This window comes from Algoriphagus sp. Y33 (assembly GCF_014838715.1).
Lineage (GTDB): Bacteria > Bacteroidota > Bacteroidia > Cytophagales > Cyclobacteriaceae > Algoriphagus.
This window is the reverse complement of record NZ_CP061947.1, coordinates 2,651,671-2,709,341: the sequence shown is the minus strand read 5'-3', so window position 1 is coordinate 2,709,341 and position 57,671 is coordinate 2,651,671. Positions and strand designations below refer to the sequence as shown.

45 protein-coding genes (2 of these 45 only partly in view) are annotated in these 57,671 nt (G+C 40.8%); 26 read left to right on the top strand and 19 right to left on the bottom strand.

What is annotated here, in order from left to right; all coding sequences use genetic code 11:
• From ID165_RS11025 to ID165_RS11000, 6 genes are all read right to left on the bottom strand, one after another.
• Positions 1-465 carry the beginning of a cysteine desulfurase gene (locus tag ID165_RS11025; RefSeq protein WP_192350523.1) on the bottom strand. The gene continues 759 nt to the left of window position 1, outside the view, so 465 of the gene's 1,224 nt are visible here — the first part of the coding sequence; the start codon lies at positions 463-465; its stop codon lies beyond the left edge, outside the window.
• Between the two features lie 8 nt (positions 466-473).
• Positions 474-1,742, bottom strand: a complete 1,269-nt coding sequence (gene sufD, locus ID165_RS11020; protein ID WP_192350521.1) for a Fe-S cluster assembly protein SufD — start codon at positions 1,740-1,742, stop codon at positions 474-476.
• A gap of 22 nt (positions 1,743-1,764) precedes the next feature.
• A complete protein-coding gene (gene sufC / locus ID165_RS11015; protein WP_192350519.1) occupies positions 1,765-2,529 on the bottom strand; it encodes a Fe-S cluster assembly ATPase SufC in 765 nt (254 codons plus the stop codon).
• Positions 2,530-2,576: 47 nt separating this feature from the next.
• Entirely contained in the window at positions 2,577-2,912 is a 336-nt protein-coding gene (locus ID165_RS11010; protein ID WP_225587084.1) for a four helix bundle protein, read from the bottom strand.
• 79 nt (positions 2,913-2,991) lie between these two features.
• Positions 2,992-4,437, bottom strand: coding sequence for a Fe-S cluster assembly protein SufB (gene sufB / locus ID165_RS11005; protein ID WP_192350517.1), 1,446 nt, complete (start codon positions 4,435-4,437; stop codon positions 2,992-2,994).
• 233 nt (positions 4,438-4,670) lie between these two features.
• A complete protein-coding gene (locus ID165_RS11000) occupies positions 4,671-5,144 on the bottom strand; it encodes an Lrp/AsnC ligand binding domain-containing protein (protein WP_057935770.1) in 474 nt (157 codons plus the stop codon).
• Positions 5,145-5,725: 581 nt separating this feature from the next.
• Here ID165_RS11000 and ID165_RS10995 point away from each other — a divergent pair.
• From ID165_RS10995 to ID165_RS10980, 4 genes are all read left to right on the top strand, one after another.
• On the top strand, positions 5,726-8,554 hold the full coding sequence (locus ID165_RS10995; protein WP_192350515.1) for a prolyl oligopeptidase family serine peptidase: 2,829 nt from the start codon (positions 5,726-5,728) through the stop codon (positions 8,552-8,554).
• Between the two features lie 285 nt (positions 8,555-8,839).
• On the top strand, positions 8,840-9,598 hold the full coding sequence (locus ID165_RS10990; RefSeq protein WP_225587083.1) for a YqjF family protein: 759 nt from the start codon (positions 8,840-8,842) through the stop codon (positions 9,596-9,598).
• Positions 9,599-9,797: 199 nt separating this feature from the next.
• A complete protein-coding gene (locus ID165_RS10985; protein WP_192350513.1) occupies positions 9,798-10,712 on the top strand; it encodes a hypothetical protein in 915 nt (304 codons plus the stop codon).
• 206 nt (positions 10,713-10,918) lie between these two features.
• Complete coding sequence (locus ID165_RS10980) at positions 10,919-11,899, top strand: PD40 domain-containing protein (RefSeq protein ID WP_192350511.1); 981 nt, start codon at positions 10,919-10,921, stop codon at positions 11,897-11,899.
• 30 nt (positions 11,900-11,929) lie between these two features.
• Here ID165_RS10980 and ID165_RS10975 read toward each other — a convergent pair whose 3' ends face one another.
• From ID165_RS10975 to ID165_RS10965, 3 genes are all read right to left on the bottom strand, one after another.
• Positions 11,930-13,162, bottom strand: coding sequence for a glycosyltransferase (locus ID165_RS10975; protein WP_192350509.1), 1,233 nt, complete (start codon positions 13,160-13,162; stop codon positions 11,930-11,932).
• Between the two features lie 137 nt (positions 13,163-13,299).
• Entirely contained in the window at positions 13,300-14,271 is a 972-nt protein-coding gene (locus tag ID165_RS10970) for a polysaccharide deacetylase family protein (protein ID WP_192350507.1), read from the bottom strand.
• 171 nt (positions 14,272-14,442) lie between these two features.
• Positions 14,443-15,672: a hypothetical protein gene (locus tag ID165_RS10965; protein ID WP_192350505.1), complete on the bottom strand. Its 1,230-nt coding sequence runs from the start codon at positions 15,670-15,672 to the stop codon at positions 14,443-14,445.
• A gap of 249 nt (positions 15,673-15,921) precedes the next feature.
• On the opposite strand from ID165_RS10965, the gene ID165_RS10960 reads away from it, so the two are divergent.
• The 16 genes from ID165_RS10960 to ID165_RS10885 all read left to right on the top strand — a co-directional run bounded on the left by ID165_RS10960 (position 15,922) and on the right by ID165_RS10885 (position 39,574).
• A complete protein-coding gene (locus ID165_RS10960) occupies positions 15,922-17,703 on the top strand; it encodes a glycoside hydrolase family 9 protein (RefSeq protein ID WP_225587082.1) in 1,782 nt (593 codons plus the stop codon).
• Complete coding sequence (locus ID165_RS10955) at positions 17,696-18,445, top strand: polysaccharide deacetylase family protein (RefSeq protein WP_192350501.1); 750 nt, start codon at positions 17,696-17,698, stop codon at positions 18,443-18,445. Before ID165_RS10960 ends, ID165_RS10955 begins: the two co-directional genes overlap by 8 nt.
• 321 nt (positions 18,446-18,766) lie before the next feature.
• On the top strand, positions 18,767-20,404 hold the full coding sequence (locus ID165_RS10950; protein WP_192350499.1) for a Na/Pi cotransporter family protein: 1,638 nt from the start codon (positions 18,767-18,769) through the stop codon (positions 20,402-20,404).
• Positions 20,405-20,472: 68 nt separating this feature from the next.
• Positions 20,473-21,018 carry a hypothetical protein gene (locus ID165_RS10945; protein WP_192350497.1) on the top strand — a complete coding sequence of 182 codons (546 nt, stop codon included), beginning with the start codon at positions 20,473-20,475 and terminating at the stop codon, positions 21,016-21,018.
• Positions 21,019-21,131: 113 nt separating this feature from the next.
• Positions 21,132-22,124: a ligase-associated DNA damage response exonuclease gene (locus ID165_RS10940; protein ID WP_192350495.1), complete on the top strand. Its 993-nt coding sequence runs from the start codon at positions 21,132-21,134 to the stop codon at positions 22,122-22,124.
• A 3-nt stretch (positions 22,125-22,127) separates the two neighbouring features.
• Positions 22,128-23,720 (top strand): ATP-dependent DNA ligase, encoded by a 1,593-nt coding sequence (locus ID165_RS10935; RefSeq protein ID WP_192350493.1) that lies wholly within the window; start codon positions 22,128-22,130, stop codon positions 23,718-23,720.
• Positions 23,717-26,149, top strand: coding sequence for a ligase-associated DNA damage response DEXH box helicase (locus ID165_RS10930; RefSeq protein WP_192350491.1), 2,433 nt, complete (start codon positions 23,717-23,719; stop codon positions 26,147-26,149). The genes ID165_RS10935 and ID165_RS10930 overlap by 4 nt, the downstream gene beginning before the upstream one ends.
• Positions 26,150-26,166: 17 nt before the next feature.
• Entirely contained in the window at positions 26,167-26,808 is a 642-nt protein-coding gene (pdeM, locus tag ID165_RS10925) for a ligase-associated DNA damage response endonuclease PdeM (protein WP_192350489.1), read from the top strand.
• Positions 26,809-26,879: 71 nt separating this feature from the next.
• A complete protein-coding gene (locus tag ID165_RS10920) occupies positions 26,880-27,794 on the top strand; it encodes a sensor histidine kinase (protein WP_192350487.1) in 915 nt (304 codons plus the stop codon).
• Entirely contained in the window at positions 27,787-28,371 is a 585-nt protein-coding gene (locus tag ID165_RS10915; RefSeq protein ID WP_192350486.1) for a response regulator transcription factor, read from the top strand. Before ID165_RS10920 ends, ID165_RS10915 begins: the two co-directional genes overlap by 8 nt.
• Before the next feature lie 296 nt (positions 28,372-28,667).
• Complete coding sequence (locus ID165_RS10910; protein WP_225587081.1) at positions 28,668-31,685, top strand: TonB-dependent receptor; 3,018 nt, start codon at positions 28,668-28,670, stop codon at positions 31,683-31,685.
• A 12-nt stretch (positions 31,686-31,697) separates the two neighbouring features.
• Positions 31,698-33,287, top strand: a complete 1,590-nt coding sequence (locus ID165_RS10905) for a RagB/SusD family nutrient uptake outer membrane protein (protein ID WP_192350484.1) — start codon at positions 31,698-31,700, stop codon at positions 33,285-33,287.
• 415 nt (positions 33,288-33,702) lie between these two features.
• Entirely contained in the window at positions 33,703-34,371 is a 669-nt protein-coding gene (locus ID165_RS10900; protein WP_192350482.1) for a potassium channel family protein, read from the top strand.
• A 2-nt stretch (positions 34,372-34,373) separates the two neighbouring features.
• Positions 34,374-35,387 carry a bestrophin family protein gene (locus ID165_RS10895; protein ID WP_192350479.1) on the top strand — a complete coding sequence of 338 codons (1,014 nt, stop codon included), beginning with the start codon at positions 34,374-34,376 and terminating at the stop codon, positions 35,385-35,387.
• 459 nt (positions 35,388-35,846) lie between these two features.
• On the top strand, positions 35,847-37,757 hold the full coding sequence (locus ID165_RS10890; RefSeq protein ID WP_192350477.1) for a nucleoside-diphosphate sugar epimerase/dehydratase: 1,911 nt from the start codon (positions 35,847-35,849) through the stop codon (positions 37,755-37,757).
• Positions 37,758-37,996: 239 nt separating this feature from the next.
• Positions 37,997-39,574, top strand: coding sequence for an NAD(P)/FAD-dependent oxidoreductase (locus tag ID165_RS10885; RefSeq protein ID WP_192350475.1), 1,578 nt, complete (start codon positions 37,997-37,999; stop codon positions 39,572-39,574).
• A gap of 439 nt (positions 39,575-40,013) precedes the next feature.
• On the opposite strand, the gene ID165_RS10880 is transcribed toward ID165_RS10885, so the two are convergent.
• The gene (locus tag ID165_RS10880) at positions 40,014-40,907 is read right to left on the bottom strand and encodes a hypothetical protein (protein WP_225587080.1); all 894 of its coding nucleotides are present in this window, start codon (positions 40,905-40,907) and stop codon (positions 40,014-40,016) included.
• A 4-nt stretch (positions 40,908-40,911) separates the two neighbouring features.
• Positions 40,912-42,366 (bottom strand): MBOAT family protein, encoded by a 1,455-nt coding sequence (locus ID165_RS10875; protein ID WP_192350473.1) that lies wholly within the window; start codon positions 42,364-42,366, stop codon positions 40,912-40,914.
• A gap of 129 nt (positions 42,367-42,495) precedes the next feature.
• Here ID165_RS10875 and ID165_RS10870 point away from each other — a divergent pair, with 129 nt between their 5' ends.
• On the top strand, positions 42,496-42,681 hold the full coding sequence (locus ID165_RS10870; protein WP_192350471.1) for a hypothetical protein: 186 nt from the start codon (positions 42,496-42,498) through the stop codon (positions 42,679-42,681).
• Positions 42,682-43,604: 923 nt separating this feature from the next.
• Complete coding sequence (locus ID165_RS10865) at positions 43,605-43,883, top strand: hypothetical protein (protein ID WP_225587079.1); 279 nt, start codon at positions 43,605-43,607, stop codon at positions 43,881-43,883.
• A gap of 313 nt (positions 43,884-44,196) precedes the next feature.
• Here the strand turns inward: ID165_RS10865 and ID165_RS10860 are convergent, their stop codons facing one another.
• From ID165_RS10860 to ID165_RS10825, 8 genes are read right to left on the bottom strand one after another with little or no spacing between them, the layout of a single operon-like run.
• A complete protein-coding gene (locus ID165_RS10860; RefSeq protein ID WP_192350469.1) occupies positions 44,197-44,490 on the bottom strand; it encodes a hypothetical protein in 294 nt (97 codons plus the stop codon).
• Positions 44,484-44,774 (bottom strand): hypothetical protein, encoded by a 291-nt coding sequence (locus ID165_RS10855; protein ID WP_192350467.1) that lies wholly within the window; start codon positions 44,772-44,774, stop codon positions 44,484-44,486. Before ID165_RS10855 ends, ID165_RS10860 begins: the two co-directional genes overlap by 7 nt.
• A 16-nt stretch (positions 44,775-44,790) precedes the next feature.
• Complete coding sequence (locus tag ID165_RS10850) at positions 44,791-45,087, bottom strand: hypothetical protein (protein WP_192350465.1); 297 nt, start codon at positions 45,085-45,087, stop codon at positions 44,791-44,793.
• Positions 45,084-45,356 carry a hypothetical protein gene (locus tag ID165_RS10845; protein WP_192350463.1) on the bottom strand — a complete coding sequence of 91 codons (273 nt, stop codon included), beginning with the start codon at positions 45,354-45,356 and terminating at the stop codon, positions 45,084-45,086. The genes ID165_RS10850 and ID165_RS10845 overlap by 4 nt, the downstream gene beginning before the upstream one ends.
• 11 nt (positions 45,357-45,367) lie before the next feature.
• The gene (locus ID165_RS27105) at positions 45,368-45,682 is read right to left on the bottom strand and encodes a TNT domain-containing protein (protein ID WP_225587078.1); all 315 of its coding nucleotides are present in this window, start codon (positions 45,680-45,682) and stop codon (positions 45,368-45,370) included.
• 32 nt (positions 45,683-45,714) lie between these two features.
• Entirely contained in the window at positions 45,715-45,972 is a 258-nt protein-coding gene (locus tag ID165_RS10835) for a hypothetical protein (RefSeq protein ID WP_192350459.1), read from the bottom strand.
• 6 nt (positions 45,973-45,978) lie between these two features.
• Positions 45,979-50,046: a DUF6443 domain-containing protein gene (locus ID165_RS10830; protein WP_192350457.1), complete on the bottom strand. Its 4,068-nt coding sequence runs from the start codon at positions 50,044-50,046 to the stop codon at positions 45,979-45,981.
• Positions 50,047-50,048: 2 nt separating this feature from the next.
• Positions 50,049-53,309 (bottom strand): hypothetical protein, encoded by a 3,261-nt coding sequence (locus ID165_RS10825; RefSeq protein ID WP_192350456.1) that lies wholly within the window; start codon positions 53,307-53,309, stop codon positions 50,049-50,051.
• A gap of 1,988 nt (positions 53,310-55,297) precedes the next feature.
• Here ID165_RS10825 and ID165_RS10820 point away from each other — a divergent pair.
• The 4 genes from ID165_RS10820 to ID165_RS10805 form a co-directional block, all read left to right on the top strand.
• Positions 55,298-55,903: a DNA alkylation repair protein gene (locus tag ID165_RS10820; RefSeq protein WP_192350454.1), complete on the top strand. Its 606-nt coding sequence runs from the start codon at positions 55,298-55,300 to the stop codon at positions 55,901-55,903.
• A 22-nt stretch (positions 55,904-55,925) separates the two neighbouring features.
• The gene (locus ID165_RS10815; RefSeq protein ID WP_370539758.1) at positions 55,926-56,216 is read left to right on the top strand and encodes a beta/gamma crystallin-related protein; all 291 of its coding nucleotides are present in this window, start codon (positions 55,926-55,928) and stop codon (positions 56,214-56,216) included.
• Positions 56,206-56,409 carry a hypothetical protein gene (locus tag ID165_RS10810; RefSeq protein ID WP_192350450.1) on the top strand — a complete coding sequence of 68 codons (204 nt, stop codon included), beginning with the start codon at positions 56,206-56,208 and terminating at the stop codon, positions 56,407-56,409. Before ID165_RS10815 ends, ID165_RS10810 begins: the two co-directional genes overlap by 11 nt.
• 580 nt (positions 56,410-56,989) lie before the next feature.
• Positions 56,990-57,671, top strand: the start of a protein-coding gene (locus ID165_RS10805) for a YCF48-related protein (protein WP_192350448.1). Its footprint extends 1,301 nt past the window's final position; the window shows 682 of its 1,983 coding nt (coding positions 1-682); its start codon is at positions 56,990-56,992; its stop codon lies beyond the right edge, outside the window.

Here is a 57,671-nt window from a genome sequence, read left to right as displayed (position 1 = left end):
CCCGAAAAGTATTTCTCCGGCATCATTAATCGGAATTATTTTTAGAATTGCACCTTTTTCCTCACAGAGCATTTGCCAAGGCACAATATTGGAGTGGTGCTCCAGCGTAGATATAATGATCTCATCACCTTTTTCTACAAATTTCCTCCCAAAAGTGGAAGCCACCAGATTGATTCCCTCTGTAGTTCCTTTGGTGAATATCACTTCAGCAGGCTCAGATGCATTGATAAAATGCTGAATGGCTGAACGGGTGTCTTCGAAATAGCGGGTAGCCCGATCTGCCAGTGCATGGGCACCTCTGTGAATATTCGAATTATCTTTTTGATAGTAATTCGTCAGCGCATCAAGCACGACTTGTGGCTTCTGTGTAGTAGCGGCATTGTCAAAATAAATCAATGGCTTACCATGTACTTCCTGATGAAGTACCGGAAATAAGCTTCTGATTTTTTCGATATCAATTCCCATAGTGTTTATTAGAATTTGCTCCCCAAGCGCCCTTGCACCAATTCAGTGCAGTATTCACGGAAGCTTTCATCAGTAATGTGTTCCAGCACTTCACCGGCAAAAGCATAAAGCAGCAGTCCCTTTGCCTGATCTTTTGCAATGCCTCTTGCCTGAAGGTAAAATAATGCTTCCTCATCCAGCTGACCAGTAGTACAGCCGTGAGAGCATTTCACATCATCGGCCCAGATTTCGAGCTGCGGTTTAGTATTCACCACTGCATTTTCTGAGAGAAGGATATTATTGTTTTGCTGGAAGGCGTTGGTTTTCTGTGCGTCTTGTCTTACAAAGATTTTTCCGTTGAAAACTCCCCTTGAACTATCGGCAAGAATCCCTTTATAAAGTTCATTGGACTCAGCGTGAGGCACGGTATGATCCACGTTGGTATGATTATCCACGTGCGACTTGCCGTTGAGCAGGTACAGACCATACATATTTCCTTCAGAATTGCTTCCAAGGATGTTTAGACTCAAGTTGTTTCTTACCATTTCGCCAGACAAAGAAATAGTCACAGAAGTAAATCTTCCGTCTTTCTGAATGTCAGTTTCTACAGTACTGGCTTCGATGGCATTTTTGCCTTCATTCTGCAGCTTGTAATAGCGAATCTGAGTATTCAAGCCACCTTTTACTTCTACTACTTTATTCACGAAATAAGGTGTGTCACTAAGGTTTACGCTGTGATTGATAAAGGTCACTTCTGCAAAGTCTCCCGTCTCAATCCAAATTCTTGGTTGAATCACTTGGCCGGTGTTGGCTTTAAAGAAATTCAACAGAAGAATAGGCTTTTGAATTTGAGCCTTTTTAGGTATGGAAATGAAAATTCCGCTTCCAAAAGAACTTTGGTTCAAAGCACAGAAAGGGTCTTTTTCGGGCTTTGCTATGCTCCCAAGTGGGGTATCAGCCTTTTCTGAAAGGGGAGTTACTTCCACTCCATCTATGACAGATGAAAGTGCGGGCTGAAAATGCCCGTTGGCAAATACCAACACTTCACCTGCATAACCTTCAAATAAATTGGCCTTTACCTGCTCAGCAGTCACTGTAAAATCTCCTGCTGGGGCAAAGTTCTGGATACTTTGCTCGATTTTCTTGGTGATTGCGGTGAACTTGTACTCTTCGGATTTATTGGTAGGGAATCCCTGGGCTTGGAAAGCTTCCTTTCCCGCAGCGCGGACTTGCTCGAAGTCACTGCCTGTATTGCCCAACAATTCCACAAGTATATCTTGCTTTATAAGCGTACTCATGACGGATGTTTTAGGATGAAAATCAAACTGTAGCTCTGGAGTCGACTTCGTCTTTGATCCAGTCGTATCCTTTTTCTTCTAGCTCTAACGCAAGCTCTTTGGTGCCTGACTTCACAATCTGTCCTTTGTATAACACGTGTACAAAATCCGGAACAATGTAATCCAACAATCTCTGGTAGTGGGTGACCACGATAGTCGCATTGTCTTTGGATTTCAGTTGGTTTACGCCGTTTGATACGATACGAAGCGCATCGATGTCCAGACCCGAATCTGTCTCATCCAAGATGGAAAGGGTAGGAGCGAGCATCGCCATTTGGAAGATCTCATTTCTCTTTTTCTCCCCACCTGAGAAGCCTTCATTCAATGATCTGCTCAAAAGTTTCTGATCCATCTCTACCAACTTCATTTTCTCTTTCATCAAGGTCAAGAACTTTACAGCATCAAGAGGGTCTTCGCCACGGTATTCTCTAACTTGATTCACCGCTGTTCTCAGGAAGTTAGTAGAGCTGACACCGGGGATTTCTACAGGATATTGGAAAGCTAAAAACACACCTTCTCTTGCTCTGTCTTCCGGGGAAAGATCTAGCAGATCTTTCCCTTTAAATGAAACCTCGCCTTCAGTTACTTCATATTCTTCTCTTCCTGCCAATACGGAGGCAAGGGTAGATTTACCGGACCCATTTGGCCCCATGATTGCATGAACTTCTCCAGCTTTCACGTCAAGGTTGATACCTCGTAGGATAGGAGTTCCTTCAATAGAGGCGTGCAAATTCTTTATACTAAGCATAATTCGAAATTTGACATTTGATATTTGAAATTGAGGAAACCTGATTTTCAGTTTTTAAACTTATTTCCTCTAATCTCACATTCTTTTAAATATTTTATAAATCCCGAAATCGACCTGCTGATTTCAAGGCTTTTTTCGATTGTTGTATTGAGTGTATCTTCTGAAATGTATGTTCGATCAAAAGCTCTATACAACTGAGATCTTGATTCTCCGGCAGAAGCCTTGGCGATGCTTAAGAATTGTATAAACTCTTTGGTGCCTTCCCGTTCAAAACCTTCTGCTATGTTATCCATGACAGAGCCCGAAGAAGCATTGATTTGATTTCTCAAGCTAAAATCATTTTGAAAACCATTTTTTGAGTTAGTGCAAAAACAATCTTGCAATATTCTCTTGCTTTTTGTCAGATGTCCAAATCTTCAAAGCGAGTGATGGTTGCCATAATTTCAAACCGGAAATTTCAAATTATCCTACCGACCCCTCTAGCGTCAAGGCCAACAACTTCTGTGCTTCCACGGCAAATTCCATAGGAAGTTGATTCAATACTTCTTTGGCATAACCATTTACAATCAGAGCCACAGCATCTTCCGTGGCAATACCACGTTGGTTGCAATAGAACAGCTGATCCTCACCGATCTTGGAAGTGGTCGCTTCATGCTCCACTTTGGCAGTGGGGTTATTTATGTCTATGTATGGGAAAGTATGCGCTCCACAGCGATCTCCCATCAAGAGGGAATCACACTGGGAGAAGTTACGTGCATTGGTAGCACGCTTCATCACCTGTACTTGGCCACGGTAGGAGTTTTGTGATTTTCCGGCGGAAATACCTTTGGATACGATTCTTGACTTGGTGTTTTTGCCAATGTGGATCATTTTCGTCCCTGTATCTGCTTGCTGATAATTATTAGTAACCGCTACAGAATAGAATTCTCCAATGGAATGGTCGCCTTTCAGAATGCAAGAAGGATATTTCCAAGTCACAGCCGAGCCGGTTTCAACTTGCGTCCAGGAAATTTTGGAGAAGTCACCCGCGCAGATTCCACGCTTGGTTACGAAATTATAGATCCCTCCTTTTCCTTCTTTATCTCCTGGGAACCAGTTTTGTACGGTAGAGTATTTCACTTCTGCATGCGCTCCTGCATAGATTTCCACCACTGCTGCGTGCAATTGATTCTCATCACGCTGCGGTGCAGTACATCCTTCCAGATATGAAACGTATGATGAATCCTCTGCCACGATCAATGTTCTTTCGAACTGGCCTGTATTTGCGGCGTTGATCCGGAAATAAGTAGAAAGTTCCATTGGACAGCGAACGCCTTTCGGGATGTAGCAGAATGATCCGTCAGAGAATACAGCTGAATTGAGTGCCGCATAGTAGTTATCGGTCATTGGCACAACCGACCCCAAGTATTTCTTCACCAACTCAGGATGTTCTTTTACCGCTTCACTGAAAGAACAGAATACAATTCCAAGTTTGGAAAGCGTTCCCTTGAAGGTAGTCGCTACAGAAACTGAATCCAGAACAGCATCCACTGCTATTCCCTGAAGCCTCTTTTGCTCGTTCAGATTAATTCCCAGACGCTTATAGATATCCAATAATTCAGGATCTACTTCATCCAGATTCTTGGGTTTGCCGGCTTGCTTAGGAGCTGAATAGTATTTTAAAGACTGAAGGTCGATTTTTGGGTAGTGAACATTTGCCCATTTAGGCTCAGACATGGATTCCCAGGTTTTGAACGCTTTCAGCCTCCACTCAAGGAGCCATTGAGGTTCTTCTTTCTTGGCAGATATCCATCGAATGGTGTCTTCAGTCAACCCTATGGGAGCCTCATCGGCTTCATAGTTCACTGACCACCCGTGTTCATATTCTTTTGACGTTAGTTCTTCTAAAATCTGATTGTCTTTGCTCATTGTTGCTGAGTTATTTAGACTAATTACATTTTAACGGCGAAGGTACAACATATAATCAAAATATTATGTTTTTACCCATTGGATAATTCTATCGGGCATACATGCCACCGATAGAAAACGCCTTTTTTATCCGTTCTATACCGTCTTTACAAAAAAAAAGTATTGAAGGTTCAATACTTTTCAATTTTAAAGTTCTTGATCAAATCATTTATTTAGATTTAATCTTAATTGCCTTATTTCTCTTTGTCAAAAAACTGGATAGGCCTATTTATGGATTCTTCTAAAACGATCAATGTTTCAGTTCTGTCTATTCCTTCTACTTTTTGGATGTTGTCAAGAACAAAGCGAAGGTGGTTTGTGTCTCTACAGATGATCTTTGCGAAAATCGAATAATTACCAGTTGTATAGTATGCACTGACTACTTCTGAAATCGTCTTAAGTTTTTCGATCACCGTGTCGTAAAGTGAGCTTTTCTCAAGATAAATTCCCAGAAAAGCGGATATGTCATAGCCAAGCTTGGAAAAATCAATATTTAAAGTCGCACTTTTCACGATACCCATATCCTCTAGTTTCTTCATGCGCACGTGAACTGTGCCTGAAGACACAAAGACTTTTTTGGCTATTTCAGTGTAAGGTGTCTTGGCATCTTCATTGAGAAGCGAAATGATCTTCAAGTCTATGTTATCGATATCTAAAATTTTGTCCATTTTTATCGAATGATTTTGGATGATTGTTAATGAATCTGCTTGTAAATTACAGATTGTTCAAAATATAGCAAAATTTTTTTTTCAATTTGTAATTAAAAGTAAAATCAGCTTACTTTGGACTCGATATAAATGTTCGATTGAATATTTTGTTCGTGGAGTAAAAAGTCGAATTAAAGTTCGGGTTCATTTGAATTTCCGAATTTTAGTTTAATTTCAATTGAAACTTTTAATCTCTAAAGTTATATTTGGGTTTATATTCTGAAAAGGGTCTTGCTTCTGGCGAGACTTTTTTGTTTTTGGGGGAAGCCCATTCTAAATTAACCACGGCGGGGACGTAGAGTAATCCGTAGTACATGGATTAGAAGTAATTTTCTGGCAAGCCCCAAGTTTGTTAGACGGAGCCCTACCTTGCCTGATAGGCAGAAAATCCTAATTCATGATTTTTTTTTAAGCGGTTACAGGAGGCTGCTCCTGTGTTTTTATTTTTGGAACTTCTTTATAGCCGATTTGCATGATGAAAAATGATTGTTGACAATTTGTTTCGGCGGTATGGAAGGATTTTTACCTAAATGTGACTTGAAATGAAGATTAGAAAATTTGGAGCTTTATTGGGCTTACTGCTCATAGGTTCGCAAATGCTTATTGCCCAGCAGAAAAGGGCGCTGACTCACGAAGATTATGACGGCTGGGAAAGGCTGGCTTCGGAGAAAATATCCAAAGATGGAAAATGGGTGGGATATCAAGTGTCTCCCCAGGACGGAGATGGACGTATTGAGATTTTGTCATTCAATGATCCTTCGAGTCGCCGGATTATTTTGCGTGGATCCTCCTTGGTGTTTTCTGCAGATGATGCTTTTGCGGTAGGCAAGATACTGCCTCAGAAAGACTCTGTACATGTATTGAAATTGAAAAAGACGAAGAAGGAGGATTTGCCTACAGATAGTCTTTTTATCTATAATATGGCTGAAAATCAGCTGGAAAAACTCCCCAGGGTAAAATCTTTTGCGACACCGGAGAAGGCGGGTAGCTGGATTGCTATTCATTTTGAAAAGGAAAAGAAAGAAAAAGCCAAAGAGGAAAAAGATGTGGAAGCAGATTCTACAGTTAAGGCCGAAAAGCTGAAGAAAACAGATGGAACAACCCTTACTGTACGAAAACTGGACGGTTCTGTCACCTATGATTTTGAACGGGTGAAGTCTTATGGGTTTTCGAAGAATGGTGAATTCTTGCACTATGTTTTGGCTGAGGAAGATACTTTGGATAATTCCGCGATTTATCTGCTAAATCTGGCAAATGGTGAAAGCAAAATGATCTCCGAAGGAATGACGTCTTACGTGAATGTGACTTTTTCGCCGAAAGCGAGATATCTGGCTTATCTTGCCACGGATGATTCTACCAAAGCTAAAAAGCCTTTTCATTCGCTCTTTGTCCTTCAAACCGAGAATGGAGATCTAACAGAAATTGCAACCAAGAATTCTGAAGGGATTTTGGAAAATGGAAGAATCAGTGAAAACGGGAATCTTACATTTTCTGAGAATGAGGAACGCCTGTTTTTTGGGATAGCTCCGGACTATGTGGATTACAGCTATGAAAATGATACGACTATTCTGGATGAGGATAGAGTGAGTCTTGATATATGGGGCTGGCAGGATTCTGAGATTCAGCCTATGCAGCTGAAAAATAAGGGGCGTGAAGAGAAGTTTTCTTACTTGGCCGCAATTGATCTGAAAACAGAGAAAATTACCCAGCTTGCGGATCAAGACGTGAAAAATGTCATTCTGGAGTCAAAAGTAGAACGTGATTTCGGATTGGCTTGGACTGATGCGCCTTATAGGATCAACTATAGCTGGAACATTCAGACAGGTCGGGACTTGTATCTGGTTGACTTTAAGGATGGATCAAAAACATTAATTGAAAAAAATGCTTCAGGATATCCGTCGATTTCCCCCGAGGGTAAGTACGTGTATTGGTATGATGGACGTGATAGCAGTTGGGTGGCTTATGACGTAGCCCAAAAGGCCAAAGTCAATCTTACCAAAGAACTTCCGGAAGTGTTTTATGAAGAATTACACGATTCACCATCACTTCCGGGGAGCTACGGCAACGCAGGTTGGTTAACCGGGGACGAGGCATTTCTGGTCTATGATAGATTCGATATCTGGAAAATAGATCCTACTAATCCTTCCGGGGCAGTGAACCTGACCCGGGGAACCGGGAGAAAGTCAAATACAATTTTCAGAAGGCAGGATCTTGATAGAGAGGAAAAAAGTATCGACCCCAAAGGTCAATTGCTGCTGACAGCATTCGATGAAAAGACCAAAGACTCGGGTTTTTTCACAGGATCTTTTGACGGAAAGTCCGAACCAAAGCGGTTGGTAATGTCAGCAAATCGTTATTTCGGACTAACGAAAGCCAAGGAGAGTTCTGCGATTTTGGTTAACAAATCAACTTATCAAGAGAGTCCTGATTTGTACTTAGGAGATCTCTCATTTAAAAGCCTCAAGAAGGTTTCGGACCTGAATCCTCAGCAAGCCGATGTGAATTGGGGCTCGGTAGAATTGGTGGAATACCTGACCAATGACGGGGAACCTTTACAAGGCTTATTATTTAAGCCGGAGAATTTTGATGCATCCAAAAAATACCCGATGATGGTGTATTTCTATGAGCGCAACAGTGATGGATTACATAATTATAGGGCTCCTGCTCCCAGTGCTTCCACGATCAATATTCCATATTTCGTGAGTAACGATTACTTGGTGTTTGTGCCGGATATTAAATACCAACTAGGTCTTCCGGGCCCTAGTGCCTACAATTGTATAATCCCCGGCGTTCAGTCCATTGTAGCAAGAGGTTTTGTGGATGCTGAAAATATGGCTATCCAAGGCCAAAGTTGGGGCGGATATCAGGTAGCTTACCTTATCACACAAACAGATATGTTTAAAGCCGCCGGTGCCGGTGCTCCCGTAGTAAACATGACCTCAGCCTATGGGGGAATACGGTGGGGAACAGGCATGAGCAGAATGTTTCAATATGAGCAAACCCAGTCCAGAATAGGAGGGACACTTTGGGAAAAGCCTATTTATTATATAGAGAACTCTCCTTTGTTCTTTATGGATCGTGTCAAAACACCTGTATTGATTATGCATAACGATGAAGACGGTGCTGTACCTTGGTATCAGGGGATTGAGATGTTTATGGCATTGAAACGGTTGAACCGGCCTGCGTGGCTTCTACAGTACAACGGTGAAGATCATAACTTGGTGCAGCGTAAAAATAGAAAGGATCTGTCTGTGCGCTTGAGCCAGTTCTTTGATCATTACTTGAAAGGTGCTCCTGCTCCTCTTTGGATGTCTGAAGGGTTGCCTGCTGTACAAAAAGGGAAGACGCTCAAGTATGAGTTGACTCAATAGCCGGTCTCGTGGTTTATAGCAAGAAATAAAAATAGCATCGGGTATTCTCCCGGTGCTATTTTTATTTCTGTAGTCTGGCCAAGCTTTTTCAGGGGTAAGCCTACACTAGCATTACTATTGCGGTCAAAACCGGCGTGTAGCATGTGAAATTGAAAGACCGGTAATAAATAAGTTTGAGCTGTTCTAGTTCTATAATATTCTTTTATTCAGGTTTTTATGATTTATGGAAGATTTATATATCAGATGGATGCGATCCCCTTAATCCAAGTGTACAGCAGACATACTTTGAAAAAAATAAACTTAATTTTTGCGTTGAATAGAGAGATGACGATAAAAGAAATATTGAATAGTAGGGAACACAGACCTTGGGAAATGCCGACAGAAAAATGGAAGTATTACCAAGAGTGGAATAACGCTATATTTCTTCATTGGCAAGTTGACTACCGGGAATTACGGGCTTTAGTTCCAACGGACTTGGAAATTGACCTATTTGACGGAAAGGCATGGGTTTCGTTGGTGGCATTTACGATGGAGAAAATTAGACCAAGAATTTTGCCTGCTTTTCCGCCTATATCAAACTTTGACGAGATTAACGTACGGACTTATGTAAAGAATGGTAAGAAGACAGGAGTCTATTTTTTGAGCATTGAAGGAGGGAATCGGGTTTCCTGTAAGGTCGCCAGAACACTTTCAAAATTACCTTACAGGTACTCGAAAATGAAACGGGGAAGGGGTCTATTCCGCTCAGTGAACAAGCTTTATAATGATAAAATGAAAATAGCGTATGAAATTGGTCATGAACTGAAAGAAAAGACTGACCTAGATAGATGGTTGACTGAAAGGTATGCGCTATTTCAAGATACCAAGACATCTATTAACGAATTTGAAATTCACCATGTCGAATGGCCGGTATATGAGCTTGAAAAAATAGAACTTGAAATTGAATACGTTAGATTTGGTGAATTTCTCAAGACCTTTCCGGACAGAATGCACTATTCTACAGGTGTGCAAGTTATCGCTTGGGACAAGAAAAAAAGTGAATAACAGACTACATTTACTTTGCAAAAGGGTCGCTGAAAAGCTAATTATAGCTTTCTTGATTGAAATCAGCGGCAGTTCCATTTTGAAGATGCGATTCCCCGAAATTTCCACTTCAATAATCCGGTAAGCATTAAATGATACTAAAAAATTATTGATAAGATCGACGAAATTCTTAATTTGCTCTCGGTGAAGAGCTCGGGAAGTGGGAGAAGAGAATTCTGTTCAACGTGAGATTCATGTGTTACTAGAGGATATATTTATGAAATATCGATTGCTTTTGTTATTTGTGCTGGTGTTTTGTCATCATTTATTTGGGCAGAAGAAGGTAGAGATTGCGGAGAGTGATGTGGTTAGACACTTTATTGAGGAATTGCCTAAGAGATTGAATAGCTTTGATTTGAAAGATTTGCGTTCATCTACTGATTCCCTGAATATTCGAATTTGGCAACCCCATAGGATATTTACATTAAATTTTGCGGATTCAATTTCTTCGAATTATAAAATTCATGCCGCGGGAGAAAAGCCAATTTCATCGACTTACAATTTTTCAGAAAACATTTCAAAAAATATTTTGGACTCCTTATCTGCATACAGAATAATGGAACTTCAAGATGAAAACTATAGAGGATTAGATGGAGCTTTTGTTTTCTTCGAGATTGCTACAAAAAACGAATACAAAGTTGTTAGTTTTTGGTCTCCATCTGCTGAAAAAAGTAATGACAGCAATTCTGTCTTTCATATTCTTTCGATGCTAAATAGATCAATAGGTGCCTTAGAACTCCAAAATGAATTTCGCAATTCGTTGCCTCCCGGAGAATATGTATGGGGAATGAAAAGTCTTCACATGGATAGATTTTTAGCTGAAGGTGCATTTAGGACAGATTTTTATGATCAGGTTGAGATGAAAATCAAAACGGAATTGAATATTACGGAAGAGACTAATCATTGGGAATATCCAATTGTCTTAATCGATGACAACCCGGCGATGATTGCGGATTTAAATAATTATACTCAAAGCGAAGTTTCGAAGCTTGAAATTTTAGGGCCTGACAATGAGGAGCTAGTACTGTATGGATCTAGAGGAAGTAAGGGGATTGTGAAATTAGAAACTAGATGAAGAGCCCGGTAGGATTAGCGCCATGAGACTGATATACCTTTTGACCATGTCTTTGATACTATATGGGCAGCTGTCCCCGTGTTGGGAGTTAATGTGATGCAGTATACCCGTTCTTTTTAAGGAATATATTAGCGAGGGTTTTTAAACTTTAACTATAGTCCAGATTAGTTCTTGTTTACTTTAATTGAGTTTGTAGCTTTCCGGAAATGAAATATATAAAATTACAGCTGTTGCTTCTGCTTATTTGTCAATTGGGTTGTCACTCAGTTAAAGGAGGTTTTGAGAAGTATAGTATTGACTTAGATGCTACGCCTAAATCGCCTCAGCTCTTTGGTAAAAATGTTATTTCTACCCAATTTTATGAAAGGGATATGGCAATTTCTCCGAAAAGGGATGAGATTGTTTTCACAAGAGGCGATCACAAGCAAAATTATAGGGTTTTGGTAAGTATCAAGAGGAGCAAAGGCCAATGGGGCAAACCCGAAATCTTGAACATATCCGGGGTTTATCAGGATATAGAGCCTTTTTTCGCAAATAATGGTGACAGACTTTATTTTGTGTCGAACAGACCAATTTATGGAGATAGCACAAGAAGTGATTATAATATATGGTACACTGATAGAATAGGTAGTGCATGGGCTGATCCCGTTTCGCTTGACTCGGCAATAAACACCCCGGACGATGAGTTTTATCCATCAATAAGCAGCAAAGGAAATTTGTTTTTTACGGCTACCAGAGTAAATGGGGTAGGCAAAGAAGATATATTCGTGTCAGAGTTGGTGGATGGTAAGTATCATTCTCCTGAACCTCTACCGGTAGAAATAAACACGTCTTTTTATGAATTCAATGCATTTGTCAGCCCTAATGAAGACTATATAATTTTTAGTTCTTACGGCAGAGGCGATGATTTGGGACGTGGGGATTTATATATAAGTGAAAAAGACTCTTCGGGTGAATGGATGGAATCCAGAAATTTAGGATCGGAAATCAACTCTTCCTATTTAGATTTCTGCCCTTTTGTAGATTGGGAAGGGCGTAACCTATACTTTACTAGTGAAAGGGGAATCGCAGTCGATTCTGAAATTAAGAATATGGAGGAACTACAACGAATTTTTAACCGCATAGAAAACGGATTTGGAAATATCTATCAGGTAAGCTTTGAAGAACTGAATTTGGTAGAAAAATAGAATGTTGAACCCAATACCAATTGGAACAATTTATCGTAAAACTTCCAAGTAAACCTGTTCCAATTCATCCACCATTCTTTTCATACTAAATTGCTCAATTACTCTGGCTCTGGCAGCTAGCCTCATTTTGTGAAGTAAATCGGGATTTTGGAGTAAATCAATACAGTAGTTACTTAATTTCTCCCAAGCCTCAATTTCAGTAAGATAGCCCTGTATCCCCTGCTGGATGACTTCTCCAATCCCTCCTGCACTGGTGGCTACCACCGGGACTTCACAGGACATTGCTTCAAGCATGGCGATAGGTAAGCCTTCAAATTCTGAAGTACTTAGATAAATATCCATCAGCGACAGGTAGGGGATCACATTTTTTTGCACACCCACCAAATGGAAATTGCCGGATTTACCTGCTTTGTTGATTTTTGTGACGATTCTCTCTCTCCATTCTCCATCTCCTACCAGGATAAAATGTGTAGTGGGATTTTGTGTCAAAATCTCCAAAGCAACCTCCACCCATAGCCATAAACGCTTTTGAGACCTGAATACAGCAACGATTCCGATAATAGCGGCATTCTCTGGAATGTTAAGATCCATTCTGAGAGTCCTACCGAGGCTGCTCACTTGATGATTGTTACCTGCTGCCTTTTTTTCAACCGTACCTTGTATAGTCTTGCTTTTTGACTCTTGTGTCCCAGTTCTATTGAAAACATCCGTATTGACTCCATTTTGAATTACTTTCAGTTTCATTCTTCCTCCTCGCTGATAGGGATCCCAGATTGAATTTAAGCTCATTGAAAGTGCAACTTCATTAGACACTGCTATGGCTACATCCTGTTTTTTGAAGCTGATGCGATTGCCCCAGTACGAGAGTTTGTTGTATCGCTCCCAAGTATTATGCTCGGTATAGACAATGGGTATGCTTAGGGTATTGCCAACTGATCTTGCCAAAATTCCTGCCCAAGGAAGATGGGCATGGATAATGTCTATTTCATTGGATTGGATAAAGTGACGCACTTTTTTTACCTGAAAGAACAGTCCCAGGTTACTAGAGGGAATAAGGTGAACCTTAATTCCGGCTTTTTCCAGTTCATCCGTGATATTGTTCTCTTGATGGTAAAAGTAGATGCAATGAAATTCAAATTGGGATTGATTATGAACCAGTGCGGTTTCCGGTATTAATTTTTCTGCTCCTCCACGCCCAAGGCTTTTGATTAGATGTAATACCTTGATTTTTTTATCAAAAGCTTGTAACTCTTTATTTGTCATTTTATAGTATTCAACTTAGATGTTCCATCCACTTTTGAGCCTGCGTTTACAGCTCACTACCTGTATTTTTCATCCTGTCGACAGATGGTGCGTTTCAGTTCTATCCTTTTAAATTAGTAATTCTCCTAAATTGATAACTAATCCTTTTCAAGCATTTCTCTAATCTCCTCCATAGTCATACTCTCCATCCCAAATTCATACTTTAATGATTGGAAATGAGATATAATTTCATTCAATTCATGCATAGCTGCTAAAGGATCAGTTGCGAAATTATGAGGATGCCACCAGAGATGATAGATTTCATTTGATTTGGCAGCGGCAAGCATCTCTTCCTTTATCCGGTTTAGCCGTACTGAATTAAAGAGTTTATTGCTTTTGGAAATCGGGCGAAGAATTCGGGATGCCGGAATCATCAGGGGCTCATTCTCCAATCGGCTCATTTGTGTTTTGGGATAGCTCGTTTTTGTACCAACTCTGAAAAAGCAATCCGCAGACCTAAACCACTTTTTACTAAGGTCTTCGTGTTGTGTTTCCTGCCAGTACCAGCTTTGGGGATTACTTCTTACCTGTGTATATCCTTCCTCAAGACAGATAGGTAGGTACAGTTCATTGATATGGTTTCTGGGGAAAACAAGGGATTTCAATGTGACTGCGAATTTATCCTGAGAGATCCGCTGAGTTGCCTGCAAATCTTGTCTAAACTGTTCGGGACTTTGGCCACGCATTAAGGTATAGTAGTGGGCAAATGTATGGGATCCAAGTTCTTGTCCGGGTGTATCGATTATGGCTTTGACCAGTTCAGGTGCAAAATGAACCTCTGATCTAAATCCTGTCTTTTTCACAAACTCATAGGCGGATAGCTTAGGATCGCGATAGCTCGGAACTTGAATAGGAGAGTAGTATTTCCATTCCTCTTCGTTTTCTGCAAAAAGCATCCCTACAGTAGCCCAAGTAGCTTTGATTTCATTTTTCCAAAATACCTCAAGCATATCGGGTATGAGTTGCCTTGTACGACTGAAATAAGCGGGATCATAGCCAGTGCCCACCTTGTCAAAAATCCCCCAAAGGAGTTCGAAGTCAAGACTGATTGTGAAAGTGCCGTGGGACATGTTGGTTATATGGATTATGGAGCTGGATTGTGATAAGGTGGTCTGGAGTAAAGAGCGTTTAGATAATGAGTGCTTAATTTAACTTAAAAGTTTCCGGTTTTTCCATTTTACATCAGTTTGGAAGTGAAGCTAGAAGATTCATATAACATAGGAATCTAAAATTTCTCCGCCTTAGTTGCTATTCTCTAATCCAATTTCAGCCTCTTCAATCCTCCTTCTTTCCTCCTCTACAATTCTATTGTAAATTTCAGCCCGCTTACGCACTCTGTTGGTCTTTTGCCAATCCAAAAATGCGGCTATTACAAACAGCATATAATACATGATCTGGGATTTTTGGCGAATGATAATTCCAAGGTTTGACATCACAAAAGTCATGGAAATAGAGATGGAGATAAATACTACAGCAGACATTTTTACCATGGCAGGAGCTTCCTTGATATACTTTATAAAGTCCTTGTTGAGGATTCTGCTAAACATGTAGATGTACAGAGCATTTTCGAAAGAGATAGCTATCCCCAACAGATTGGGAGAATCTATAAAAAGTGGTCTAAACCAAAAAGTAAACAATTTCATAGGGAGGCTGTAGGAGGTCATGTCTACACCGGATCCCGCCGATCGTAACCGTTGGGCATTCAGTCCGGATTCCTCTTCGAAGCTTGCCAGTACATTGTTGGGATCATAGCCAAGAAAGGTCAGCAAGTCTTCATAGACATAAATGCTAATTGCTATTGCCCCCAGGGCTACCAGGTATTTTTGATAGACAGGTACTTTTTCTTTGCCCAGCACAAAACCCACACCCATTCCTACCAGTACGGCAAAGAGAATATGCGGGCGTATCATATAGCACATAAATCCTCCTAAGAGGATATGAGGAGTTCTTTTGGCAGGCCAAGAGAGTCCGTAAGTCAATATTCCCAATCCGGCGAATATATAAGCACCCTTGCCAAGAGATGCAGTCCAGAAGTGCATGTTTGGAAGAAACATAAAAATGGTAATCGCATCCCAGCCTTCAAATTTGGCATTGAAGCGAAGATTTTCTTTGAAGAAGCAATAGAAATATACGAAGCCCCAGAACCCTACCCACGCGCTGAAAAACATCATCATGTCGTAGTTGAATCCCAGCCACCTGGCAAAGGGGTAGTTCACCCATTCTATGAAGAGAGTTCCCGGTTCAAAAGCAGAAGCCCAATCTTTGTATCTTCTGTAACTGTTAAAATAATTGACAGAATCAGACCTATTGAACTGGGCGTAAGTCCAGTAGATCAGTCCAAAAAACATATGATACCAGTACAACTGGTTAAGCATGCCGGCTTTGATCCACTTATGTTCCTTCTGAAGTTGGCCCAAAATAGGTTGGCTCACAGCAAAGAGTAATAATATAAGGATGACAGCTCCTAGCAAGGGATATTGGTTTTTGCTAAAGATATTGAAGAAAGGCAGTATTGACAATAATTAGAGAAAGCAGATTGGGATAAGTGTCGGATTTGGATGATTAGGCAAGTACCTGTTTCAGATTGTCATTATATTTCAATTGGTTTCTTTTTCAGGCATCATTACATTGGTGTAGTAATGAAAGAGCAAGGGCTGCTTTCCTGAGTGTAATCACCAGGTTTGGAGGGGATTTTTGTTTGCAAAAAAACTGTAATGAACATGATTAAAATCAGATTGATTTTACTTTATATTTTGGGTCTATTTCTTTGTTCTCAGCAATTGTCTGCTGAAATATTGCTGGAACTTCGGGTCAATTTGGCAGGATATCCGGTTCATTCGCCCAAGAAAGCCTTATTGTTGAGTCAAAAGAGGATTGCAAAGAACATCCTGTTGAAAAAGGAGGGAGGTAAACTTGTAGCAAGTTATAAGTTGACAGAACAGGATAATAGCTGGCATCCTTTTTCACATTCTTATTCGGTGGATTTTACAGCCATAGAAGAACCTGGACAATATTTTCTGGAACTTGAGGGAGAAGAAATCAAAAGTGAAAGTTTCTCAATAGGGGCCTACCCTGCATGGCAGGAGGATGTTGTGGGGTTTATAAGGTCTCAGCGCTGTGGTTTTAATCCGTTGACCGGTAAATTCTGTCATCAGCTGGACGGGTTGAGTTTTTTTGGAACCGAAGAAGATTCTACCAGGATAGACGCAACAGGAGGGTGGCACGATGCCGGAGATCAACTGAAGTATCTGATTACCGGTAGTAATACCGCGGCGAGGTTGTTGATGGCCTATCAAATGAATCCTGATGCCTATGTAGATGAAGTGAATGCCGGGGGACATAATGGGAAGAATGATCTTCCGGATGTCTTGGATGAGGCAAAGTGGGGCTTGGAATGGATATTGAAATTACACCCGAATCCAAATGAATTATATCACCAGGTAGCTGATGATAGGGACCACCGCGGATTTAAACTGCCCCACGAAGACAATGCCGATTATGGCTGGGGTGTAAATAGCTTTAGACCCGTATATTTCGCCGGCGGAAAGCCTCAGGGACTATCACAATACAAGAGCGAAGCGACCGGGATAGCCAATCTGGCCGGGCGATCTGCCGCCACTTTGGCGTTGGGTTATCAGGTATTCAGTCGGTTTGAAGAATACAAGACCTTTGCTGAAACCTGTCTTCAGGCGGCCATGGAGCTTTATGAAATGGGACAAACTCAGGAAGGATATCAGCAGGGGAATAGTTTTGGTGCTCCTTATCGCTATGAAGAAAACACATGGGCGGATGATATGGAGTGGGCGGCAGCGGAACTTTACAAGATCACAAATCAGACGAATTTCCTCGAGGAGGCGCGGAGATACTCTGAGATAATCAATACCTGGTCTTGGATGGAACGGGATTCTGCCAGTCATTATGAGATGTATCCTTTTGTAAACATGGGGCATTATGCTTTGTGGCAAGTGGGAACGGATGAGGATAAGGTCAAAATGGCTGGGTTCTATGAGCATAATCTGGAAAAGGTCAGAAAAAGGGCGGAGAAGAATCCCTATGGAGCGGGACATTTGTTTATTTGGTGCTCCAATAATTTGGCAGCGGCAGTTTCTACCCAGGCCATGCTTTACGAAGAGATGACAGGTTCTAAGAAATTCAGACCGTTAATGCAGGATCATATTAATTGGCTTTTGGGTTTGAACCCTTGGGGAAGTAGTATGATTACGGGTTTGCCGGAGGGATCAGATTTTCCCGAGGATGTACACATGCCTTTTTGGAGAATCTTGGGCAAATCAGTAAAAGGAAGTTTGGTGGATGGTCCTCTTTGGTCTTCCATCCATGATCAAATGCTTGGAATAGAACTGGAGGAACCGGACGAGTACAGTCATCTTCAGCCTCAGCATGTAAAATACATGGACGATTGGATGGATTACAGTACGAATGAACCTACACTGGACGGTTCGGCAGAATTACTGATGATACTCACTTATCTCAACAATGACTAAAGGATTTATAGTGTGTTCATTCTTCTTAATGTTTCGGTTACAGGCACAGGAAGTTATAGATGCTTTTGGAGCTAGGATCCGGTCTGATTCTGCGGAAAAGATAATTTATCTGTGTTTTACCGGTCATGATTATTATGAGGGATTTGATCATGTACAGAAGGTTCTGGAGGAAGCTCATATCAAAGGATCTTTTTTCTTAACAGGGGATTTTGTACGTAAGCATAAAGAATTGGTCTCTCAGCTGGCTGCTTCCGGACATTACGTGGGTGCACATTCTGATAAACACCTCCTCTATTGTGATTGGGTGAAGAGGGATAGTCTATTGGTCAGCGTAGAGGAAATCAAAAAAGATATTTTGGACAATGTAAAAGAGCTTAATGCGTTGGAAATATTTCCACGGATCTTTTTGCCTCCTTATGAATGGTATAATCGCCAAGTGGTGCAGATTGCATCTGAAGTTGGACAATACACTGTTAATTTTTCTCCAGGTACCCGTTCAAATGCTGATTATACGACACCGCAAATGAAAAACTATGTTGCATCTGAAGAAATTTTAGCCAGTATTTACGAATATGAGTCCAGCCATGGAATGAATGGGTTTCATTTGCTTATTCATCCTGGGACAGATCCTGTAAGGAAGGATAAGTTTTATTTCCATATGGCGGGTCTAATCAAGGAATTGCGGCAGAGAGGCTACGGTTTTGATACTTTTTTAAATGAGTTTTCTGATTATCGAAAATGATATAGAGCTTTTGGCAAAGCAGGTACTATTTTAGGAATGCCCGTGGAGGTGAAAAAAGTGGGGTTACTTAGAACAATTCATGGAGTATTCATTTTACAGCATATACATAATTTTTAAATTTAGAGGTTTAGTGCACTTTTTGAAACTATATTATATGATTATCTGCAATGATAGCAGTAGCATTGTTTTCTTTGGTTTGCTTGCCGGAAGGCCCGCCACGTCGAAGCAAGCCGAAGTAGCCTCAATGCTAGAGTTTACCAAGTCTTAAATTGTTGTTGTTTCGTTAGTGGCAGAAAAGCGGATATACAGACTATATATAAAATGACAGAACAATCTTTCGATTTTTGGATGTTTTTAGCAGGACTTGGTATATTCCTCTTCGGAATGCGTCATTTAGAGGAGGGGATTAAAGGCCTTGCCGGAAAATCATTTCAACACTTCATTAAACGTTTTACCAACCGAAGTTGGAAAGGTATCCTCACCGGTACATTTGTAACCGCAATCCTACAAAGCAGTTCCATGGTGACGTTGCTTGTTCTCGCTTTTCTGGGAGCGGGAATGCTAACCTTAAAAAGTGCTTTGGGGGTTGTTCTTGGAGCAAACCTGGGAACAACTATCACAGCATGGATAGTGGCTGCTCTCGGTTTTAAGATGAACATTGCTGATTTTTCGTTTCCGTTTCTGGCAGTTGGAATTCTGTCCTATTTATTTTTGGAGAGCAGACCGGTTTTAAAAAATATCGGAGGTTTTTTAATAGGTTTTGGGCTGTTGTTTCTGGGGCTTGATTTTATGAAAGATGCGCTTGATGCGGTCGCTGACCAGATTGATATCACCACTTTTGCAGAGTATGGACTATGGGCCTTTTTACTTCTAGGGTTGATCGTGACGGCTTTGGTACAATCGAGTTCTGCGATGATCGTAATTATTTTGAGTGCACTAAATGCAGGGTTGATCGATGTCTATCAATCCTTTGCTATGATAATAGGTGCAAATATGGGGACAACTTCTACTTTGCTTCTGGGATCAATTGGAGGAACGGCAGACAAAAAACGACTTGCCATTGCCAATGTTATATTTAATTCGGCTGCAGGAATCATCATCTTTATGTTTTTAGAACAGGTAGTCGATGGTGCATATGTTCTTTTCAATATGACCGATCCCTTGATGGAACTGGTGTTGTTGAACACACTTTTAAATCTGGCGGGGATTTTACTTTTTTTGCCATTTTTGGGTGCTTTCCAAGATTTTTTAAAGAAACGTTTCAAAAGCGCCGAACCTTCAGGTGAAACGCTGTACGTGAAAAATATTTCTGCTGAATTTCCTGATGTAGCTCTCCAGGCAATAAAGGATGAATTGGATCAGATATACCATTATGTTCAGGATTTTGTATATCACAGCTTTGCTCTTGGAGCTGTATCGCCAAAGCCCTCCGGATGGAAGTCTATTTTCCAAACGGCAGTTAATATCAATGAGAAATATGAGAAAATAAAATGTATAGAAGACGAATTGTCAGCCTTTTATGCGCTACTACAAGAGCAAAATCTAAACACGACTGAATCAGAAGAATTGACTTCAAGTATGATGTCCCTTCGGTCCCTGGTGTATGGAGCCAAGGATATCAAGGATGTCGCCCATAATATCAAATATATGGCAGAAAGTGAAGATCCACTGGCTATTGAAGTTTTGGGCAGGCTGCAAGCTTTTGTGAAAACTCAGACTGAAGCAGTATATGAAAACGGCAAGAGAAAAGATGAAAAGGCTTTGGCTTTGAAAGAAATGATAGATAAAAATGAGGGTTTTTATGAAGAAATGATTGCGTTTTTATACGAGAACATTAAAAATCATTCCAAAAAGGGAGTTCCTGTTTCCACCATAACCAATGTGATAAAGCAAACCGTTTCCTCTATGAATAATTTGTGCAACGCTTTTCAGGTAAAGCGAAGGGAAATTGAAATTTAAAAAAGAACATTCCATCTGCTTTATTCATGGTGGTTTTCTTGTGAATAAGCTCAGGAAAAACTAAAAAAATGGAACAAATCAAACTAGTATTCTTCCTGTTTGGATCTTTTTTCGGGATAGATGACAGCTATACCATGGCTGAGCGGACAGATGTAAAAATCGACACTCAAAACCATGTCATCGACATCTATCAGAAAAATGTATATACCACCACTGTCAGTGAACAGGATAGTATAGCTGTGTCTGAAGAACTTTTCAGGATAGGAAATCCTGCAGCAAAAGACAAGCGTTTCTTATGGGCGGAAGAACTGGACTCCTATGCTTGGAAGACATTTGATATCACAAGTGATTCTGAAAATAAAGAACTGAACATAGATCTTAACTTGAAATACAATACCCGGGAACAGCTAAGAGATTTTGCTATAGACTACGTGGAAGAGGAGGGTACGTATGCTATAGTTAATATAGAATCTTGGAATATTCAGACGACTACCGGAGAACTGAGAGGTAATTATTGGTATTTCAAAGATGAGATTTCTTTCAGTATTTTTCCCGATACACCTAATTATCCTAAAACAAGTCTCTACGAATACTGGGAAAAGGTCAAGCTGTAAACGCATGGGGAATAGGTAAGCTGGGATCAGGAGGATTTTCCATGTAAAACTATCAGCCCGGTATAATGGTTGTATTTCACAGTAGTGACCCTCACTAGTGTAAGAAAAGTATCATGCTGGAATTTACCGACAAAGGCATTTTTTGCCCAAGAGCAGATGTTTACATTGATCCATGGAAACCCGTTAAGTCGGCTATAATCACTCATGGGCACAGTGACCATGCGAGGATGGGTAATGGCCATTACATCTGCCATATGGAGACCATACCTATTTTGCGATTAAGATTGGGTTTGGATATATCTATTCAGGGATTGGACTATAACCGGACAATTACCAAAAACGGCGTACGCATAAGCCTACATCCCGCGGGACATATTATTGGCTCGGCTCAGGTACGTTTGGAGTACAAGGGGGAAATATGGGTGGTGTCAGGAGATTACAAGTTGATGGCTGATGGACTCAGTGTTCCTTTTGAACCGGTAAGATGTCACCATTTTATTACAGAATCCACGTTTGGACTACCCATTTATAATTTCCCTCACACAGAACAAGTATACTCGGGTATCAACCAATGGTGGAAGCAAAATGCTTGGGAAGGCGTAAATTCAGTTGTCATAGCGTATGCTTTGGGTAAATCCCAGTCCATTCTTCATCATTTGGATTTGGATATAGGGGATGTTTTTTTACATGGGGCAGTAGCCAATGTAAATGATGTATTCAACGCTGAAGGGTATAATTTCCCGGGAGTAAGAGTAACTCCTGAAATAGATAGAAAGTCTATAAAGGGAGCTATAATCCTAGCACCACCTTCTGCCTTGTCCACTCCTTGGATCAGCAAATTTTCTCCATCCCGAAAAGCAATGTGCAGTGGATGGATGCAATTGAGAGGTGCCAGAAGGCGTTCCGGAGTAGATCGGGGATTTGTCTTATCAGATCATTGCGACTGGACACAACTCAACGAAGCCGTATTGGCTACCGGTGCGGAAAACATTTACGTCACCCATGGATACCAAAATACATTTGCCAAGTGGCTTACGGACCGTTACCAACTCAATGCAATTGAAATAAAAACGCAATTTGAACCCGCCACCGCAGATCTGGAATAAGTTATGAAGGAGTTCACTGAAATGTTTACGGCAATTGATCAGACCACTAAGACCAATCAGAAAATCCAGGCAATGGCCGATTATTTTACCCATGCCGAGGAGGAAGATAAGATTTTTGCTGTTTCCATTTTGATCGGAAACAAACCCAAAAGGCCGGTAAAAACCTCGGAGTTAAAAGAATGGGCAACTGAAATTGCAGAGTTGCCCATGTGGCTTTTTGAAGAATCATATTATATCGTGGGAGATCTGGCAGAAGCCATTGCCTTGATGCTTCCTGCTCAGCGGAAGGAACAGCAGTATAGCCTGAGAGAGACATTGGCGCTGCTTTCCCGCCTGACGGATCTACCTTCCGAAGAAAAAAAAGCACTTATTGTAGACTATTGGATGAGTGTTTCTGTGCAGGAACGCTTTATTTTCAACAAGCTGATCACGGGAAATTTCAGAATGGGAGTATCCCGTCAATTAGTCATAAAAGCCCTTGCAAAATACCTTGATCAGGAACAGACCTCCATCTCCCATCAGCTCATGGGGAAATGGGATCCATATCAGGAAACCATGAGTTCCATGTTTGCAGGGGATAGCCATTTGGACAAGGCATATCTTCCCTATCCGTTTTTTCTAGCTTATCAATTAGACTCAGAAGCAGAGGCTTTGGGAGACATTCAAGATTGGTTTATAGAAAAAAAGCTTGATGGAATTCGTGGGCAGATTATCGTGCGAAATGAGGAAATTTTTGTGTGGAGTAGGGGGGAAGAATTATTGACAGACAAGTTCCCCGAATTTTTGTCCCTTAAAAATTCCCTTCCTAATGGGACAGTGCTTGACGGAGAAATTATACCTTGGAAAGATGGTCGACCGTTGCCATTTCATGTGATGCAAACAAGGATAGGCAGAAAAAATATTTCTCCAAAGTATCTGAAGGACGCTCCTTTGGTCATGGTCTGCTTTGATCTACTGGAATGGGAAGGGAAGGACTTACGACAAAAACCGCTGACTGAGAGGAGAGGACTTCTGAAGAAGCTTATTGCCCTCCATCGGGAAGAATACCTATTGCTCTCTGAAGTATTAGAGTTTAATAAATGGAGTGAAGTGGCAAAGTTTCGTCAAAACGCCAGAGATTATTATTGTGAAGGACTTATGCTGAAAAGAAAAGCAAGTTTCTATGAAGCCGGAAGACGCCGCGGCAACTGGTGGAAATGGAAGACTGATCCGATGACAGTGGATGGCGTGCTTCTGTATGCACAAAGTGGTCATGGGCGAAGGGCAAATCTATTTACTGACTATACATTCGCTGTATGGGATGGAGATGCGCTGGTACCTTTTGCCAAAGCTTATAGTGGTTTGACAGATAAAGAAATCAATGTTTTGGATAATTGGATCAAAAGAAATACGCTTGAGAAGTTTGGGCCAGTGAGGAGTGTAAAACCTGAATACGTGTTCGAGATCGCTTTTGAAGGAATCAATGCGAGTCCACGCCATAAGTCAGGAGTGGCACTGAGATTCCCCAGAATCCTGAGGTGGAGAAAGGATAAATCTCCCAAATCAGCAAACACCAAAAACGATTTGCTGCAATTAATTGAAGCCGTGAACCCATGAATATTTTTGCGGATGCGTGGTTTTCAGATCAGGGATGGACAGCCCATGCTTTTCAGAAAAAAGCATGGGCCGCTATCGCAAAAGGGCGCTCAGGTTTATTAAATGCTCCCACCGGATACGGTAAAACCATGGCCATCTGGTTTGGCGTGCTTCATCATTATTACATCCGGAGAAAAATTAAAAAAGGCAGGGATATACCTAAGCTCCATTGTCTTTGGATTACTCCTTTAAGGGCATTGTCAAGCGAAATTTATCAAGCAACCACGCTGGTCAGCGATGATTTGGCTTTGGATTATAAGATAGGTTTACGTACCGGTGACACCTCTTCCAAACTACGTCAAGAACAGAAGAAAAAGCCTCCTCAAGCTTTGGTGACCACTCCTGAAAGCGTACACATTCTGCTTGCAAGCAAAGGATACAGCGATTATTTCTCGGGTCTGGAATTTGTCGTAGTGGACGAATGGCATGAGCTGATGGGGAGTAAGAGAGGAGTGCTGGTGGAGCTTGCCTTAAGTCGTCTAAAAGCACTGAATCCAAAGTTGAAGATCTGGGGAATATCTGCGACTATAGGTAATCTGGAAGAAGCAAAAGTCATTCTACTCGGCCCCGATAATAAGGGGGAAATGATCAAGGCCAATATAAAAAAGAGAATACAGATCGAAACGCTCTTGCCGGATGTGCTGGAGCGTTTTCCATGGGCAGGCCATTTGGGGGTCCATATGGCGGAAAAAGTTATCCCAATTATAGAACAAAGTCAATCTACCCTATTGTTCACCAATACCCGTTCGCAGGCGGAAATGTGGTATCGGCAGTTGTTGGAACTGAAACCGGATTGGGCTGGTGCTATTGCTCTTCATCACGGCTCCCTGAGCAATGAGATCCGAATTTGGGTAGAAAATGCTTTGCATGAAGGCAATTTGAAAGCAGTCATCTGCACCAGTAGCTTGGATTTGGGAGTGGACTTTCGGCCAGTGGATACCGTGGTCCAAATAGGATCACCCAAGGGTATTGCCCGTTTTCTACAACGTGCGGGGAGAAGTGGACATCAACCGGGGGCATTGAGCAAGGTTTATTTTTTGCCTACGCATTCCCTGGAGATTATGGAGGGGGCATCGTTGAAATACGCCGTTAAAGAAGAGATGATGGAACAGCGTATCCCCTATATCCGCTCTTTTGATGTGCTGGTCCAATACTTGGTCACCTTGGCTATTTCTGAGGGATTTAAAGCTGATGAAACTTACTTGGAGATCAAGAGTACACATTGTTTTGCTTCTATCAGCAAAGAAGAATTCAACGAATGTCTCCTTATGATCACCAAAGGCGGACGTTCACTCGGCGCCTATGATGAATTTCACAAGGTAGTTGCCGAGGAGGGGCTGTTTAAGGTGACCAGTAGAAGAATTGCCCATCGGCATTTGCTCAACATCGGAACAATAGTGAGTGATGCGATGATGCAGGTGAAGTACATGAGTGGGAAATACCTGGGAACTATAGAAGAATGGTTTATTTCCAGAATGAAGCCCGGAGATACTTTTTGGTTTTCGGGGAGAAACCTGGAGCTCATCATGGTGCGGGAAATGCAGGCGATAGTAAGAAATAATACGGGAAAAAAAGGGGCTGTACCGTCCTGGATGGGAGGGAGGTTACCGCTTTCCGCAGATCTGGGTGTGGCGTTGAGGCATTCTATGGATCTGGCCCATCTTCCCGTCGGCAGGAACAATCCCGAGTTGAAATTTTTGACACCGTTGTTCCAACGACAAAAGGAGGTCTCAGCTCTACCTGCAGAAGGCACGCTCTTGATGGAAAGTATTCAGACCAAATACGGGCATCACCTGTTTGTTTACCCTTTTGAAGGGAAATTTGTGCATGAAGGAATGGCGGCGGTGATTGCTTTTCGCCTAAGTAAGATCAGAAAAGCCACTTTTAGTATTGCTACCAATGAATATGGCTTTGAGTTGTTAAGCGACTCACCTATTCCTGTGGAGGAGGCTCTGGGAAGTGGTTTGTTTGATACCGGAAATTTGCTTTCCGACATTAAACTCGGAATCAATACAAACGAGATGGCGCGGAGAAGATTTAGGGATATCGCCAGCATTGCGGGGTTGGTCTTTCAGGGATATCCGGGTAAACCTATTAAAACGAGGCACCTGCAAGCCAATTCCTCTTTGTTCTTTTCAGTTTTTGAAGACTATGATCCGGGAAATCTCCTTTTGAGGCAAGCATACGATGAGGTGATGGATTTTCAATTGGAATCTGCACGTATGTATTCTGCCTTTGTAAGGATCAGCAGCCATGCGATTAATATTACTTTTCCCGAAAGGCTCACCCCCTTTTCTTTTCCTATTTTTGCGGAATCTTTCCGGGAAAGGTATAGCAATGAAGATTGGCAAACCAGATTGGGGAAACTTAAAACCACGCTGGAGAAATGATAGCTCCTTGATTAGACATGGATTTTTATTACAAAGATGAATTAATTCAATTACTACCCCAAAAAGCAGCTTTTTTGCCAAAACATAAAATGCTGGTGATTGCAGATCTCCATCTTGGAAAAGCCTCTCATTTTAGAAAAGAAGGGATTATGATTCCTATTCCTAAACTATCACCGGATTTACAGGCCATGGAAAAGCTAGTGAATTCCCTTCAGCCCATCACCCTCATTTTTTTGGGAGATTTATTTCACAGCAATTTGAACAAGGAATGGGAGGGGTTGAATGAATTTATTATCCGCTATCCAACTACTCGCTTCGTGTTGACCAAAGGAAATCATGATATTCTTCCTTCGGCCGTTATGGAAGACACTGCTATTGAGGTGGTGGAGGAGTATGAAATAGGATCACATCTGCTTTTTACCCACGTACCTTTAAATTTGGTACCGGAAGAAAAATTGAATATATCCGGCCATATCCATCCAGGTGTGATGATCAAAGCCAAAGGCAGGCAAAGCTATCGTTTGCCATGTTTTTACTACCATAACCGGTGCTTGGTGCTGCCTGCTTACGGAAAATTGACAGGACTTCAAATTATGAGGAAAGCTTCGGGAGCCAAAATTTATCCGGTATTCCCAGATGAGGTCGTTGCTTTGCCATGATCAGAAAAAGCTAAGTTAGATTGGTGATTTTAGTCTTTGGCGACTAGATAGCCAATTAGTTTTAAAGACTCTTGTATGTAAATAAAACAGAGCAGTTAAGACAAAGAATCCGAAAATCCTGTGACTATAGAAGGTTTAAGGCAGTGTTAGCTTGTGGTTTTGGCTATACGAGATGGATTTTTCAGCCTATATTTTATTGCCTGATTTATCTTCTTTTCGGCGGAATTGTTTTTGTGGGTGTCATTACCTTTTTCATATGGAAACTGGCCAAAAAAAATCTTAAGTTGCTTGCCCAACAAGAGAAAATTCATCAGGAAGAAATAAAATCTATTGCGCAGGAGCAACGTCTGGCAAATTACGACGCGATCATGCAGGGACAGGAACAGGAGCGAAACCGGATTGCAAGAGATCTACACGATGGGCTGGGAGGCCTACTGGCAGGCAGTAAATTAAAGCTCTCCTCAATTTTGGATAAGCAACATCTCGATGGTAAAACTGAACAAAAAGCCATTGAAGAGGTGGTTGATCAGCTTGATTATTCAGTTGATGAACTGAGGCGGATATCCCGCAATATGATGCCCGAGTCTCTGTTGCTGATGGGGTTGAAACCGACATTGGCAGACTTATGTAACTACATGAGTAATGAAGCCACCGGGATTAAGTTTCAGTCGTTTGATCTCGGCCCTACCTATTCCAGATCGATCTTGATCAACTGTTACAGGATCATACAAGAGCTGCTCACGAATGCCTTAAAACATTCCGGCGCCTCAGAGATCATCTTACAATGCAGTCAGCTTGAAGGTTGGCTGTTTATCATCGTAGAAGATAATGGGGTAGGCCTCAGTCACACCGATGCCCAGCCACAGGGCATTGGATTGCAAAATGTGAAAAACCGGGTTGCCTTATTGCGTGGTACTTTCGAAATTCTATCCAATAAAGAGGAGGGAACGACTGTAAACCTTCAAATACCAATTAGCCATGCCTGAAAGAATAATCAAGATTATACTGGTAGATGATCATCCGATCGTTTTGCAAGGTTTTATCTATATGTTCAAAGGAAATGAAGAAATTCAGCTTCAAGCTACTTTTCCAGATGCGGAAAGAGCAATGGAGTATCTTCAGGCTAATACGGTGGATGTAATTCTCATGGACATTAATCTTACAGGTCAAAACGGGATAGAAGCTTGTCAAAAAATAAAAAGGAATTATCCTCACATTAAAGTAGTGGGAATAAGCAATATCAATGAGTATAGCATTATCCGGAGAATGCTCTCTAGCGGTGCCTCAGGGTATTTGCTGAAGAATGCTTCCAAAGAAGAAGTTATTTGTTGTATAACCACTGCAGTGGCAGGTAGTGTAGGCTTGAGCAAAAGTGTCATCGAGATTATGCGCTCTCATGATAAAGGAGATATTCCTGTAGTTACCAGAAGAGAAAAAGAGATTCTGGCACTACTGGCTAAAGGGCTAATTTCGAGTGAAATTAGAAGTCTCAATTGGCAGAATCCTTCGAGTGTTATCTTTTTGAAAGTAAGCATGCTGATTTTGTCGTTTTTTGACCTATAATTTGCAAACCCTTGAAGGGTTTTGAGATAAAAGCGATTTCCCCGTCAACCCTATTAATTTTTTTAGCTGGATTTTCTTGTATAAACCATTGAATTAACCGCAAGGTGATTTGAATTTCCGTGTTTATTCTGTGTGGGGGCATAATGAGCTAATATAGTATTGGTATAGGTTACTTTTGATGAATTTTTCCATAAGTGGTGTTGGTAAATTTATACCATTGTCTCATAAGTCATACTGATAGGTATTGATCTAATAGTTAGAGACATATTATCTTAAATATCAACCCAATAAATAGTATGAAAAACTTTACTAAGTTACGAGGTATCGTAGCCATGGGAGTGATGCTTATTCTTCATTATGGAGGAGTCAGCACCTATGGTTCGATCATGTTGGAGAGGTCTCTGTTTGCTGATGGAGGATTTGAATCCGGGGCTTTGAGTCTCAGAGAAAAGACGGTCAGGGGAACAGCCTATTCTGCGGAAGATGGGCTACCTCTTCCCGGTGTCAGTGTAGTACTCAAGGGCACGACTAAAGGTACGGCAGCAGATATTGACGGGAATTTTGTGTTGGATGTACCTGATGAAGGTGGTGTCTTGGTGTTTAGCTTTATAGGCTATGAGACCCAAGAAATAGTAATTACTAACCAGTCTACAATCGAAGTCCAACTGAAGCCTGACGTCACCTCAATGAACGAAGTAGTGGTAGTGGGCTACGGAACGATGCGAAAGGGAGACGTGACCAGTTCTATCGGCGGAGTCAAGGAAGAAGACTTTGTTAAAGGGGCAGTTAGGGATGCGGCACAGCTTATTCAGGGAAAAGTTGCCGGATTGAGGGTAACAACACCAAGTGGGGATCCTGCCGCCGGTACGCAGATCAACCTTCGTGGTGTAAACTCCATCAATGGTACCTCCCAGCCGCTTATTCTGATCGATGGAGTTCCTGGTGACATGAATACCGTTGCACCGGAGGATATAGAGTCCATAGATGTCCTGAAAGATGGTTCTGCTGCGGCAATCTATGGTACCAGAGCCACGGGAGGGGTGATTTTGATCACTACGAGGAAAAACTCAGCAGGAAGAAATACGGTCAACTACAACAGTTACGTGAGTGTACAGACAATACGAAGTAGGCCAAATCTTTTGACGGGAGACGATTACCGAAGATTGATTGCCGAAGAGGGGATTGGCTATACGGATTATGGCGGGAATACAGATTGGATAGGTGAAATGCTGCAGACTCCCATTAGTCACAACCATAACTTGTCTTTTTTCGGTGGCAACAGCACTACCAATTTCACAGGATCAATCAACTACAGAAACTGGGACGGAATTTTCCTGAGAACCGGTCAGGAAAGGCTGACAGTCAGGGCAGATCTCAATCACAGCATGTTTGATGATAAACTTAGAGCTAATATTCAGGTAATCAATAGAGTAGTTAAAGCTGAGAGAGGCGGTGCCGATGGGTATGCGTTTCGGCAGGCTATGATCAGAAATCCTACTGATAGAGTTAGGGATGAGCAGGGCAACTGGCAGGAAAGAGACGGGTATTTCTATGAAAACCCCATTTCCAGGATCTATGAGTATTCTTCCGAATCCAGATTCAATGAAATGAGGATGAGTGGTTCTTTGAATTACAATCCCATCGACAATCTGGATTTGAAGCTCTTGGTATCCAATGTTCAGAACAACAAAACATTCGGTGGTGCGACAACTTTCAACCATACCGAAACATGGCTCAACAACAGAAATGGTACTGCTTCTAGATCAGACAGTACCTATAATGAAAACCTACTGGAACTCACGGCAAATTATCATAAATCTATTGGCAAGCACTTTTTTACAGTTCTTGGAGGTTATAGCTGGCAAGATGCTGTTTTCGAGGCTTTTGGTGCAAGTAACTGGGATTTTCCGACTGATCTATATACATGGAATAATCTGGGGGCAGGTGCAGCCTTAGCAAATGGACAGGCGGGTATGAGCAGTAACAAAAATAAGTGGCAACTGGCAGGCTTCTTTGGAAGATTTACCTATAGTTTCGATGATAAATACCTAGTGATGGCCAGCGTTAGGAGAGAAGGCTCGTCCAGGTTTGGAGCCAATTACCAGTGGGGAACCTTTCCTGCCGGATCTGTTGGTTGGAGGATTAGCAAAGAACCTTTTCTCAAGGATGTCAAGAATATAGAAGAGATCAAACTTAGAGCAGGTGTTGGAGTGACAGGGACTATTGTAGGAAATCCTTACCTTTCCCAGATTAGCTACAACTTCGACAGGGGTCAGGGTGCATTTATTGGCGGGCAATGGGTGCAGGGATTTATTCCTACAAGAAACTTCAACCCGGACTTGAGATGGGAGAGAAAGGTGGAATACAACCTTGGTGTGGATTTTAGTATTTTCAAAGACAGGCTTAGCGGATCGATAGATTTTTATAGAAGAAATATCAATGATCTTCTTTACGCTTTCCCTGTACCAACACCTCCTTACATTTATGGATCAATGACATTGAATGCAGGGACAATGCAGAATGAGGGTGCGGAATTTTTGTTGAATTTTACACCTATCTCCAAAGGCAAGTTTGTTTGGAATTCCAACTTTACGTATTCCACGAATAGAAACAAACTCGTAGATCTTTCCAATGACCAATTTGATGTTTCACGGGAGTTTTTCAATGCAGGAGGTACCGGTGAGCCTATTCAGGATTACACCCACCGGGTAGAAGTAGGAGGGGCTATTGGAAGATTCTTTGTTTGGAAATCTGTAGGGGTGAATGAAGATGGACTGTGGTTGGTAGAAAACAAAGAGGGAGAAGTGATTCCAATTACTGAAGCAGTACAGGAAGACAGACAATTCTATGGGAATGGGATTCCAAAGCATATTTTAGGATTCAATAATTCCCTTAGCTATGGGAAGTTTGATTTGGAAGTGAATATCAGGGGAGCTTTTGGATATGATATTTTGAATTTCCAGCGAATGTTCTACGAAAACCCCAAAAATATAGCCTACAATATGCTGAATACCGCATATGATCCGGTATATGGGCAACGCTTAGACTCAGACCTTGTCTATGTAAGCCATTACATCGAAAAAGGTGACTATTTGAAATTGGACAACCTAACTGTTGGGTACAATTTAGACGGTAGGGGAATTATGAAAAATGCACGGGTCTATGCATCCGGACTCAACTTATTTGTCTTGACAAAATACAAGGGGATTGATCCGGAAGGTGTCAATGTTTTGGGCTTAGCTCCTGGTAATGATGAAAGAGATAAATATCCGACCACAAGAACATTCACTTTGGGACTAAATGTGTCATTTTAAAAGGATCTAATCATGCAAAAAATAAATAAACTACTAGTAGCTTCCGCCTTGATGGTAGGAGTAAGCTTCACTTTCCAGTCTTGTCTGGATCTTGACGAAGAGGTGTTTTCGGAGGTGTTATCTGAAAATTTCCAACCGGGAGAGCGGGACATTCCGTCCATTATTGCACCGGTATATGGATCCCTGCGAGGATTGATGATGGGATGGCAGGGACATTTTGATGTGCAGGAAGAATCAGCTGATGCAATCGTGACCCCGGCAAGACCAAATGGCTGGTATGACGGAGGAACCTATGTGAGGATGCATGAACATACCTGGACACCTTTGCAGTGGCAGCCGACCAACTTATGGCAGAGCTCTTATAGGAGTATCACTACAGCAAACAGGGTGATCTCACAGATAGAAGATGAGGAAATAGCAATTGTGGAAGGAAGGGATGCCGTGATTGCCGAGTTGAAAGCCGTCCGTGCATTTGCCTATTATCTTTTGCTCGATAATCATGGAAATGTGCCCATTGTGACTGATTTTAGGGATGTGAGTTTGCCTGAGCAAAGTGACCGGGCAAGCCTTTACAATTTTATAATCGAGGAGATCGAGGGGACTCTGCCAAATTTGAGTCAAGATGCCTCCGCAACTTATGGTCAAATGAATTATTGGGTGGCAAAAACGCTATTGGCAAAGATCTATCTAAATGCGGAAGTCTATACAGGAACTCCACAGTGGCAGAAGGTGATAGAGGTTTGTAATGAAATTATAGCCGGTGGAGCCTATTCTTTGGATCCCGTTTATTCGGATATTTTCCATTGGGAAAATCAAAATAATGAGGAGATCATCTTTGCGATCCCTTACGATGAGATTTTTGGTACGGGAAATACCGTTCATATGAAGACATTGGATCCCTTGAGTAGGTTTGTGTATGGCATGCAGGCTGGCCCTTGGGGAGGGAACTGTGCCGTGCCACAGTTTATCGACAGCTATGACCAAGAAGATGGCAGACTGTATGATACTTGGATTATGGGACCCCAGCTCCATGCCAATACCGGAGAGGTGGTGATCAGTTATACCAAGACAGTGCCGGGCATCGCCGCCACAGCATCCAATGAAGGTTACAGAATAGGCAAATACCAAATCAAACCCGGGGCCACAGGCAGCTTGGATAATGATTTTCCGTTTTTCAGATATGCGGATGTATTGATGATGAAAGCAGAAGCCCTACTCAGAACAGGCAATGGTTCAGAAGCTGCAAGTTTGGTCTCTGAAGTACGTGCAAGGGCGTTTGCAGGGACAAACCCGGCGAAAGCAACTGTAACAGCAGCAACGTTGGAAGGAAATAGCAGGTATCAGTATGGTTACCAGAATCCTGACGGAAGCATAGACCTGGATTCAGGAGTTATCCCTTATGGAGGGTTCTTGGACGAACTCGGATGGGAGTTTGCCGCAGAAGCGCATAGAAGGCAGGATCTCATCCGGTTTGGGGTATTCCAGACCAAGAGTTGGTTTAATCACCGGCCACATCCTCAGGCTGAAAGCAAGATAATCTTCCCAATTCCTGAAGGAGAGTTGAACAACAACCCCAACCTCTCACAAAATCCGGGTTACTGACAAAACTTTGGTTTGAATTAAAAAAACTGCCGTGCTATACACTAGCATGGCAGTTTTTTTATGCTTGAGGACTCCCTTTTGTACATTTTTTTAGATTTAGGACAGATATACCCTTTTAGTTAGAGTGAATTGCGGACGTATTGTAAAGATTTTTAGGGAAAATCCGGAGCAGCACTACAGGCAACTAGGGTAGTGTTAACCAAAACCTGTCAGGTTTACACCATCGATTTTTGATAAAATAGAAAATGGGGGCAAATACCTTTCAGGAGATTTTTATGCGGGGCAGTGGGGGACGTTCAAAGTGTTTTTCAAATTTACAGTCAATGGACAGGGGAAAATCGCACGATTGGATATAGGACAGACAAATTATTGATAGATTTGAATGGACAAAATCATGGAAATCAGCTAAGGAATATTGAAAGACTTCATTCAAAAATACAAATACGAGCTACTCCTTTTTGCATTGCTTCAGCATCTGTTCATTGGTGTTTTTCTGACTGATTTGCCTTTGTACACTAGCGTAATATGGCCTATCAACATGCTTGTTCTGGGCGTAGCGAGCATCGGGGTCTTTGTAGAAAAAGGGAAATGGAAGAATGTACTTCGAAATTTACTTTTTGTAATGGTTTTTGCGTTGCCCATTGGACTGTCTTTTTTCAGCAATAGTCAAGGATATTACATCTTTCTGAACATTGCCTATGTTGCCTATTTCATTTTTATATTCTATGAAATCATCCGCTTTTTGGTCAAGCCGAGTTATATCAATCAGGATATTATTCTGGCTTCTACTTGTGGCTATCTCTTGTTGATCGAAATCTCAACCTTTTTTTTGCAATATTGCTTTACGCAAAACCCAGGAAGCTTTAGCGGAATAGACTCCAAAAACAACGCGACCACATACATGGATTTCGTTTATTTCAGCAGCATTACAATGACCAGTATTGGATATGGTGATATTTTGCCAGCCAGCTATTTCACCAAACTAGCGGTATCGATTTTTGGTATTGTGGGGCAGTTTTACACGGTCGTTTTAGTGGGTATTCTGATTAGTAAATTCACCGCCCGGCAAAGCAAACAGCAATAGATATGAATACAGGTAGTTATTATAAACTCAAACATTTTATCCCGTGGACGCGGAGGAATATTTATCGGTTATTGGTTTTAGCCACTGTCCCGACGGTATTATATGCTGTTTTTGGAATACAATGGATTGTCATTCCTTGGCCCATTATAGCCTTAGTAGGAGTTGGAGCCTCCTTTATTGCCGGGTTTAGAAATACACAAACTTATAATCGTCTATGGGAAGCCAGAAAAATTTGGGGCGCTATCATTAATGACAGCCGTACTTGGGGAATAATGGTCAGGGATTTTATTACCGAAAAAGAGGCAGACAGTGACAGCCCCTCTCTGAAGGAAGTTCATAAGAGAGTCATTTACAGACATTTAGCTTGGCTTACGGCCTTACGCCATCAATTACGGAAACCCCAGAGCTGGGAAAACCAGTCAAAATCTTATTTTAAGGAATATTTGAGCCATTATAAAGTACCCGAATGGGAAGTTGATTTAGAGGATGATTTACCTCCTTTTTTATCACTGGCGGATTTGAATCATGTCTTGTCCAAGAAAAACCGTGCAACGCAAATTCTTGCTTTACAATCTGAAGATCTGAAAAAGTTGAAAAAGAAAGGTTTAATCGGAGAGTTTCCTTATGTGAATCTGGAAAATCAATTGAAAGACTTATATGCCCATCAAGGTAGGTGTGAACGGATAAAAAATTTCCCTTATCCTCGACAGTTCACCAGCATCAGTCTGTATTTTATTTGGTTGCTCACCATTCTTGTTCCGTTTGGATTGTTGGAGCCATTGAGCAAACTTGGAGAATATGGTGTTTGGCTCACTATACCATTCAGCGCAATGATAGGTTGGGTATTCACTTCTTTAGAGCAGGTAGGAGAGAGCACGGAAAACCCATTTGAAGGCGGAGCCAATGATATTCCGATGGCACAAATAAGCAGGGCAATCGAAATTGATTTAAGAGAAATGCTTGGGGAAACAGCGTTGCCAAACCCTATTGTACCAACAAATCAGATACTAATGTAGAAGCGGTAAAACCGAATATTGAATTTAGATAAACCAAAGACTGGATTTGAACCTGACCAGGATTAGGAAATGCAGCTTTGATCAAAAAAATTGAAAATACAGCTTTTTTACTAGGTGTGTATTTAGTTGATAGAGAGAAAATGTATTCAGGGCTTTCAAGCCTAATCAGACTTCTGGTGTAGACTGGTTATAAGTAGGACATTCCTTTTTTGCCCATAGGCTTACGTCCCTAACTAATCCCCGGGATAAAATCTTATGAGTTTAAAATTATTTAGGACTGCTTATTTTTAAGACTGAATATGTTGAATACGTATATTGTTGTTTTATATACTTTTATTTGTAGTATATGTATTGTTTTGCTTATGCCCTTATGCTATATTTAAAGATGGACTTCCGGGATTCTACTTATTTCTTAATTAAAAAGTTTTATAACGCTCGCAAATTGAATATATTACTACTATGCGTTTCTTTACAAAGCTTACAATACTTCCAAGATGGGTAATTGCGTTCATAGATGCGTTGATTTTATTTTCTTCTGCATCTTTCGCCTTTATGGTCAGGTTTAATTTTGAATGGCAGGAAATAAAAGCCAACGATTTTACTTCTGCCGGCGCTGTTTTTATGATCGTGGGCCTATTAGTCCTGCAAAGTACCAATAGTCAGGAAGGGATCATCCGCCACACCGGATTTAGGGACGGAGTGAATATATTAAAATCCATTACTATCAACTTTGCGCTGTTTTTTGTTTTGCTTGTGTTTCGGGGGAATATTTTACACGAACGGTTTATTCTGCCTACTTCTGTATTGATTATAGCAAGTGTGTTTTCCCTGATTTTATTGATTTTTTATAGGTTATTGGTTAAGGAGCTGTTTGCCTATTTCAAAAATGGAGATTCGGTAAAATCCTATAAAAACGGTGTCATCTTTGGCGCAGGTGAAGCAGGTATTATTGCCAGAGAGGCAATCAAGCAAGACAGTAAAAGTCTTTTTAATACGATAGCTTTCCTGGATGATGACCCATATAAAGAGGGGAAACATATTCTTGGCCACCGGATCTACAGAGGATTGGGGGATCTGGAGAAGTTGGCCAAACAGTTTGGGATTACAGAATTGATTATCGCAGTGAGAGATCTTTCGGTAACCCGAAAAAATGAAATCATTGACGAATGTCTTCGCTTGAAAATTTCTGTTTCCATAATTCCTCCCGTAGATCAATGGATTAATGGGGGATTGACAGCCGGAGCAATAAGAGAAGTTAAGATTGAGGATTTGCTTAGCCGCGAGCAGATTATCCTGGATAATCCTAGAATTCAACAGGATCTACAGGGAAAAGTAATCCTGGTAACGGGAGCAGCAGGTTCTATCGGTTCTGAGCTTTGCAGGCAAATTAGTCATTATGAGCCTAAGCTGCTTATTCTGTTTGATATTGCTGAATCGGCATTGTATAATATGGAGCAGGAGTTTAAGGAAAACTATCCCTTCTGCGCTATAAAAGCAGTGTTGGGGGATGTAAGAAGTAAAAAGAAGGTAAAGGAAGTCTTTAGGACTTTGAAACCTCAGGTAGTGTTCCATGCAGCAGCCTATAAGCATGTTCCTATGATGGAAAATTATCCCGAAGAAGCCATTCATTCGAATGTACTTGGTACTAAAATACTGGCGGATATTTCTGTATTGGCCAAGGTAGATAAATTTGTTTTTGTCTCCACCGATAAAGCTGTCAACCCCACAAATGTGATGGGAGCGAGCAAAAGAGCTGCGGAAATGTACGTTCAGGCTCTTAATGAATATTTGTGCGAAAATCACAAAAACCACTATACCAAATTCATTACCACCCGATTTGGGAATGTGTTGGGATCGAGTGGATCGGTTATACCTATATTCCAAAAGCAGATAGCCAATGGAGGGCCACTAACGGTGACTCACCCCGAAATTACCCGCTATTTTATGACAATTCCTGAGGCATGCCAGTTGGTACTGGAAGCAGGAATCATGGGTGAGGGGGGAGAGATCTATGTATTCGATATGGGAGAACCGTTAAAAATTCTCGATCTGGCACATAAAATGATTCAGCTTTCCGGAAAAAAAGTAGATAAAGATATAAAAGTAATTTTTGTAGGTTTGAGAGAAGGAGAGAAGCTTTATGAAGAACTGTTGAATGACTTTGAAACGGTTAAAATCACCCATCATCCCAAAATCAAAATCACTCAGGTTCTGCCATCTTGTTATCGCAAAATCAATGGACAGATTGAGGTTTTTATGGAATTGGTAAGCAAAGATTGCGAAAAGGCGTTGGTGTCGCACCTGAAAGTAATCGTGCCTGAATTTATCTCCAACTCATCTAGATTTGGTGTTCTGGACAGACTTAATTGATCGGTGAATATGATTATCAGCAAAGATGAAGGTAGCCATTTTCTTGTTTACTGACTGTCGGAAAAATACATCTGAACTTTTTGACTCCTAGGTAAACCTTGCTTGATAAGCTTGCCTAACTGCCGTATACGCCATAGTCAAGCTAGACTTTTATCAAAAACCTTCAATCTTTTGGAAGCTGTTGCATAATTAAAAACAGTATCTTTGCAGTCCCATTTTAAGGATAAAAACCTTACACCATGAAGAAAGAATTCAACTTACAATTGAGCCCAAAAGAGGCTTATGATTTTGCCGTTTTCCAGGAAGTAGTACTAAGAAAGGCAGGGCTTCCCGCAGATTCTACTGATGCTGTTGCCCGACAGGTAAAACGTTCCATCGATGCCAGAGGTAGAAATGTAAAAGTGAATGTACAGGCAGAGCTATTTTTCAAGGAAACTCCTCCGCCTCTTTTGGATCACCGGCCGGAATATAAAAATGTAAGTAAGAAAGATCCTCTCATTATTGTAGGAGCAGGGCCCGCAGGACTATTTGCAGCACTTCGTGCGATAGAGCTGGGAGTGAGACCCGTAGTAATAGAGCGAGGGAAAGATGTCAAATCCCGTAGGCGTGATCTGGCAGCTATCAATAAAGAACATAGTGTAAATCCCGATTCAAATTATTGTTTTGGTGAGGGCGGGGCAGGGACTTATTCAGATGGGAAACTATACACCAGATCCAAAAAGCGTGGAGATATCCGGAGGATAATGGAAATTTTAGTAGCGCATGGTGCTACCGAGGAAATTCTGGTGGATGCGCATCCACATATTGGCACAAACAAACTCCCAAAACTTGTGGAGGATCTGAGGGAAAGTATACGTCAATTTGGAGGTGAAGTCTTGTTTGAAACCCGTGTGGAAGATTTTATTCTGGAGGGAGATGAAATAAAAGGCGTTGTAACCCAAAATGGAGACAAAATCACAGGAATAGGAGTGATACTGGCTACAGGGCATTCGGCAAGGGATATTTTTCAGCTATTACACAAGAAGGGGATTACTATTGAAGCGAAACCTTTTGCTCTTGGAGTAAGGATAGAACACAGTCAGAATCTTATAGACAGTATTCAATACCATTGCGGATTGGATCGGGGTCCATACCTTCCGGCTTCAGCTTATTCTCTCGTTCACCAGACTGAATTCAAAAATAAACAAAGAGGAGTTTTTAGCTTCTGTATGTGCCCCGGTGGGTTTATTGTGCCGGCAGCCACAGCCCCCGGTGAATTGGTGGTGAATGGGATGAGCCCAAGCCGTCGGGATGGAAAATTTGCCAATTCAGGAATAGTGGCTTCGGTGGAATTAGAGGATATACCCGAATACCAAAAGTTTGGGCCATTGGCAGCAATGCACTTTCAGGCAGATATAGAGAAAAAAGCATGGGTGGCTGGAGGTAAAACCCAAGCGGCTCCTGCACAGCGTATGGTGGATTTTGTAGAGAAGAAAGTGAGTTCGACATTGCTTGATACCTCGTACCAACCCGGATTGAATTCAGCAGAAATGAGGGAGGTGTTACCGGATTTTATTTCCGAGCGTTTGGCAGTGGCATTCAAGGCTTTTGGCCAAAAAATGAAGGGCTATTACACCAATGATTCTCAGTTGATCGGGCTAGAGAGCAGAACTTCCTCGCCTGTACGCATTCCCCGGGATAGGGAATCGTTTGAGCATATCCAGATCAAGAGGTTATATCCCTGCGGTGAAGGAGCAGGCTATGCAGGAGGAATAGTGTCTGCCGCTATGGATGGGGAGAGATGTGCTGAGCGGCTGATTGAGGCCTATGTGAAGTGAAGAGAGTAAAAGGTTAAGGATTAATAGAGGGGGGATTTACACAGGGATATCGCATTTAAAATTTGTTTCACCTCCCGATTCTCGGGACAGGTTCTTTGGGGTTTGCCTGAAACCAAAATCCAACATTTTCTATCGCTATCTCAGAATTTCAGGCTTTTAAATCCCGAAGAGCTTGCCCACTGTGGCGGGGATAATAAGATTATAGCTTAACACGTCTTTATCACGTATACTAACCCCGAAGGGATGGCATTATTTCTTCTGAGTAGACCTTCATTGCCCGTGCGAAATTTACTGCGGGGATTTCAAACCAGTTAATTACGTTAGTTATTTTTACCTGTTTCAGGATTAAGTTGATACAATCGTATTTGCTGACAAGTGACAACCTTATGTTCAGTGCCAACAGAAAATAACGGCATCACAGCAGCAGACAAAAAAAAACTTATATGACTTCTTTGTTTGTCAGACTGTCAAACAAAACCTCTACAAATTTTTCGCCACCGTCTTTATCTAAATGATCCATATCTCTAAACATATGGTCTTGGTTCAGATACAAACTATCAAAATCGATAATACGTAATCCATGATTCATCATTATACTATCTGCACGGTAGCTTTCATCGTCCAACATATCAACATATGTTTTGCTCAGTGGAAACCTCAGACCTATCAACTCTATATTCTCTTCCTTGCAAATACCTATAATCCTTTGTAAAGAACCTGACATTTTTGCTGAAGGGAATGAAAATTCAAAATAATTGTTTATTCGGTCTTGACTTATTCTTGTCTGCTCCAAGGCGGACAAGTCTTCCCAGGAACTCTTTGACCTGACTCCGCCCCACTTCGAAAAATCAAATAATTCATCCTGTAAGAAATTTTTTATCACTAAACTGTACCTGCCATTCAAAAAAACACAATAATATTTTAGGTATTTGTCATAAATAAATTCTTGGTAACTTCCAAAATCCTTTGGATCTGCATAATATGCTGATCTGTCCAAATTATTTTGTTTTTCTCTTGTCGGTGAGAGCGTGTGGTCATCTACGCTGATATAGACTTTTTTTACAGGGGTATTCCGTATAAGAAATTTCAACTTACGCTCCATGTCAAGGTATGAGTCGCTTTGCCCCGAGAAATTATGAACAGCATGGATTTCAGTAAAATCACCCAGAGGGGTGCCATGTGAATCCGCCAGCAAGTATGCTGAATACTCCAAATCAACTTCATCGTAATCTTTAATATAAAACCCCTTAATCAAAAAGAACAGTAAAAAATTGAGGGACAATAGAAAAAACAAAAAAACAGCAACCTGCTTGAGGAACAGTTTTATCATCATAATATCAAAATTGAAAATAAATAAATTCGATTTCTTCGGAAGTATTCCCGAATATATCGATGATCAAGATAATCAACAAATAAGTAGACCATCTGTATGCTTTACTGGGTATTGCTTGCATTCCCGAAATCCCATAGTGACCAGCCCTGCCTCTCCATTCTACCAAAAGAAATCCAACTATCAATATCAATAAGGTGATCGCTCCGGGAAATAGGGAGAAGTCAGGAAGTTCAAATAACTTTTTCGAGAAAATTCCACCAATGTAGCTCAGTGCATGGCTCATGTTCTCAGCCCTGAAAAATATCCAAGAAAATACGGTTAATGTAAAAGTGCCCAGCATAGCAAATAATTCTCTGAGGCAGGGATATTTATTTTGTGGAGCTACGGTATCGAGATGTTGTCTGTTCTTCCCAAACAAAAACAAAGGGATAAAATAAACGGCATTCAGTGCTCCCCAAACTATAAAAGTCCAATTGGCACCATGCCAAAATCCACTGATCAAGAATATGATGAAAATATTTCTTATCTGTTGCCCTTTACTTCCTTTACTGCCACCCAATGGAATATATACATAATCTCTAAACCAGGTAGAAAGTGAAATATGCCACCGGCGCCAAAATTCTGCCATATCTCTGGAGAAATAAGGGAACGCAAAATTCTGCATTAAACTGAATCCGAATAAGCGTGATGTTCCTATGGCAATATCAGAATAACCCGAAAAATCCCCATAAATCTGAAATGCAAAAAGTACAGCTCCAAGCAGCAAGGTACTGCCTTCATAGTCTGAAGAGTTATTGAATATTGTATTTGCAAACCCTGCACAATTATCCGCGATGACAACTTTCTTGAACAATCCCCATAGAATCTGTCGCAATCCGTCCTTCGCCTGTAAATAATCAAACTTTCTCCCTTCGAAAAACTGGGGAAGCAAATTGGTTGCCCGCTCTATTGGCCCGGCTACAAGCTGGGGGAAAAAACTGACGAAAGCTGAGAAGGCCACCAAATCCCTAGTCGCCCGCAGTTTTTTTCTATACACATCTATAGAATAACTCATAGTTTGAAAAGTGTAAAAACTAATTCCAACAGGCAAAATAATAGAGAGGGAATTGGCTTTTATAGGCATGCCCATAACTGTAAAAGCAGTATTAAAATTATCAAGGAAGAAATTGTAGTACTTGAAAAAACCCAGAAAACCAATATTCACCAGCAGGCTCATAACCAACAGGCTTTTTCGTTGGAAGGGCGCTTCAACTTTGTCTAACAGTATCCCTATTATATAATCAACCAAAGTACTGAAAGCTATCAATGCTAAAAACCTCCAATCCCACCAGCCATAAAAAAAGTAGCTTGCTGCTACAATCAGGAGATTTTGCGACTTCAGGCTATTTTTAAAAATAAACCAATATAGGATAAAGACTATCGGTAAAAAAACAGCAAAGTCAAGTGAATTGAAAAGCATGGGTGATAGGATTTATTCCTTAATTGAATGAATGATTAATTAGTTTCACTAACCTAAAAACGCGTAAGAGAATCATTGTTTTAACTTGTTTGGCAAAGACAATCGCTTTTCAAATTGAAATTGTATTTTATGATTATCAGCAATGATGCCAGTAGCATTATTTTCTTTGGGTTGCTTGCCGGAAGATCCGCCACGGAGAGGCAGGCCGAAGTAGCCTCAATGTCCCGATGGCTATCGGGATTGCCAAATCCTATATTGCTTTTGTTTGGCTATTGGCAGAAAAGCGGATATACAGCGTATGTTTTTTATATATGAGCATTTTAAAAAAAAATCTAATTTCCTTAGTAACATTTGCCAGAGTATATCCGTGGTGATTATCTCTTGGTATCCCGTATTCAGGTTGTACTTTCTTCATCTTAAATAGATTCTTCATATATTTTAATACTTCTTATTTTCGAATAGCTCTTTGGCCTGTCTTTTTCATCCTGCTTGCAGGGCACGCACCCAAAATCAAATGGGCTCCTTTAAGGCCTTCAAATTCCTATATTGACTACTAAAGTGTCTCAGTCTATAAATTAGTGGGTAGCTAATTATTCATGAGGATCACAAATATATTTAATTGCCCGAATCAACCTCAGGGAAAGTCATTTCTTTTCTGAAAATATGAAGCTATTGATAAGGAGGGCAGAACGCATCTATCCCCAGTCTGCTTACACCTCAATGATCACATAGTTTTTCCACTCGGAAATGAAGTCTATCCAAATAATTCTGCCATTACCCTATATCTTTGAATTGGCCTTAGTCGTGAGTGATGACACGGAGGGCGGCGAAGTGCCTACCTGACATTCCGTCTATCTACTGCTGAGAAGCTTAGCTATTGGGGAAGCCGGGGGGACGGGAAGGTAATTGAATGCCTATGCAGGTAGGCAATGTCTCCTCATTTCAGGTATTTTTTTTCTGATAAAATTACGAAGTCGGACGGTCAAGTAGCAAGCCAAAGCACAGCAGCGAATTAACCGTATCCTGGTCGAATATAAGTCTTAACGGCCAAGCATAGCTATGTTGGACGGATTTTATGAATATGGAAGGCCTTTGACAAATACAACACTGATTTCCATCCTCCATAATGGCAAGGCCGGATCAGATTTTGTGCTTACTACAATCTTATAATTCACCCTCTTATCCGGGTTGAATATTCAAAGTAATTTTCTCCGGTAGTAATAAAAAATGAACGATCCATGATGATGAACAAAATCATAAGATATATTTTCTCCACTTCAGGTTGTCTTATTGTATTTCTCCTGATTCCGGGTATATCATATTCCCAAAACCAAAGAAATATACCAAAACCATCAGGCCCGATTGACTTTTCCGATACCGTCAACTGGATCATTTTCGTCGTTATACCGGCGGTGATCATTATCGCATTTTTAATTTTCAGGAGCAGAATCAAGAAAGTGAAGCAAGAAAAGAAAGAAAGAATGAGAGATAAGAATGAAAAGCAGAAGCTGAATTAACTAAAACCCACAAAAAAATACTCTTGTATCAATAATCGAAACCCTGAAACTATCAAATTTCCCAACCGTCACTTTGACTTCTGGAAATCGCCCGGCTATCCCCCTAAAATGTGGATAATTTTCTGCCTTTCATGAAAAAAAGACTGAGCACGTTGTATGTTTCAGTAACTTTTTCTCACCCGGCTTTTATGGCATTGGAAATTGGTTCAACCTTAGGTACTTTTAGTACAAAGCGATTTATAAACCTGTTCTTACAGAGTCTTTATGAATATAGTGCATCCGACTGTCTATCATTTCCTGTTATATGTTTACTTTAATTGCCTTCTTCAAAAACTCCATTTAATTGATTCATCAATATAGTTTCAGTATCTTTACTTATTAAATTAAACGTGATAATTATTATTACGTAGGAGATTAGTATCATTGCTAAAGGCATAACCTTTAACCAAAACTCAATAGCATGAATAATTGTTATTATTCCATAAAAGCTATTAGAAAATAAAATATCCCTTTCATATTGATTAATAATTTTTTTTAAAGAATCGATTATTTCTTCAGGAGTAGGTCCAACGACCAAATATTTCGTGTAATTAGGGATTTTTACCATGACCAAACTCTATGAGATTTAATGTTTTGATATGCACCACTCCACCTAACAGACAACGCTCCTATAACTAAGCCCGCAGAATACCAATGGTTTGTTTGTGAATTTTCAGTACCAATATTTAAAAATTCATCACCCCCAGAAATTTGGCTAGCATTACCTAAGAAATCACTAGGACTAAGATTATGACTTCGTTCCCAAGGCATACCCTGAGTAAGCTTAATTAAATTTTGACCTGCCCTTGTCATTTCCAAAGTTGTCATTCCATTAGCTTTGGCATAATTCATTGCGGCATTCATTGCATCATCTCCCCCAGACCAAAATACACATCCTCCCCTTAGCGGCAACACTAGCCACTCCCGCTAAAACTTCATACTCTGACCCCGTTTCACTTTTTGAAAATACTCGCCTTTTCCTAACTTCTACCCAACTTGAATTTTCGATTTCATCATAGGTGTAAATTTCCAAAACAGGGCTATGAGGGTTAAACCCTAAATTCGCACTACTTGCATAAACAGGTATGATGCTGATTTGAAAAAATGCTATCAGAACGAGAAACATTCTTAAACACCAAATTTCTATTTTATCAAAGGCAATCATTTTGAATACTTATCTTCTATTTCCTTATTTTCCTTCAATTGCTTATAGATATATTGACAAGCTTCATTTTCTGCTGTAAACACCCTTTCCGAATGCTTTTCCCCTCTCTCTTTGTAATAGACTTCATATTCGGTGGTGTACTTTCCTTTTTTTACTGTTAATGCAAGTTTGTTATCATCATTGGGTGAGCCATAAAGACCATGTATGTAATAGCGGTCTTCAGAGATTCCCAATTCTTTAAGCTTTATATGCAATTCATTTAAAGTCATAACAATTCGTTTTAAAATGGAGCAATTATTCCTCTTTTAATCAAGATATTAGCTCCAACGGGTGATTGGAACTGAATGCCAAATCCAGTTTGACCACTAAACATACCTGGAGATGCCAGTGATCGATTTACTTCAAAAGGCTTGAGCACTCTAAATTGCATGTAAGGAGCTTGGCCAGGTGGTATTGATCTTGCACCATAAGAGACACCAGGTTGTGAAAACCATTTACCGCCCAAAGAACCGTATCGGTCGATTACTTGACCTGGTCTTAAAAAGACTCTTTCGGCTGTTCCTGAGATTGCCGCATTGGCTGGATACTTGGTCACCAACGAGGTACTCGTCTTAGCGGCATTCTAATCTATTCGTACATTTTCGCGGCTATCAAAATATTTGCAAATACTTTCCAATTTATATTTTCAGGGATAGGCATATCATTATTTTGATAATACCCCTCCATATCTTCCGTCCAACTTGATATACTTTCTAAGTATTCGGGTAAAGATTTATTAGTCCATTCTTCTGGATTACTTTTTAAGTTAGAAACTAATAATTCAACAAAATTGACGAAGTCTTCCTTGCTATTAATCTCGTTTATTTTTTTATTAAAGTCTGTCATATTTTCTTATTTTATAATCATACTATTACCACCACCAAGTTTGAGTTTAATTGATGTACCACCATTTGTTGTTGTCATTTTCCACATTTGACTACTTGGATTTGCCCATTGAATTGGTGCTTGCTCTAACCCTGATAATTTAAAAGCTCCAAGTCGCCTATGGTCAAGTGTCCAAACTTTACCACTTGCATCTTTCCAAACATTCATTCTAAGTACATTTGGGTTCAAACTACCATTTGCCAACGCTTCTGCATTTCCAAGAACAGTGAAATTTCCTGTTGTATTTTTAATACTACTCTGCATAAAATGAATTTCACTTGTATTGAGTACCCCCTTAGCGGCTGAATATGTGCCATAGGCATCATCTAAATAGCCCAGGGTTCCAAGTGATGCGAATAGCATATTGTTTATCATGCCATATCCAACACCCACAAACACTTTGAAATCCTGTGACCACTGCGTTTGGTAGCCTAAACCCTCACTGGCTCTTTTTCCATAGGTAGAATACCCGAGATTATTATCCCTCCACTTGTCCGCAGCTCTTCCCAATACCCCATCAAATGCTCTGGGGGCATTTACGCTATGCTCAGGTAAAGTACCGCCTTCATATGTTTTATCGTTGCCCTCATTTCTTTGTTGACTACCCATAAAATCACTTATCTCCCTTGGGTCATCTGTAAAAAAACCTCCATTAGGTCCATCAACCCACATCCCATTAGGATCAGTGAATTTTATGGGGTTGTTCAATGTGTAGTTGTATGGACTATATGCCTGATATGAATCCGCCATCGGATCCACCACACTCCACCTCCCAATAGCCGGATCATACATCCTGGCCCCATAATCATACAAATTAAGGCCCAAGTCACTCTGCCGCTCCTTCCCGTTGTAGAGATACCTATTGCTATTGTTTTCATAACTATAATCCAACCCTGCGATAGTCATCCCAAAAGGATAATACTGGTTTTCCTGGACTATAATAGGAGAGGTGCTTTGAACCATCAGGTTGTCAAAATAGATATTCTGGTCGGTTTCATTGACAACAAACGTTTCAAGATATCCATTTTTGCTGACATATAGAGATTTGCGCAGTTGTTCATGCTCATTTGCTGCGGAATTGCTGACCATCACCTTACCCTGCTCATACAGCACGCTGTCCTGGTCATACAGCGCATACATTAGGTAGCTTTCCGGCGTTTTTCTATTATCAATGTCTCTCAGGATGAGACCGGCTATATTTAAAGCCAAAAGAGGGCTGATTTGCTGTGCGTGAGATAGTGATTCTACGGACTCAAGTAGCTGATTGGAAAACTGGGGCGCTGTGCCATCCTTCAGAGCGACGAATGGAAACAGCCCACCTTTGTTTTTCCTGTCAAATATTACATCCACTGCCAGATTCAGACTGTCCCCTTCCTGCGTCTCCTGAACCCTTGCCGGTCCCAGCAGCCGGCCTCTGTCTGCATTTAACCAGGCAACCTGATTGCCCCCAGGTGTCTTGTTATGCCTATGGTCCAGGATCCTTGTTTCTGGCAGTTGGGAGTATTCCCGTTCTTCCTGTTCTGACACTGATTCTTCCATGGTTGCAATAAAGCCGTCGGTAACCGGTGCCCGGATTACCTGCCGAATATTCCCCAAGTGGTCTTTGTGAAAGTACTCGTCCATAAAATTTCCAGAAGTGGAATTCCAAGCTGTTCTGCCTTCTTCATGGGAGAATGACTGGATCGTGTTGCCTTCATAAATGAAATCTCCGATGTAGTGGGTTGTCTTTGATACTCCGTTGGTCACGACTGTAGTATATAATTTTTTTCCCTCTGCATCATAAACGTTTGTGATTTGGTTCGACGCACTTCCAAATTGGATCACCCGGGGGAGATTGTTGAAATTGTAAGTGATGCTTGTTATTCCCTTGTTTAAGTCTTTGGTAAGAGACCCTGCATTGTTGTATTCATACTCAGTTGTGGTGTTTGAACCGTTCTTAAAGTCATTGAAGCCTAATGTACTGCTTATAATGTCCTCAATCTTCGTCAATCTGTTGCCGGAATAGGTGTAGGCCAACTGGTCAATCACACCAAAAGTATTGGGGTTAGCTGTTTTCCCCCGCCTGTTCAAGGCAAGAATATTTCCGTTCCTATCATAGGATATGGAGGAAAGGGAATACCTGTCTGACTCCAGGTTCCATGCTGTTCCGTATGCCACATAATGAGCTCTTGTCAGCCTGTTAACCCTATCATAATTAAACCCATAATTTCTTTTAACGTTATCCCTGCTACTCTTCCATTGGATTCCGGATACGTTCCCGTTCAGGTTGGAGCTGGAATACCCGAAATCATAAAAAATCTGCATCCCAAAAGTGTCCCCTGACTGGGAAAGGTTGGCATCATTGATATGTGTCAGCCATCCTCTCGGGTTGTATCTGTAGTTCACTGTCTGCAGCCCATTCCAGTTTTTTGTTATCAATTGCCCCAGTTCGTCATAGGTATAAGTCGCTATTGTTTGTACAGGTTGGGAATTCACTTTCTGGGTGATGGATACAAGGCGGTTTGCATGGTCATAGGAATAGGTTTTCAGAAGGTTGATGACCGAATGGGTGCCGGCAGAAGGATTGTTCTGCACATGGTAACTCTTGATTAAGTTTCCTGCAAAATCATATTCCATTGTGGTCCAGTCTGTACCACCTTGATGGTTAATTGCTTTCTTTTGAATCAGATTTCCCCTGTCATCATAAAAATAAGCTTCCGTCAAATAAGATCCCGTTCCGTCGATTTTCGATCTTTTCCCCGTCAGCTTTCCATGGATAGCTTTAGATGGCTTGGGAACCGTACCAAAATTGGAGTTAAAGGAAGTATTGAAGGTCTGTAATGTGCCCCCAAAGGAGTATGATCCATAAATATTGCTTTGATCAGTAGAGTTCAGGGTTAGATTTTTGATATAATCCATATTTGAATCGACAGAGGCTTGATAAGAAGACCTTGCCGTACTGCTATAAACCCTTCCTACAGTCCCTATCTGATCAAAATCATTATATTTATACACCATCCATTCGCCGGCAGTCTTATGCTGGCCGTTTCTCAACATCACAGTTCTGCCCAAGTGGTCATAAACATATTCTTCAATCCCTGCCCCCGGTATTTTCTTTTGATAGATCCTGTCTCTCGAATCATAGAAGTACTTGAAGTAATGACCTGCTACAGTGCTGGACTCTATATTCCAATTTCCTGCATTGTTACACAATCTAGCCCCTTCCGGTAATAAACTGTACGCAAGGCGGCCTTTATGGTCGTATATAAAGTATGTCCAAAGCCAATCCGAAAATCCTGTTCCCGGATTGCTTACCGTGGCCACCCTAGATAGAATCTTTTGCCCGAGAAAATTCGTGAAAATCTCAGATATTTTCCCATCTTCATCCACAGTACGCTCCACCACTAATTCGTTGCTTGGATAAAGGCCTAAATAGGTGGATTCAGTCTGACCAGCCACCAATTCAAATCTGCGTATGTTTTCATTGGAAGCATTCAGCCTTTCCGAAACACTGACGCCTTTATTTGATCCTGACCAACTATTCCCTGGAGCTGAGGTTTTAATTACTTTATTGTTGGGGGAATTTTCATACTGAATACGCGTAAAATAGTTGCCTTCAGAAGTATAAATTGTGGATAGCCGGGATGTGTAGGCAGTCCCCGGAGTTAGGTTGATCTTCCCTGTGGCAGTGGTGGAAGGATAAATCCCCAAGCCATACTTTTCTCTTTTGAAAGTGTCAAAGACATAGGGTTTTACCAGGTCTTTACCAGTCGGTGATAATTGATAATACACATCCTGTATTGGTCTCCCCAATCCGTCAAAATAGCTGGTTTTTATTTGTGCCTGTTCTTTTGTTGGACTACCCAGCAGCAAAAGAACAGGCACGTTAAAAAAATATTCCCTAACCACATTTAAATTGGCAGAAGATGGGATAGAAGGAATGGTAAGTGTCTGGGGACTGCTTGCTGTTGAAGAAGAAGTTGTATTTGGAAGATTCTGACTCCAAGCTCCTAAAGAGATCCAGATCAACAATGAAGTTATGTATGCCTTTCTCATAATTAAAAAGATAAGGGGGCTTTGTATTGATAAAAGTATTGCTTGATCCTTTCAAAGTAGCCATTTCTTATAATGCTCAGTCTTCGTTGGGGATTGAATGAGTAATTGGTCGCAATAAGATCAAGTGAGGCAGAGTAGTTCAATCCGACAAAAGGTATGTGCCCAAATGTTTCCATTATAGAGCCTGCGGGCTGTAACCTCAGTTCGTCGATTAATATACCACTCCCTTCAATCTGGATAGACGTGCTTCCAGTGAAACTGTACTGGTATATCAACCAGTTTGAATTTATATCAGCGTTGGAAATTCCAGAATCAGTTATAGTAACGCCCCCTTTCTTGACTATTAGATTTGGGGTTTCGGTTCCGTTTCTCTTAACTACAAAAGATAAAACATATGTTTTACCGGAGCTAAGCCCTGACTTTGAGACTGGATGTCCCGATACGGCATGTAAAACGCCACCTGTATATGCTGATGACCTTACTAGAGTTGACGGTATAGTATAGATCCATCCTCCTTTGTTGCCGGTTTCAAAACTGGTGTATGCTATATCTGCATCTACACCGGTAAAATTCCTTATAAAGGATACAGGCTTGGTATCATAGTAATCATATAGGATTTTGGTTTTTACATTTTCATCACTTATCAGTGTAGGGTAGTTTTTAGAATTATAGGTTAAAACTTCATTCGTGAGCCGAAACCCAACACTGGCGGGTGGATTTGATAGATTGAGACTATAACTCGCTGTGGGGTGCTGGAGATCTAAAGTATATGCTTTTTGATGAACAGAGTATCCATTTACATTACTCAGCGGAAAGTATCCTCCTCCTACTGTGTATTCTGAAGTACCCCGGATCTTTTTATCAAGGTAAAGGATGGGGTCTTTGTATTTTAAGAATGATGTTTGTCCTCCTATTTGGCTTGTGTAATAAAAATATCTGCTTTTGCCTTCTCCTGATGAACTGCTGCCTTTATAGACTGCCTTTGTGATCCGGTTGTTTGTTGAATCAATAGAATAATAAACATTTGTTTCAAAATTTACCCCATTTTTATAGCTCCTGGTGATTTCACGTTTTTTAGACACCAAAGCAGAGATATAGCCATACTTGTGCAATTTGTACACAGCGGGTTTAAAAGTCCAGTTAATGCCGGGTTCTACTTCCGCACGCATCCTTCTTAATTTCATCCCAAAACTATAATATGAACTGGGGCCTGCATATGACTGGTATACAGTGGTGTTCGTGAGAAAAGTTTTGTATTCAATGATGGTTTCTTCTATTTTTTCCAAGGATGTGCCGGTTCCTTTGAATACTTCTTTTTTGGTTGGAATCCCATATGTCCAGTCATAATCCATTGCTGCAATCCCAACCGGAGTAGTTGTAAGAATATCGCCTACTGTCGAAAAATGGTGGACTGTTTTTCCCTGGGATCCATCGTGTACAATTTCCTCTACCCGGCTATAAGTTGGGTTATATGTCTTGCTTAAAAAGGATGATTGTTGGTCGTCACTACTTATTGAGAAGAAGTAACATTGAAGTTTATAAGGGCCTGTATCATTGTCATGCTGCCATTGGGATTGCTGGTCAAGAAAATTGTAGGTGCTTTGTAGGCTGTTTATTTTCCCTGAAGAATTTGTGCTTCCATCTAAGATATACTTATAATCCGTATAGCTTGACAATACATTGGTATCTGTGTAGGCATTTATTCTTTTTATCCTAACACCCGGTCCAGCTTGGTTTTGGTTGGATGCAAATACAATGTTTTGTTCATATTCAAATGTGGAATAACCTCCCGTAGGATAAGTTAATTTATTTAACAATCCCGCCGTGACCCGGTTTGCATTGGGAGCTCTATTGGCTCCGTTGGGATTGTGGGTTGCATCATAGGGGGTCGCTGTGTAGACATAATTAAATATATGGTACCCATAATAGTCCTGATCGTATGAAAGCCTTGGAGACAGATTGCCGTTATAGGTAAAGGAGTATATTTGGTCCTGGTCGATTTTCACCTGATCTAGCCTCAACCGCTTGTTCCATACTGCTTGATGGTTGGGACCGGTTGATCCACTGGAAGTGAAATATGAAGTAGTGAATTCTACGGTTTTTAACGGACTCAATTGACCTTTATCATAAACTTCTATGTACTGAAGCCCTTTTGCGCCGGGAAGATCTTCTCTGGTTCCATTTGAAGTGGTTTCATTTTTATATTTAAAAATGATCTGTTCGTTTTCTGAGGTCTCGATTTTAATGAGTCTTTTACCCGTTACCCAGCTTTCTTGGATACAATTGTTGTCGATTAGATTTTGGTCTGGTTGACAGCCGTTGCCTACTATCCAGGAATATTTTTGCTCCACGCGGTTTATTGCATAGGTGTAGTTTTCGTTCTCGTAAAAAAATGTGATGGTACCTCCTTCTTTGGATTCAATTTTGGACAAATAAAAAGAGTCGTTGTAAATCCCCGCATTAATACACCCTCCCGAGCTATGGTACAAAGATCCAGGGCATCCAGGAGGCAGATAGGTGGTTTCTTTTACATCAAAAGTGAATTTTGTACCGTAGTTATCATAGATTATGTATGAGTTGGTGCCTTGTTGTACCTGAAGTCCTGTATAAGGAATTTCTCTATAAGTACCCTGTTGGATAGGTACCATTACACCTGCATATTGACCAAAGTTGAAATTTATTATGTCGGGCTCAGTATCATAGCAATTATTTAATCCATTATGCGCCCACATATAGTCAGCGTTACTTCTACTTGCTTCATATAGATTGGTTGAAGTATGTGGATTAAAGCCAATATAATTGGATGGAAGCTGAACTTGGTCTCCGCCAATTTTATTGGAATTCCGGGCCAATGCCCCGGTAGCGTTCAAGGCCCATCCCAGGCCTACATTCGAGGCGGCTTGATTGACTTTTATTCCGCTCCCATGATATGCTAAGGAAATCTCATGTTCGTACCCATTTACAGTAATAGTATGGATGGGCACAGCGACTTTAGCTAGACCTGTGGAATGATTTACGGGTATTTCTCCAAATTGTCCCAATGCGGCCATCTGGGGAGAGGGGGGAACCTGCATTTTTCTGAATGGTTCTACCGGGCTAAAGGGTTGGGAATTTAAGTTTTGGATAACCTGATCCTTTTGGTCATTTTTCAATGAGTCGGTATCAGAATGGATAATGTTCTGATGTTCTTGACTATGGGTTTGGCCTTGGGCAAAACATTTGATCGAGAAGAGAACAGCGCAAACAATCAATAGGTGCCTCATGTTTTTTTTCCAAATGAAATCAAATCTTTAGCACGATGTCAATACCCTGTATAAGGTATTGATTTTCAGTGAAAAAAGACTTGTTTATTCATAATGCATATTTTTTGTTTTAAGGTGCAATATTTTAATTGTATTAGAATTTTTATGGGAAAACTGATTTTTCATAATCTTCTGATTATCAGTTGATAAATTTTTTATGAATTTTTAACAAAATATTTTTTTGAGTTATTTTCTCTTGTAGCATACCACGTTGTCATAGACTGAGGGGAGGTGTATAGTTACCGATTTTCCTTTTTCCTACTGCAATAATCTAAGTTCCGGAAAGATTAGCTGTATAGTCTATTCCAGTTTGTGTCTGTTGCAAAATCTTCACCATGATTAGTTCAGGATAAAAAGAGCTCTAAGGCGCAACGTCTTCCACAATTGCATCACATTTATTATGATTTGGACAATGGGTAAAGGGTATTATCTGCCCTGATGTTTTAAGTAGTAAGAGTGCCTTGACATGCTGTATTTACCTGGTATTCCATAGCTTAATCTGTTCTGAGCATCGGGATTGCCCCTTTTGATTGACTAGGGTTGATTTTTTAGATACCAATCCCATAGCTGGATTACCCTAAACCTCTATGTCCGATAAAGCAATCGATACTACTTAAGAAAAAGGTGGGTCAAACCAATTGACCACACTGCAGATTCGGAGCAGGATCATGAACCTCACTTTCTGTTTTTGTCTGAAAAAAGGATGCAATGGGATGCGGAAAATTCTCTTGTCCAACCGGAAAACATCGCAATTCTTTCACTTTTCCTCCCATTTCCCCAAAACATACCCTAGGACCGAGCGTTAGAAAACAGTCCGGTGGACTGTTTTAGTGAGGGGCAAGCCTGCGGGCTGGTTTCTTATCTTTTTATTCCTGTTCTTACCTCTGCTCTTTACCATCAGAAAGCGCAACCAACTTTTATAGCACCCGCCCGGGCATAAACCCGGAACCCATCAAATACCTCTGGATACTGAAGTCAAAATGAGTATACAAAATGAACGTATGCAAGGATAAAGTTATGGAAAAACGGCTGAGATGAACACAGATAGGATAGCATCAACTACCTTCAAACTGAGATTTCCGATAGTAAGCGTTTACTGTCAAGTAATTACTGGTAATGGACAGTAAAGTATGATTTAGTTAAATATCATGTATCAGATATATGTGAAATATACGCAACGGGTTGCTTATATTTTTATGTGTGTGCAAGCGCTTAAATGAGATGATTAGAAGAGTATTATATTCATTACTACTAGGATTAGTATTTTGTGCAGGACAGAGTTTCGGAGAATCAATCATTGGATTTTTCATAACTAGCGGCAGACGGGCAAGTGACGTGACTTTTGAAGGCGCCATTATGTTCATGTGGATAAGGATTGCAATAATTTTAATTCCATATCTGATAACTTTTGTGATCGTGGACTTATTAACAAAGGAAAGGATGAGACCTTCACTTATTTCACTGGGACTGAATATTATTATCTTGATCTGTTTCTATAACGTGGGACTAATACAGTTGGCCCAATTTCATTTGTTATTGGCTCATTGTTGACAAGTTTGATTTTGATTCTTGTTGACCGAAAACTAGGGGCAAATGAATATTTCAAAAAAAGAGCAGCGGAGTAAGCGCGAGCACACAACAACTAGGTTTTCGTTGCGTGCGTAACACGAAATATGAACCCTCTGCTGTAAGAAGCAGGTGAGGCGTCTGTAGTGATTCGCCTTACCAGACTTCTTTGATCATTGGAAATTGGTTCAACCTTAAGTACTTTTAGTACAAAGCGATTTATAAACCTGTTCGAGGACAGACGGGCATGTACAGCCCGCTGCGGCGGATAAGTGTCTCTCGCACAGCCTGTCCCGTTTTTCGGGAGTTCTGTGGGAATGTGGGATTAAAATTATCTGGACTGACCCGATTGGCTGCAAGTGTAAGACACCGTACAACACGATATGAAAGAGGTTATTGAGAGATTAGTAAAAATAGAAAATGGATTCAAACCGATAGAATATGAAGCAAAAAAAATAGTTGTTTCAAAATCAATTTCAGACTCAATGAAATTAGCGGTTGAATTGTTGGAAAACGATTTTTATCAGGTTCGCAGTTTAGCAGTCTTTTTATTGGGATACATATCGTCTAAAGATCCGGTAGCATTGCAGATTCTAAGGACTAAAGTGAGCAATGATAAAAGCTGGCAAGTTCAAGAGATACTTGCAAAATCATTTGACCAATATTGCATGGATACAGGATATGAAAAATCATTACCTGTCATTAAGGATTGGTTAAGCGACAAAATTCCTAATGTTTGTCGTGCTGTAACAGAGGGATTAAGGATTTGGACAGGCCGTCCATTCTTTAAGACTAATCCTCAAGTAGCGATACAACTGATAAGTCAGCATAAAGCGCACGAGAGCGAGTATCTAAGAAGATCTGTTGGAAACTCTCTTCGGGATATTTCTAAAAAACATAAAGTGCTTGTTGATAATGAAATATTAACATGGGATTTATCCAATAAACTGATTCTGTTTACATATAAATTTGTGACAAAATCTAAATAATGGTGTAGGTCAACACGTTACTATTCCAATCGGAAATGACCGGATAAGTTCTATCAAGGTGGAGTCTGGTTATTTTGGCTATTTCTACCGTGACACAGGATTTCGGGGACCTAGATTGGTTTTGTTTCCCGGTAATTATAGCTATGTAGCAGACTGGAATGACAAAATCAGTTCTATGGAGATTTTTGAACATGATGCCAAGATATTTCCTTTGATCAGTTTTTATGAGCATGCCGATTTCGGAGGGTTAAAGCAAAACCTGGCAGGGTTGGGGGAGGTAGTCAGCTATAATTTTCCTTATTATGAAAAATGACAGCATCACTTCTATGAAAGTCCCGGAGGGAGCCCGGGTAATCCTTTATTCAGATAGTGAATTGAAAGGTAAGAGCAAGGAATTTAGGTCGGGTGAGTACTCCAACCTAGTTCATTTTGGTTTCCAAGACAATGTATCAAGCGTTCAGATTATCCGTCCCGATTTGGAACTGATCAATATCGAGTACAAATGAAGAGACTCTTAACGGGGAATCCAGAATATCTGAACTCTTGGATTTTGATTACGATTCTGAAGGTCTTGTTTTATTCAAAGCTGAATTGGCGAATATGGCAATTGAACTCGTTAATGCTCAAAATGACCAAAGTCAACCTGAAACTTATCATGTAAGCGCCAATTCAGATAAGCTCCAACAGCTAGCGAATAGAATAACAGAAAAATGTGCTTAAGATCCCGAGAGTTATAAGATCATACTCTTGCCCGAATGGAACAAATAAGAAAACGCACCAACTACTAGGTTTTCGTTGCGTATGAACTACCGCTTGCAGTAGCGGAGGGAACAATCAAACAGCTGTCAAACGAAACCAGAGTATCCCCTTTTAGATTCATTTCTTTTAGCTTGTTTGAGCATTGGAAATCGGTTCAACCTTAGGTACTTTTAGTACAAAGCGGATTATAAACCTGTCTGAGGACAGGCGGGCATGAAGAGCCAGCTGCGGCGGATGAGAGTCTCTCGCACAGCCTGTCCCGTTCTACGGGAGTTCTGAAGGAATGTAAAAGTGTAATTCCCTTGCCTGACCCGATTGCCCACAATTATGAAGAAGATACTGCACATATTGATAGTCATACTTATTCCAATTACAGTTTTTGGACAAGAAGAATATTTATCTAGATTATCAATTGCAGGCGGAGTATCAGAAATTGGAATTTCACCATCCGAAGAAATTTGGGTGGCGACAAAAGCCGGAAATGTTTATTTCACCAAACAAATCGGTGAATTATGGCATATAGGACCTTATGGTTCTTTAGATCCTTATAATTTCACTTCAGGAAAGACATTTGAGAGAATAAATTTCTTTTCTGAGGATACCCTGATGATTTCAGGGTTTATTCAAGAAGATGGTAAGCAAGACTTTGTTTTTTGGTCAGGGAATCACGGGAAGAATTGGCAAAAGGTAAAATTTGGTAAAAGCAGTTGGATTGACGCTGCATATATCAACAACAAAGGAAAAGCTTGGATGAGTGGAAATTCGCAACTCATTTACTACACGGAAAATTCAGGCAAAACTTGGAAATCCTTTGATAAGGCAGGAAATGAAAACGCACTAAGATTTTCAACTATTCATTTTGCAAAAGATGAACAAACAGGATTGTTTGGCTCTTTTTGGAACGTACTCTACAAAACGACTGATAACTGTCACAGTTGGGAAAAACTACCCACACCCTTAAGTCAAGAAAAGTATGAAAGGCTTTCGAAAGAAGACCGACCTGACATTA

Bases quoted from the DNA above. Each gene is read 5' to 3' on its own strand.
- sufD (WP_192350521.1), bottom strand. From the start codon at position 1,742: ATGAGTACGCTTATAAAGCAAGATATACTTGTGGAATTGTTGGGCAAT.
- sufC (WP_192350519.1), bottom strand. From the start codon at position 2,529: ATGCTTAGTATAAAGAATTTGCACGCCTCTATTGAAGGAACTCCTATC.
- sufB (WP_192350517.1), bottom strand. From the start codon at position 4,437: ATGAGCAAAGACAATCAGATTTTAGAAGAACTAACGTCAAAAGAATAT.
- ID165_RS11000 (WP_057935770.1), bottom strand. From the start codon at position 5,144: ATGGACAAAATTTTAGATATCGATAACATAGACTTGAAGATCATTTCG.
- ID165_RS10995 (WP_192350515.1), top strand. From the start codon at position 5,726: ATGAAGATTAGAAAATTTGGAGCTTTATTGGGCTTACTGCTCATAGGT.
- ID165_RS10980 (WP_192350511.1), top strand. From the start codon at position 10,919: ATGAAATATATAAAATTACAGCTGTTGCTTCTGCTTATTTGTCAATTG.
- ID165_RS10975 (WP_192350509.1), bottom strand. From the start codon at position 13,162: ATGACAAATAAAGAGTTACAAGCTTTTGATAAAAAAATCAAGGTATTA.
- ID165_RS10970 (WP_192350507.1), bottom strand. From the start codon at position 14,271: ATGTCCCACGGCACTTTCACAATCAGTCTTGACTTCGAACTCCTTTGG.
- ID165_RS10960 (WP_225587082.1), top strand. From the start codon at position 15,922: ATGATTAAAATCAGATTGATTTTACTTTATATTTTGGGTCTATTTCTT.
- ID165_RS10955 (WP_192350501.1), top strand. From the start codon at position 17,696: ATGACTAAAGGATTTATAGTGTGTTCATTCTTCTTAATGTTTCGGTTA.
- ID165_RS10950 (WP_192350499.1), top strand. From the start codon at position 18,767: ATGACAGAACAATCTTTCGATTTTTGGATGTTTTTAGCAGGACTTGGT.
- ID165_RS10945 (WP_192350497.1), top strand. From the start codon at position 20,473: ATGGAACAAATCAAACTAGTATTCTTCCTGTTTGGATCTTTTTTCGGG.
- ID165_RS10940 (WP_192350495.1), top strand. From the start codon at position 21,132: ATGCTGGAATTTACCGACAAAGGCATTTTTTGCCCAAGAGCAGATGTT.
- ID165_RS10935 (WP_192350493.1), top strand. From the start codon at position 22,128: ATGAAGGAGTTCACTGAAATGTTTACGGCAATTGATCAGACCACTAAG.
- ID165_RS10930 (WP_192350491.1), top strand. From the start codon at position 23,717: ATGAATATTTTTGCGGATGCGTGGTTTTCAGATCAGGGATGGACAGCC.
- pdeM (WP_192350489.1), top strand. From the start codon at position 26,167: ATGGATTTTTATTACAAAGATGAATTAATTCAATTACTACCCCAAAAA.
- ID165_RS10915 (WP_192350486.1), top strand. From the start codon at position 27,787: ATGCCTGAAAGAATAATCAAGATTATACTGGTAGATGATCATCCGATC.
- ID165_RS10910 (WP_225587081.1), top strand. From the start codon at position 28,668: ATGAAAAACTTTACTAAGTTACGAGGTATCGTAGCCATGGGAGTGATG.
- ID165_RS10905 (WP_192350484.1), top strand. From the start codon at position 31,698: ATGCAAAAAATAAATAAACTACTAGTAGCTTCCGCCTTGATGGTAGGA.
- ID165_RS10895 (WP_192350479.1), top strand. From the start codon at position 34,374: ATGAATACAGGTAGTTATTATAAACTCAAACATTTTATCCCGTGGACG.
- ID165_RS10890 (WP_192350477.1), top strand. From the start codon at position 35,847: ATGCGTTTCTTTACAAAGCTTACAATACTTCCAAGATGGGTAATTGCG.
- ID165_RS10885 (WP_192350475.1), top strand. From the start codon at position 37,997: ATGAAGAAAGAATTCAACTTACAATTGAGCCCAAAAGAGGCTTATGAT.
- ID165_RS10880 (WP_225587080.1), bottom strand. From the start codon at position 40,907: ATGATGATAAAACTGTTCCTCAAGCAGGTTGCTGTTTTTTTGTTTTTT.
- ID165_RS10875 (WP_192350473.1), bottom strand. From the start codon at position 42,366: ATGCTTTTCAATTCACTTGACTTTGCTGTTTTTTTACCGATAGTCTTT.
- ID165_RS10870 (WP_192350471.1), top strand. From the start codon at position 42,496: ATGATTATCAGCAATGATGCCAGTAGCATTATTTTCTTTGGGTTGCTT.
- ID165_RS10865 (WP_225587079.1), top strand. From the start codon at position 43,605: ATGATGATGAACAAAATCATAAGATATATTTTCTCCACTTCAGGTTGT.
- ID165_RS10860 (WP_192350469.1), bottom strand. From the start codon at position 44,490: ATGGTAAAAATCCCTAATTACACGAAATATTTGGTCGTTGGACCTACT.
- ID165_RS10855 (WP_192350467.1), bottom strand. From the start codon at position 44,774: ATGAATTATGCCAAAGCTAATGGAATGACAACTTTGGAAATGACAAGG.
- ID165_RS10850 (WP_192350465.1), bottom strand. From the start codon at position 45,087: ATGATTGCCTTTGATAAAATAGAAATTTGGTGTTTAAGAATGTTTCTC.
- ID165_RS10845 (WP_192350463.1), bottom strand. From the start codon at position 45,356: ATGACTTTAAATGAATTGCATATAAAGCTTAAAGAATTGGGAATCTCT.
- ID165_RS10835 (WP_192350459.1), bottom strand. From the start codon at position 45,972: ATGACAGACTTTAATAAAAAAATAAACGAGATTAATAGCAAGGAAGAC.
- ID165_RS10830 (WP_192350457.1), bottom strand. From the start codon at position 50,046: ATGAGAAAGGCATACATAACTTCATTGTTGATCTGGATCTCTTTAGGA.
- ID165_RS10825 (WP_192350456.1), bottom strand. From the start codon at position 53,309: ATGAGGCACCTATTGATTGTTTGCGCTGTTCTCTTCTCGATCAAATGT.
- ID165_RS10820 (WP_192350454.1), top strand. From the start codon at position 55,298: ATGAAAGAGGTTATTGAGAGATTAGTAAAAATAGAAAATGGATTCAAA.
- ID165_RS10810 (WP_192350450.1), top strand. From the start codon at position 56,206: ATGAAAAATGACAGCATCACTTCTATGAAAGTCCCGGAGGGAGCCCGG.